The organism is Cupriavidus sp. F041 (genome assembly GCF_057814235.1).
Genome location: NZ_JBVASY010000001.1, coordinates 1,645,996 through 1,703,666 on the forward strand (window position 1 = coordinate 1,645,996; position 57,671 = coordinate 1,703,666).

Sequence of the window (57,671 nt, forward strand, 5' to 3'; positions counted from 1 at the left end):
GCGAATACGGCGTGACCATTCCGCTGATGGATTCGGCCGGACCGCATGACTATCACCTTACGCGCCGCTTGTTGCGCCTGTGCGAAGAGCACGGCATCCCCAGCCATCGCGACGTGTTCCGTTTCTACCACTCCGACGCGGGCGCGGCGGTCAGTGCCGGGCACGATGTGCGTACGGCGTTGCTTTGTTTCGGCGCCGACGCCTCGCATGGCTATGAGCGCACACGGTTGTCCGTGCTCGTTCATCTTGCCGAATTGCTCACCGTCTATATTCAGAGCGGGCCAACCTTGCCGGAGGACCGCCAGCGCCGCATGGGCTCGGTGGCTGGCTTCTCGCATCAGCTCGATCCCGGCCAGCTCGCGCGCAGCGAAACGCCGTTGCCCGACGCAGGCGAACTGGTGCATCGCCGGCGCGACGGCGCGGCATCGTGAGCTGCACATGACCAGTCTTTCTAATTTGATTGCCGGAGCCGAATCCATGGACCTCAACTTCATCGAGCCCAGAAAGCTGGAAGCAGCCTGGACCTACCTGCTGCAACTGGTGGTGCAGCAGGGCCTGAACTGCATCGCTGCCGTCCTGATCCTGATACTGGGCTGGTGGATCTCGGGCCGTGCCCGCGCCGCCGTGCTGCGCGCATTCGACCGCCCGCGCGTCGATGCCACCTTGCGTCCCATGCTGGCCAGCGTCACGCAGTGGATCGTGCGCGTGATCACGATTGTGCTGGTGCTGTCGCAATTCGGCGTGCAGACCGCCAGCATCATCGCCATGCTCGGCGCCGCCGGCCTCGCCATCGGGCTGGCCTTGCAAGGCACGCTGCAGAATATCGCCGCGGGCATCATGCTGGTGCTGCTGCGACCCTTCCGCGTGGGCCAGTACATCGATGCCCAGGGCGTGGCGGGCACGGTGCGCGAAACCGGGCTGTTCATGACCGAGCTGACCACATTCGACGGGGTTTGCCTGCGCGTGCCCAACGGCAAGATCTGGGGCAGCGCCATCACCAACTACAGCGAGAATCCCACGCGCCGCCTCGATATCGAGGTCACGGTCACCTTCGGCGCCGATATCCAGGCCGCGCTCGATGCGCTGCGCGCCATGCTCGCCGCGGAAGACCGCGTGCTGGCGGACCCGGCCGCCGAGGTGATGGTGGTCAACTACGCGGCGCAAGGCGTGACGCTTAACGTGCGCTGCTGGCTTGCCGCCGGGGATTACTGGAACGTGCGCTTCGCGTTCTACCACCGCATCAAGCAGGCGCTGGAAGCCGCCGGCTGCGCCATCGCCGTGCCGGTGCAGGAACTGCGCGTACCCGACGATGCGCAACTCGCCGTGCCCGCCGCGGCCAATCCCGCGCGCAGGCTGAGCTGAACCATCTGGCCTGATCGTCTTCCGCCGCCGGGGCGCGCAAACGCCCCGGCGGCGATTCTGTTTTGTGGCGCGCCCTCGTGATGCCGCCGCACTTTCGCCCCTTTGGGTCTCTCACGCGTGTCCAGGGCCCGCCATCCGAGCGGCGGGCCCTGGCATGTATTCAAATCTGGAACTGGCATTGACGTTTGAATCCACGCCCGCACTGAACCCCACACGGAACCCATCACATACATCCCCGCGCTTTCGCGCCATGACGCCGCCATGCGAAAGCGCATTTTCCCCCGGGCTGCGCCGCAAGCGCGCACTGACGCGCTGCCTGCCAGCGCTCGCCTGCGCCGCCGTACTGGCCCCGGCCGCACCGATGGCGCACGCGCAGGGCAGCCTCACGCTGTATGGTTTTGCCGATGCCGGCATCTTCCGCCCGGCGCCGGGACAGCCGGTCCAGCTCGGCACCCTGCAGCGCAGCTTCATCGGCCTGCGCGGCAGCGAGCCGCTGGGCGGCGGCTGGGCCGCGACCATGAACCTGCAGACACGTTCGATATGGGCGACGGACGCCTCGAAGCCAGCGGCGCCACGCCTTACTTCCAGGGCGAATCCACCGTCGGCATCGGATCGCCCTATGGCGACCTGCGGTTTGGCCGCGCGCTGACGCCGATGTGGCAATACGACTGGCAGTACGACAGCTGGGACAACTTCAATCGCGTCAGCTCGGTGGCCTGGTTTGTGTACCACCCGTCCTATCGCACCGATCCGTACCACAACGGTCCGGCGGGCGAATATTCACGGCTGAACAACGGCGTGTTCTACGATTCGCCGAAATGGGGCGGCGTGCATGTCCACGTCGCCGCCAGCGTGGAAAAGAACGAGACGCCGGATGCCGCCGGCAACCGGGACCGCACCCGGCCGCTGGCCGCCTCGCTCAACTACGACGCGGGACCGTGGTCCGCCATGCTCACCGCCGAGCGCAACTCGGCCCGCGACAACACCTGGTTTGCCGGGCTCGCCTATGCCTTCAGCGCGGTGCGGCTGATGGCGTCGGTTAGCCAGACGCATCTGAGCGCCGCCAGCCAGGCGTTTCTCGGCGATGCCAGCGCGAAACGCAGCGCGGCCACCCTCGGCGTGAACTGGCGCGTGGGCGCCGTCACGCTGAAGCTCTCCGGCGCGCGGGATTTCCAGGGCTACGGCCAGGCCGGCACGACCGACTACGTCACCAGCGGGCTGGACTATGCGCTATCGAAACGCACCACGCTGTATGGCGCGGTGTCGTATCGCCACAGCCGGCAGGCCAGTGGCGGCACCGGGTTTGGTGCCGGCATCAGCCATAGTTTCTAAGCGGGGCGCTTCAGCCCTCCTGCGCGAACAGCGAGCACGCGCCCGCCTCGGCCGTGCTGACATGGCGCCGGAAGTTTGCGAACAGGTCGCGTCCCACGCCGTGCCGGTTGGCGGTGAGATCGGGCGGCGTCACGTCGCGCGCGGCCCACTCCGCTTCCGGCACCATCACCGTCAGCACGCCGGTGTTCGCATCCACGCGCATCGGGTCGCCGTCGCGCACGCGGGCGATGCCGCCGCCGCTCAGTGCTTCGGGGCAGACGTGGATGGCGGCCGGTACCTTGCCCGACGCGCCGGACATGCGCCCGTCCGTCACCAGCGCCACGTGGAAACCGCGCTCCTGCAGCACTGTCAGCGTAGGCGTGAGCTTGTGCAGCTCCGGCATGCCGCAGGCGGCCGGCCCTTGCCACGGCAGCACGGCGACGAAGTCGCGCTCCAGCTCGCCGCGCTTGAAGGCGTCGATCAGCGCATCCTGCGTATGGAACACCAGCGCGGGGGCCTCGACCACATGGTGCTCGGGCTTGACCGCCGAGATCTTGATTACCGCGCGGCCGATATTGCCGTCAAGCAGCTTGATGCCGCCCTCGGGCGCGAACGGCTGGCTGGCAGAGCGCACCACGCTGTCGTCCAGCGGTGCTTCCGGCCCGTCGATCCAGGTGAGCCTGCCATCGCGCAGCACCGGCTCGCGGGTGTAGTCCGCCAGCCCCTTGCCCACCACGGTAGTGACGTCGTCGTGCAGCAGCCCGAGCTGCAGCAGGCCGCGGATCACCACAGGCAGGCCACCTGCGGCCTGGAACTGGTTCACGTCCGCGCTGCCGTTGGGGTACACGCGCGCCAGCAACGGCACCACTTCCGATAGTTCAGCGAAATCGTCCCAGCCCAGCACGATGCCGGCGGTGCGCGCCATCGCCACCAGGTGCAGCGTGTGGTTGGTGGAGCCGCCGGTGGCCAGCAGGCCGACGATGCCGTTGACGAAGGCGTGCTCGTCGAGCACGTCGGCCACGGGCGTATAGCGCTCGCCGCCATGTACCAGGCGCAGCGCCTGCCGCGCGGACTCGCGCGTGAGCGCCTCGCGCAGCGGCGTGTTCGGATTGACGAAGGCGGTGCCGGGCAGGTGCAGGCCCATGATCTCCATCAGCATCTGGTTGGAGTTGGCGGTGCCGTAGAAGGTACAGGTGCCGGGGCCGTGGTAGGACTGGCTCTCCGCCTCCAGCAACTCGGCGCGGCTGATCTTGCCCTCGGCATAGCGCTGGCGCACGCGGGCCTTTTCTTCATTGCCGATGCCCGTGGTCATGGGCCCGCCGGGCACGAAGATGGCCGGCAGGTGGCCGAAGGACAGCGCGCCCATCACCAGCCCCGGCACGATCTTGTCGCACACGCCGAGGTACAGCGCGCCGTCGAACATCTGGTGCGACAGCGCCACCGCCGTGGACAGCGCGATTACATCGCGCGAGAACAGCGAGAGATCCATGCCGTCCTGACCCTGCGTCACGCCATCGCACATGGCGGGCGTGCCGCCAGCGAACTGCGCGGTGCCGCCCGCTTCCAGCGCGGCCTCCTTGAGCCATTGCGGATACTCCGCCAGTGGCTGGTGTGCCGACAGCATGTCGTTGTAGGACGAAACGATGGCGAGGTTGGGGCGCTCCTGCGCCTTCAGGCGGATTTTGGCCTGCTCTGGCATGGCCGCCACGGCGTGCGCCAGGTTGGTACACGAGAGATGGGCGCGTTCCACCTTCTGCCCCGCCATGGCGCGGGTGCGGTCCATGTAGGGCTGGCGGGTGCCGGCACTGCGCGCCACGATACGGGCGGTGACCCGTTCCAGGACTGGGTGACTTGGCATGGGGATCTCCTGCGTGGGGATGTCTTTTTTCAGCCTAGCGCACTTTGGGGCGGGGTGCACGTATGGTGCGCTGCAAGTTTTTCCTGCAAGTGCTAGACTCCGCTCCATTCTCTGGAGTTCAGGCAACATGAAGCAAGCAGCGCAACGCACCGCCATCGCAGTGTTTGCCGCGGCACCTTACGGTGAACGCGTGCTGCTGGCTATTCACGCCTAGTCTTCCGAGCGTCCGCCCGGAAGGCTGCAAGGCCGGCTCCGGGAGTGACGACACAGCATATCGCCAACCCCGGACGGCCCGCAGGCCCTCCGGGGTTTTGTTTTTTTGTTTCGCCACCATCTGACACGCCATGCGTACCTACGACAAGCTGATCGCCACGATTCAAACCGGCCAAGGGAACGGGAGCTTGCGCTCGTCCCTTGGTGCGGTAACGGCGTCGGCTGGCGTAGCCACCGAGAAGGTTGCGTGCCGCATGCGGCATGCCGGCGCCGCCCCGCAAGCGATCCCATAGCCTCCTGGCCGCACATGCAGTCCGGGAGGCCTCGCAGATCGCCTCCCAGGGACCCAAAACACCCTGGCAGGCACACACCCCGCCAGGGTGTTTGCATTGTAGGCAGCCCATCATGGAAAGCAGAAAAGAACGCAGGAACGAACGCAGAAACCTCAGGAACATCGGCATCATCGCCCACGTCGACGCCGGCAAGACCACCACCTCGGAACGCATCCTGTTCTACACCGGCACCAGCCACCGGCTGGGCGAGGTGCATGACGGCGCCGCCACCATGGATTTCGATCCGCAGGAGCAGGCGCGCGGCATCACCATCAACAGCGCGGCCACTACCGTGTTCTGGCGCGAGCATCAGATCAACCTGATCGATACGCCGGGCCACATCGATTTCAACATCGAAGTGAACCGCTCGCTGCGCGTGCTCGACGGCGCGGTGGTGGTGTTCGACGGTGTGGCCGGCGTGGAGCCGCAGACGGAAACCAACTGGCGCCTGGCGGACCGCTATCGCGTGCCGCGCCTCGCCTTCGTCAACAAGCTGGATCGCACCGGCGCGGATTTCCTGCGCGTGGTGGGCATGATCGAGGACCGCCTCGGCGTGGTGCCGCTCGTGCTGCAATTGCCTATCGGCAGCGAGGGCGATTTCACCGGCGTGATCGATCTCGTCGCCATGCAGGCCTTGCTATGGCAGGGCGGTGCGGACACGACCGGATACGTGACGCAGGCCGTGCCGGCCGCGCAGAGGGAGCAGGCGGCCGTATGGCGCGAACGTTTGCTGGAAACCCTGGCCGAGCATGACGATGCCTTGCTCGAAGATTATCTCGCCGGCCGCGAGCCGGCCGGGGACGCGCTGCGCGCGGCCATCCGGCGTGCAACGATCACCGGCGCCGTGGTGCCGGTGCTGGCGGGATCGGCCTTCAAGAACAAGGGCGTGGAGCCGCTGCTCGACGCGGTGACGGCCTACCTGCCGGCGCCAGGCGAGGTGGATCGCCATGAAGTCAGCGCGGATGCGGACCAGCCGCTGGTGGCGCTCGCCTTCAAGGTGGTGCACGACGCGCACGGCACGCTGACCTTCGTCCGCCTGTATCGCGGCAGGCTTGCCGCCGGGGACACCGTGCTCAACGCCGGCAGCGGCAAGCGTGAACGCGTGGCCCGGCTGTACGAGATGCATGCCGACCGGAAGCAGGAGCGCGATGTTGCCGTGGTGGGCGATATCGTGGCGATCGTCGGGCTCAAGGCGACCATCACCGGCGACACGCTGACAGATCCGGCGCATCCCGTGGTGCTGGAGAGCATCGAGTCGCCCGAACCGGTGATCGACGTGGCCATCGAGCCGAAATCGCAGGCGGACCAGGCTGGCTTGTCGCGCGGCTTGCAGGTGCTGGTGCAGGAAGACCCGAGCCTGCGGTTGCGGCAAGACCCGGAGAGCGGCCAGACGCTGCTGTCCGGCATGGGCGAACTGCAACTTGAGGTCACGCTGGAAAAACTGCGCACGCGGTTCAACGTGGAGGTGACGGTAGGCCGCCCGCAAGTGGCTTATCGCGAAACGCTGACCCGCGCCGCCGATGCACGCTATCTCCATCGCAAGCAAAGCGGCGGGCCGGGCCAGTTCGCGGAAGTGCTGCTGCGTTTCGAGCCGCTGGCGCGTGGAGAAGGCCTGCAGTTCGAAAGCCGCATCACCGGCGGCGCGGTACCGCGCGAGTTCGTGCCGGCGGTGGAAGCCGGTATCCGCCGCGCGGCAGCGCAAGGCGTGCTCGCGGGCTACCCGGTGGTCGATTTCAAGGCCACCCTGCTGGACGGCAGCTACCACGAGCGCGATTCCTCGGCGCTGGCCTTCGAGACTGCGGCGGCGGCAGCCTTCCGCGAAGCCGCGCGCGATGCGCAGCCGATGGTGCTGGAGCCGGTGATGGCCGTGGAGGTGGTGACGCCCGCGGATCATGTCGGCGACGTGATCGGCGACATGCACCGGCGCCGGGGGCTGGTGCGCGGGCAGTCGCAGCGCGGCGGCGATGGCAGCGGCAACACGGTCGTGGTTGAAGCGCATGTGCCATTGGCCGGCATGTTCGGCTATATCGGCAGCTTGCGCGCGCTGACCTCGGGGCGCGCAAGCTTTGCGATGCAGTTCGATCACTATGCGGTGGCGCCAGCAAGGGCGGTGGCGGAGATCGCCGGCTGACGGCAGGCGTTGAACGGGCGGGTACCAGTCTGGTGTCCGCCTTTTTTGTTCAGCGCCGGCTTCCCGGATCGGGGCCGCCAATCTCGGCGTCCCTCCCGTACTCCTTCAAATAACTGAGCACGCCGCGCACTGCCGCCGACATCGGACGCGAGCGCCGCGTCAGCAACCCGAGATTGACCATCGACACCGGCAACTCCACGGGAAGCACGGAGACCATTGCATAACGCGCGTAATACTGCGCAACGTCGTTCGGCACCACGGAAATCATGTCGGAGGTTTCCATCATGGCGGTGGCGGCAAGAATGGACGCGGTCTCGACGATATCCAGGGCATCGATCATGCCCGCCTGTGTCAACGCACTCTCGACTCTCAGCCGCATCGGGCTGCCCACGGGGTGAAGAATCCAGGTCATTGGCACCAGGTCGCGCAGCGCCAGTGGATCGAGCCTGGTCAACGGATGGTCCGGCCGCGCAATCACGCGCATCTGCTCGCCCCTTTCGAACAATTCAATGTCCAGGTCCGGATGACTGAGCCGGTCGGGCAAGCGGCCCAGCACCACATCGAAGTCCCCCCGGATCAGCGACGGCAGCAGGGTGTCGCTGGTCCCCACCTCAATGGAAATCCGCACCTTCGGGTTAGCGGCCTTGAACGCCAGCAGCCCGCGCGTCAGGACCGTCGGCACCGGACCCATGACGGTACCGATCCGCACCAGGCCCGAGGCGCCGCGGCCCAGTTCCGCGATTTCCGCTTCAGCATGGCCGAATTCGTGCGTGACCCCCTGGGCGAAACGGATCAGTACCTCGCCGTAGAGCGTCGGCTCCATGCCCCGCGGAAGGCGCTCGAACAACTGCACGCCGAGTCTTTCCTCAAGCTGCTGCAGCAACAGGCTGGCCGCCGGCTGGGTGGTGTGCATGGCCGCCGCGGCCCGGCGAAGGTTGCGGTGTTCCGCCAGCGCGTTGATCAAGGCGATCTGCCGGCTTGAGATCTTCAGCGGTGCAAACGCTTTCGCCGATTCCGCGGCGGGTTCGGTGGGCTCGGGTTTCACATCGGTTGGCTTCACATCGAATGGATACCAATTTTGGTATCGATATATATGAAAGCACGATTATGCAGGTATCAATAGGGGCTGTACAGTCGACGCGTCCCAGATGGCCAGGATGTCCCAGACGGCCCCAACAACCAATCAGCCGAGCGTCAAATGCGTATTCGAATTACCCACCTCAGCGTCCACGACATTCGCTTCCCGACGTCCAGAACCCTTGACGGCTCCGATGCCATGAATGCCGCTCCGGACTATTCGGCAACCTATGTGGTGCTGCATACCGATGCCCCGCAAGGCATGGAAGGCCATGGGTTGACCTTCACCATCGGCCGTGGCAACGAGATCTGCGTGCTCGCCGTGCAATCCCTGGCCCCGCTGGTGGTTGGCCTGACCCTCGAGGAAATCACCTCGGACATGGGCGCCTTCTGGCGGCGGTTTGCCACCAGCGACAGCCAGTTGCGCTGGCTGGGGCCGGAAAAAGGCGTGATTCACCTTGCCACCGCGGCCATCGTCAACGCCATCTGGGATCTGTGGGCAAAGTCAGCCGGCAAGCCGGTATGGAAGCTGCTGGCGGACATGACGCCTGAAGAACTGGTCCGCTGCCTGGATTTCAGCTACGTGACGGATGCGCTGACGCCGGAGGAAGCGATCGCGCTGCTCCGCCGCCAGGCCCCGGGCAAGGCACAGCGAGAGGCGCAGATGCTCGAGCAAGGCTACCCGGGCTACACCACCGCCGCGGGCTGGCTGGGCTATTCGGAGGAGAAGATGCGCCAGCTGGCGCGCGATGCCGTCGCGGCGGGATGGACGCACTTCAAGCAGAAGGTCGGCGCCGATCTGGAGGAGGATATGCGCCGCGCCACGATCCTGCGTGAGGAGATCGGCTGGGAGCGGACGCTGATGATGGACGCCAACCAGGTCTGGAGCGTGGATCAGTCGGTCGACGCCATGCGCCGCCTCGCGGCCTTCGATCCCTGGTGGATCGAAGAGCCGACCAGCCCGGACGATATTCTCGGGCACGCTGAAATCCGCAAGCGCATTGCGCCCATCGGCGTGGCTACCGGCGAGCATTGCCACAATCGCGTGATGTTCAAGCAGATGTTCCAGGCGCGGGCGCTGGATTTTTGCCAGCTTGACGCCGCGCGCCTCGGCGGTCTCAACGAGGTCCTGATCGTCGTGTTGCTGGCGGCGAAGTTCGGCATCCCGGTCTGCCCGCATGGCGGTGGCGTCGGTTTGTGCGAGTACGTGCAGAACATCTCGCTGTTCGACTACATCGCGGTATCGGGTTCGCTGCAAAACCGCGTGCTCGAATACGTCGACCATCTGCACGAGCATTTCATCGAGCCGGTAGTGATTCGCAACGGCCGCTATATGCCGCCCCAGCGCGCGGGCTACAGCATCGAGATGCATCCCGGCACGCTTGAGCGCTACCGCTTTCCGGACGGACCGGTCTGGGCCGACCTCGGCCCGGCCTGAGCCGCGGCGGCACTGGCGTGCCAGCACAAGCAGAACATCAATAAAACACCAATATCAGGAGACCCCATGCTAACTGCCGACGCTGTCGCGGCGCGCGTTGAGCCCTTGGCCGACGACGCGCAGCGCCTGAACAAACTACTCATTCGCAAGCTGATGCCTTTGCTTGTGATTGTCTACGTGATCAGTTTCCTCGATCGCACCAATATCGCCCTGGCCAAGGCCAGCATGGGGATCGACGTGGGATTGTCGGCGGCCTCCTATGGCCTGGGCGCCGGACTGTTCTTCCTGACCTACGCGCTGTTCGAAGTCCCGAGCAACCTGATCATGCACAAGGTGGGCGCCAGGTTCTGGATCACCCGCATCATGATCACCTGGGGCCTGCTTTCCGCAGGCATGGCATTCGTGCAGGGCGAGACCAGCTTCTACATCATGCGGCTGTTGCTCGGCGTTGCCGAGGCGGGCTTGTTCCCGGGCGTCATGCTCTACCTGACTTACTGGTTTGACCGCGAGCAGCGGGCCCGGGCTACCGGCTACTTCCTGCTGGGCGTCTGCGTCGCCAATATCCTGAGCGGCCCGCTGGGCGGCGCGCTGCTCCAGATGGACGGCCTGATGGGCCTGCATGGCTGGCAGTGGCTGTTCATCATCGAAGGGCTGCCGACCCTGGCGCTCGCCTATGTTGTCTGGAAGACCCTGCCGGATGGTCCGGGCAGCGCACCCTGGCTGACCGTGGAAGAACGCCAGCGGCTGCAGGCGCGGCTGGCTGCGGAGCAGGGCTCGGGCGCGTCCCAGCACCGCTTCACGGAGATGCTGCGCGATCCGCAGATCTGGCTGACCATTGCCGTGTATTTCTGCCACCAGATCACCATCTACACGGTCATCTTCTTCCTGCCGGGCATCATCTCGACCTACGCCAGCCTGTCACCGCTGGAGATCGGCGCGCTCAACTCCGTGCCCTGGGTGGCGGCTGCCCTCGGCGCCGCGATTCTGCCCCGCCTGGCGACAACGCCGCAGCGTTGCCGGCGTATGCTGTTCATCGGGCTCCTGACGATGTCCGCCGGCCTGGTGGTGGCCGCGATGTCCAATTCGTTTATCGGCCTGATCGGCTTCTCGCTGACGGCGTTCATGCTGTTTGTGGTGCAATCTGTTCTCTTTATCTTCCCTTCCAGCCGCCTGAGCGGCACGGCGCTGGCGGGGGGGCTGGCGTTTGTCACGACGTGCGGCCTGTTCGGCGGCTTCTTCGGCCCTTCGATGATGGGCCTGATCGAGCAAGCCACCGGCAGCACCCACAACGGACTGTTGCTGATCGCCGGCCTGCTTGTGCTTGCCGCGCTGATCAGTACCCGGCTGCGGCAGGGACACGAACAAGCCTGATCCGGCACGCATTGGAGACTACATCGCATATGGAAACACTCACCTCTCTCGATTTGTCGGATGCGCTGCCCGACGACGGCTGCGCCGGCACACTGGTGGGACGTGCCTGGGTGCCCGGGGGGATCTCCGGTCCATCCGTCGTCGCGATTCGCGACGACGGTGTCTACGATCTGTCGGAGCTGGCCTGCACCATCAGCGGGCTGCTCGAACTGGATGCGCCCGCCGAGCGGGTCCGGCGCACGCCCGGCCGGCGGCTCGGCAGCCTTGCGGAGATCCTCCGCAATACCGGCCGCCCCGCGCGGGATGCGAGCCAGCCCCATCTGCTGGCGCCGTGCGACCTCCAGGTCATCAAGGCAGCGGGCGTCACGTTCGCGGCAAGCATGCTGGAGCGGGTCATCGAGGAGCAGGCGGGCGGGGATGCGTCGCGCGCGGATGCCGTGCGCCAGGAGGTGAAGGCCCTGATCGGCGACAACGTCGCGGCCGTACGCCCCGGCTCGGCGCAAGCCGATGCGCTGAAGCAACTGCTCATCAAGCAGGGGCTCTGGTCGCAGTATCTCGAGGTGGGCATCGGCCCCTATGCCGAGATCTTCACCAAGGCCCCCGTGCTGGCCGCGGTGGGCACGGGGGCCGATATCGGCATCCATCCGGAGTCCACCTGGAACAACCCCGAGCCCGAGGTCGTGCTCGCGGTCAACAGCGCCGGCACGGTGCTGGGCGCCGCGCTGGGCAACGACGTCAACCTGCGCGACTTCGAGGGCCGCAGCGCCTTGCTGCTGAGCAAGGCCAAGGACAACAACGCCTCCTGCGCCATCGGCCCCTTCCTGCGCCTGTTCGACGCTACCTTCTCGATGGACGATGTGCGTGCGGAGGAGATCCAGTTGCGCGTGGAGGGCGGCGACGGCTTTGTGCTCCGCGGCGCCAACTCGATGAGCAAGATCAGCCGGGACCCGCTCGACCTGGTGGCGCAGGCCGCCTCCCGCTGCCATCAGTATCCCGACGGCTTCATGCTGTACCTCGGCACCCTGTTCGCGCCGACCGAGGACCGCGATGCGCCCGGCTGCGGATTCACGCACAAGCTGGGCGACGTGGTCACCATTCGCAGCCCCAGGCTCGGCACGCTGCGCAACCGCGTCAACCTGGCGGACCGGGCAGAGCCCTGGACCTTCGGCATTCGCGCGCTGGTGAGCAATCTCGCCGCGCGAGGCTTGCTGTCGAATCCGCTGTAAGCGCCATCCTTCATTTCGCCATCTTGAGAGCAAGAGGAACCACCATGCAGTCACCCGCCGCGAGGGAATGGCTTTCACCCACCATCAAACTCAGTCCGGCGGACGACGTGGTGATCGCACGCCAGCAGCTGATTCCCGGCACGTTCCTGAGAGACGAGGGCGTGACCGTTGCCGGCATGATCCCGCCAGGGCACAAGATCGCGCTGCGCCGCATCGAGAGCGGCCAGCCGGTGCGCCGCTACGGCCAGATCATCGGCATCGCGTCGCAGCGGATCGAGCCGGGACAACATGTGCACACGCATAACCTGGGCATGGTCGAGTTTGCCCGCGACTATCGCTTTGGCGACGCCGCGCCCGTGCCGGCCGCGAGCGCGGGCGCGGCCACCTTCCTCGGCATCCGAAGAGCCGACGGGCGCGTTGCCACGCGCAACTACATCGGCATCCTGACCTCGGTCAATTGCTCGGCGACCGTGGCACGGGCGATCGCCGACCACTTCCGCCGGGATATGCATCCCGAAGCCCTGTCGGACTACCCGATGGTGGATGGCGTGGTGGCGCTCACGCATGGCGGCGGCTGCGCCATCGATTCGCAGGGCGAGGGCCTGGCGATCCTGCGGCGCACCCTGGCCGGCTACGCCAGGCACGTGAATTTCGCGGCGGTGCTGTTTATCGGGCTCGGCTGCGAGACCAACCAGATCGGCGACCTGCTCGCCGCCGAAGGACTGGCCGGCAAGCCAGGCCTGCGCACGGCGGTGATCCAGGAAGCGGGCGGAACGGCACGCACCGTCGCGCTCGGCGTCGAACAGGTCAGGGACATGCTGGCCGAGGCCAATCGCGTGGCGCGGGAGCCAGTCAGCGCCGCGCACCTGGTGGTCGGGTTGCAATGCGGCGGCTCAGACGGCTATTCCGGCATCACCGCCAACCCCGCGCTTGGCAATGCCGTGGACCGCCTCGTCGGCCAGGGCGGCACGGCCATCCTGTCGGAAACCCCGGAGATCTACGGCGCCGAGCACCTGCTCACCCAGCGTGCCGTGTCGCGCGTGGTGGGCGAGAAGCTGGTTGCGCGCATCCGCTGGTGGGAAGCCTATTGCGCCAGGCTCGATGCGAACCTCAACAACAATCCCTCGGCCGGCAACAAGGCGGGCGGGCTGACGACCATCCTGGAGAAGTCTCTCGGCGCGGTCGCCAAGGGCGGCAATAGCCCGCTCATGGATGTGCTGGAGTATGCGGAGACCGTCCGGAGCAAGGGGCTTGTCTTCATGGATACGCCGGGCTACGACCCGGTATCGGCAACCGGCCAGGTTGCCGGCGGCGCAAACCTGATCTGCTTCACCACGGGCCGGGGCTCGGCCTATGGGTGCGCGCCTACGCCATCGCTGAAGCTCGCCACCAACAGCGCCGTCTGGCGCAAGCAGCAGGACGATCTTGACCTGAACTGCGGCACGATCGCGGATGGCGAGGAGACCGTTGATGAGGTGGGCGAGCGCATCCTCGCCTTGATGCTGCGGGTGGCTTCCGGCGAGCGCACCAGGAGCGAGATCCATGGCTACGGGCAGAATGAGTTCGTGCCCTGGCAGATCGGGGCGGTGACCTGAACCCCGGCTGGTTCCAGTGTCTCCCGCGCCCGCTGCCCGGATCCGCCGGGCTACCTTCCGCGCCTGCCCCGGACGGCGCGCGCCGCCATTGCCTCATGTACTGCCTCGCGCACGCATCCGGCCAGCAGTTCCGACGTCGGCGTGCGTGACATGCGAGCCGAGCGGGCAATCACCAGGGGCTGCCGGATGGTCTCCTCGCGGATTGGCCTTTCCACCACGCCGGCCGTCTGCGCGGCCGACGGCGCCTGGGTGATCAGCAGGCACACGCCGAGCCCGTTCGCAACCATGCTCCGCGCAAGTTCCAGCGAGGTGGCGCGATAGCGCACTTCCGGCTGCAAGCCGTACTGCCAGAACGGCGCCATCAGGAACTCGCGGCTGTGCGGCAGATCGATCAGGATCAACGGTTCGCCGGCCAGTTCCCGCAGCGAGATCCCGCCTCTTCCCCTGGCCAGTTTCGAGCCGGCCGGCACCAGTCCGTAGGGATGCAGTTCGGCGATGCACTCGCGCTCGATCTCGCTGGGAAGTCCCACGTCATAGGTCAGCGCGAAGTCAATATTGCCGCCGTGCAGCCAGTCTTCGATCTGCGCCAGGTCGCCCTCGGCGAAACGCACCGAGAGCCTGGGAAAGCGCTCGCGCGCGATCCGCAGCAGCACCGGCAGGTACACCGGCGCCAGCGTGCTGAACACGCCGATCTGCACTTCACCCGAGGCGGCATCGCCGCTCTGGTCCGCCTCGAACGCAGCCGCCGCAGCGAGGATCTGGCGCGCCTCGGCCAGCTTGCGCACGCCGAAGCGCGTCAGCGTCATCCTCGACCCCGCGTCACGCGCAAACAGCGCTTCTCCGAACAGCGCCTCCAGTTCGCGGATGGCAACGGAGATCGACGGCTGCGACACATTCAGCGATCGTGCCGCCGCCGTGGTGCTCCCGGCTTCCGCCGCCGCCGCGAAGTAGCGCAACAGGCGCAAGGAGAGTCTCATCAGGAAATCGTATAGGTACTAGTTGATATCAATATTTTACTTGATAGCCAAGTCTGCTGAGAATCCTGTCATCGGCACGCAAGCCACGCTTTATCGCCCTCCTCTGGCGGCGATCGCGCTGGCGAAGCCGCCCTGGCTATCTGGAGGAGTGCGAAGTGAACCATCCTGACCTGCCGCTTGCCGGCATCCGCGTGATCGACTTTTCGCGCGTGCTTGCCGGGCCTTACTGTACGGCCCTGCTCGGCGATCTCGGCGCCGAGGTGATCAAGATCGAGCCGCCGGGCGGTGACGACTACCGCGCGGTCGGGCCTTTCGTCGACGGTGAGAGCGGGCTGTTCGCCGCCATGAACCGCAACAAGCAGAGCATCGTCATCGACCTGAAGGCTGAGTCGGGCCTGGAGCTCGCGCGCTCGCTCTGCGCGCGGGCCGATGTGGTGTTGGAGAATTTCCGCCCCGGGGTAGCCGACAAGCTGGGCATCGGCTATCACTCCCTCTGCGCGCAGAATCCTTCGCTTGTCTACGCCAGCGTATCGGGCTTCGGCCAGACCGGACCCGAATCGCACCGGCCTGCTTACGACATCATCCTGCAGGCGATGTGCGGCCTGATGGACGCCACCGGCTCGCCGGACGGCACGCCGACGCTGCTTGGCGAAGCCGTATCGGATGTGGTGAGCGGCCTCTTCGCGTCGTGGGGCGTGCTGGCGGCACTGCTCTCGCGGGAGAAGACCGGCGAGGGCACGCACGTGGATGTGTCGATGTTCGACGCCACCCTGAGCCTGAGCGCCACGCTGGTCGCCCGCTACGCCGCGACCGGGCTGGCCCCGCGCCGCGTGGGCAACCGCCACCCTTCCTCCGCGCCGTTCGGCGCGTATCGCGCCGCAGACGGCTTCTACGTGGTGGCGGTGCTGAACAACAAGCTGTTCCAGACGCTAGCCGGCACGATCGGCCAGCCGGAGCTGGCGGCCGATCCGCGTTTCGCCGACGATCACTCGCGCTGCAACGCGGAGGGCGCCCTGCGGGCATGCATCGAGGGATGGTCCGCCACGCGCACGGTGGAGGAAGTGAACCAGTTGCTCAGCGCCGCGGGCATTCCGGTCGCTCCCATCCGCAATGTGAAGCAGGCGATGGAGAGCGACCATGCCGCTTACCGCGGCTTGCTCACCGAGGTTCCCGATGCGCGCGGCGGCAAGGTCCGCCTGCCGTCGCAACCCGTGAAATTCTCCGCCTACGGCGCCAATCGCGTGACCGGCGCGCCCGCGCTGGGGGAGCACACGGACGCCATCCTGGAAACGCTCGGCATCGCTGGCGACGCTTTGCCGGCAGTGCGTGCCAGCGGCGCGCTGGGACCGCAGCCGCTCCGGCCCGCCCCGCACCATCGCCCGGCGGCTGGCGCCACACCGGAAGACACCAACATGGAGAATCAACATGCATAAACGATTGGGCGTGCAGCCGGGCGACCTCGAGATTGCCGACGCCATCGGGCGGTTCGCCCAGAGCGAACTCGCGCCGAAGGCCGCCGAGCTCGACCGCGATGAAATCCCGGCCACGCGCTATGTGCCGCTGCTTGCCGAAGTCGGCGTGATGGGCATGAACCTGCCGGAGCGCTGGGGCGGCACCGACACATCGCCCGTCGCGCTGATCCTGTCGCTGGTCGAGATCGCCAAGTCCTGCGCTTCCACCTCGTCGATGATCGGGGCCCACTACCTCGCGACCGACTCCATCCTGATCGGCGGCGACGACAGCCTGCGCGAGCGCTACCTGCCGGACGCAGCGGCCGGCATCAAGCTCGGCGCATTTGCGCTGACCGAGCCGCGCGCCGGCTCGAATCCCGCGGACATGGCGACACGCGCCATCCCGGAGGGCGACGGCTACCGCCTGCGCGGGGTGAAGCACTTCATCTCCAACGCCAACGCGGCGGACTTCATCGTGGTCTACGCGAAGACCGATCCCGAGGCCGGAACCCGCGGCATCAGCGCCTTCGTCGTCGACCGGAAGACGCCGGGCGTGGAAGTCGCCCCGGCGGAGAAGCTGATGGGCATCCGCGGCGCCCCCGCGCACGAAGTGGCGCTCGATTGCCTCGTCCCCGCCGCGAACCGGCTCGGCGCCGAGGGCAGCGGCTTCCGCACCGCCATGAAGGTGCTGGACAACAGCCGCCTGGATGTGGCCGCAACCAGCCTTGGCATTGCAGAAGCCGCGCTCGAAGCCGCGATCGAATGGGCGAAACAGCGCCACGTGGGCGGCGAGCCGCTTTCGCACAAGCAGGGCCTGCAATGGATGTTCGCGGACATGAAGACACGGGTGGAAGCCGCCTGGCTGCTGACCCTGCAGGCCGCGGTCAGGCGCGGGGCCGGCGAGCCCTTTACCGACCACGCCTCGATGGCCAAGCTCTATGCATCGGAAACGGTGGCCTTCGTGACGGATACCGCGTTGCAGATCCATGGCGGCTACGGATTCACGCGCGAGATGCCGCTGGAGCGCCTGGTGCGCGACGCGCGCATCCTGCGGATCTACGAGGGCTCCTCGGAGATCCAGCGCACCGTGATTGCGCGGTCCGCGCTGCGCTGAGCGATCGCCGGCCCAGGTAGTGGGCAGCGCATAAATATTCAGGAGACAACAATGGAAACCCCAGGATCCGGCGCAGCCTCGCCCAGGCTGATCGAGCGCCGCTCGATCGACTACATACCTGAGTCGGAGCGCCACGGCAGCCTGTTCAGCCAGTTCACGCTGTGGCTCGGCGCCAACCTGCAGGTGACCGCCGTGGTCACCGGGGCGCTGGCCGTCGTGCTAGGGGGCGATGTCTTCTGGTCGCTGGTGGGCTTGCTTGCCGGCCAGCTCATCGGCGGCGCCGTGATGGCGCTGCACGGTGCGCAGGGCCCGCAGCTGGGCTTGCCGCAGATGATTTCCAGCCGCGTCCAGTTTGGTGTCTACGGCGCCATCATTCCGCTGGTGCTCGTCTGCATCATGTACGTGGGTTTCTCCGCCGGGGGCATGGTGCTTGCCGGCCAGGCGCTCAGCCGCTTCCTCGGCATCGGCAATGCGAGCGCCATCCTCGTGTTCGCGGGACTGGTCGTGATGCTGGCCGCGCTCGGCTATCGGACCATCCACACGATGGGCCGCGTCTCCAGCATCGTCGGCGTGCTGGCGTTCCTCTATCTCTTTGCCAGCCTCTTGCACGGGCACGATATCGGCGCGCTCCTGCAGAACCGGCATTTCACAGTGGGCTCGTTCCTCCTCGCGGTGTCCTTGTCGGCGTCGTGGCAGATTGCCTATGGGCCCTATGTAGCCGACTATTCGCGCTACTCGCCGCGCTCAACGTCGGCGCTCAAGACCTTCTTCGCGGTGGGCGCGGGCTCGGTGCTGGGTGCGCAAGTCTCGATGGTGTTCGGGGTGTTTGCCGCCGCGCTTGCAGGCGACCGCTTCGCCGGGCACGAGGTCTCGTTCATTGTCGGCCTCGGCGCAAGCGGCGCCGTGGCGGCCTTGCTGTACCTGACCATCGCGCTGGGCAAGCTCACGATCACCACGCTCAATGCCTATGGCAGCGTGATGTCGGTGGCGGCCATCATCACGGGATTTGGCGGGCAGCGCACGATCTCGAGCGGGGCGCGGCTTGGATTTATCCTGCTGATGGTCGGGTTGTCGACGGTGCTGGCGCTCGCCGGCGAGCACGCGTTCCTGAAGGAGTTCTCGGCGTTCCTGCTTTTCCTCCTTGCCTTCTTTACCCCGTGGAGCGCGATCAACCTGGTGGACTACTACTTCGTCACCAGGGAACGCTACGATGTGCCGGCGCTCTCCGATCCGGACGGGCGCTATGGCCGCTGGAACATGACCGGCATCGTGGTCTACGCGGTGGGCGTGCTCGTGCAGATGCCCCTGATCGCCACGAGCTTCTATACCGGCGCGTGGGTGGAGGCGCTGGGCGGCGTGGATATTTCCTGGATCGTGGGGCTGGTGGTGCCGGCCTTGCTCTACTACCTTGCTGCCCGTGCCAGGCGGGACCGGGTCCCGCAGGCGCTGATCCTGCCGGAGGCGCCTGGCGGGGCCAACGCCACGGGCCGCTGAAGGCTGGCGAGACGCCGGTTCAGACGTCGACGATCACCAGCGTCCCGTGGCTGCCGGGCAGCACGGCATGCGCGATGCCGGCCAGGGCGAGATACATCTCTCCCGGCCGGACAACGACGGTTTCGTCCTCCGTTTGCAAAATGAGCTGTCCGCTCACGACAAACAGGCCTTCGTTGTAGCCGTGCGTCTCGGCTTCATACGCCTGCTCATCCATCCTGAGGACCTTGATGCGGGCGGTCCCGACCTGCCCCACGACGGAGGACTTCCAGGCGGCCGGCAGACCGGAGGCAAGGGCGTCAAACTGAATCAGCGGCACAAGCGTGTCTCCAGGTGCGGCGGGCTTAGCCGCGCTTGGGGATATCCAGCCCCCTGGCCACCGCGGGACGCGCAAGGAAGGCATCGAGCGCGCGCGTGACGTGGGGGAAATCCTTGATGCCGACCAGTTCGCCGGCTTCGTAGAAGCCGATCAGGTTGCGCACCCAGGGGAAGGTGGCGATATCGGCGATGGTATAGGTATCGCCCATGATCCAGGTCCGGTCCGCGAGGCGGCCATCCAGCACCGCAAGCAGGCGCTTCGCCTCCGCGACATAGCGGTCGCGCGGGCGCTTGTCCTCGTACTCCTTGCCCGCGAACTTGTTGAAGAACCCAACCTGCCCGAACATCGGGCCGATGCCGCCCATCTGGAACATGAGCCACTGGATGGTCTCGTAACGGCCGGCAGCGTCCTGCGGGATGAACCGGCCGCTCTTGTCGGCCAGGTAGATCAGGATGGCGCCGGACTCGAACAGGGCAAGGGGCTTGTCGCCAGGGCCGTTGGGATCCAGGATGGCGGGAATCTTGTTGTTCGGGCTGATCGACAGGAATTCCGGCGTGTACTGGTCATTGGCGTCGAAGCGCACCAGGTGCGGCTCGTAGGGCAGCCCGGTCTCCTCCAGCATGATCGAGATCTTGACGCCGTTCGGCGTGGGCAGCGAATAGAGTTGGATTCGCTCGGGACGCAGGGCCGGCCATTTGTTGGTGACGAGGAATGCGGAAAGATTGGTCATGGAAATCCGTTCTGGCCGGGTTGGGCCGGGTGGGCAGGTTTGGCTGATGCGGTGAGGGGGATCGATTGGCTCAAGCCGTGACGGCTCGGTGCCGATGGTCATCACCGCGGGGTAGGGCGGGAGATCGCCGGCGCGACGCCTGTCCGGGCAGGCGCAGGGTCACTTCGGCTTGTCGCCGTTGTCAGGCGAAGTGATGCCGGCGGCCACGAGGCAATCGCGCAGGTGCTTGATTTCCTGCTTGGCGCACACATTGCCGTGATGCGGGTGGTGCAGGTAAAACTCGTACTCGTTGAGCACAACCCGGAAGCGCGCGCCCTGGATCGGCTCCACGCTCGCCCCCAGTTGCTGCAGTAGGGACTCGACTTCGCGCCAATGAATATTGTTGCTCAGCGGGTGGCTGAAGATGGACTGCAGGAGGCTGCGTGATTTGTGGCTCATGGCGCGGGTCAGGCATCGTCGGCGGCAATAGCCGTAGCATACAAGAGAGGGTGCGTTGCTGCTTGCATGTGCGTTGCGCAAGGTTTGCGCGCGGCGCTATTCAATCCTTGCCCATCGCCAGGTAGGCGCGCGGCGTGGTGCCCGTGTAGCGCCGGAACAGGGCGATAAAGCTGCTGACGCTCGTGTAGCCCAGCCCGAGCGCCACGGCGGTGACGCTTTCACCGGCAACCAGCCGCTCCATGGCCGCGAGCATGCGCAATTGCTGGCGCCATTGCGCCAGGCTCCAGCCGGTGTCCGCCTGGAAGTGGCGCGTCAGCGTGCGCCGGGCCATGCCGATGCGCGCCGCCCAGCCATCCAGCCCGGTGTTGTCGTCGGGGTTTGCCAGCAAGGCGGTGGCCATGCGCAGCAAGCGCGGCTCCTGCGGCATGGGCAGGAACAGCGTTTGCGCCGGCTGGCGGGTGAAGTCATCGGCAAACACCGCGAGGTAATGCTCGCGCACCGGCCCGGCTGGCGGGCCGGCCTGCACCAGGGTGTCGAGCAAGGCCGCCAGAAGCGGCGACAACCGCACCACCTTGAGCGCCGCAGGCATCGTGGCACGGCTCCAGGCCTCGTCGAAGTACAGGCTCATGCCGGTCATTGCACCGTGAATGCTCGCGCCGTGCGATTCGTACGGCGGCACCCAGCCGATACAGCCAGTTGGCATCAGCCAGCGGCCGCCGCCGGCTTCGATCACGACCACGCCGGATTTCACCGTAAACAACTGCCCCTGCGCATGCTGATGCGGCACTTGCTCGCGCGAGGTGCCGCGCGCGAGCGGGCGGATTTCTCGTAGCGACATCGGTTTGGCCCGTTTCGAACATAAGTTGGCATTTTATCGTTAGTTGGCAGTGCGGCAAGTGCCTAGACTGGCTGCACCAACCACCCCAGGAACGATCCATCGTGAATGCCAACGTAAAAGCGCCAACCCTCTCCGAACGCCTTGGCCAACCGGTGCCCGACGTGCTCGATATGCTGACCACCCTGCTCGCCGGGCAGGGCCGGTGGCTGCGTACCGGGCAACCGCTGAGCGCGCCGGCCGATTTCGACGCGTTGCGCGTGGCGTTCGATCACCACAGCGGCACCGTGGGTTCGGTGCTGGAAAAAGCCCTGCTGGAGCGCTGGCCAGAGATCCCGTTCTCCGACAAGGAGCTGGAGAGCGGCGAGCAACAGGCGCCGGAATTTGCGGACGCCTACTGGGTTTGCGATCCCATCGACGGGGCCTTGCATTACCTGAGCGGCATGCCGGGCTGGACCATCGCACTGTGCCTGGTGGTGCGGGGCGATCCGGTCCTCTCGCTGGTGCACGATCCGGCCACCGGCCGCACTTATCGCGCGGTGGCAGGGCAGGGCGCCGATTGCGATGGCCAGCCGTTGCGGGCCAACGCGCGCTCGGCGCTGACAACGGCGCTGATTGCCACGGCGCATCCGAACTGGCCGGGGCAGGTGCGCAGCGATACCGCGGATTTCCTTGACCGTTTTGGCCGGATGTTGCCGCAGGTGTTCGGCCAGCGTGTGTACGGGCCTACGTCCTTGTTGCTGGCACTGGTGGCGCGCGGCGCGCTCGATGGCTACTGGGAGTGCGGACAGGACTATTACGACTGGTTGCCCGGCGTCTTGCTGGTGAGGGAGGCGGGCGGCACTGTGACTGCGCACGATGGCAAGCCACTGACCTGGGGTTGCCAGGGGATTGTGGCGGCCGGGGCGGCCATGCATGGCGTGCTGAACGCGGCGCTGTCGGGAGAGGGCGCATGAGGCCGGATGCTTTGCTGCCCGATGGGGTGGATGGGGTGGAGGTGAATGGCGTGACTGTGCGCAAAGGTAGCGTGGGGGCGTTTTTGATTAGCTGGCGGGTGATGAATGATCCGGGGGAAGATGCGGGTCGGCGGGCGGCGGCGCGGGAGGATTTGGTGGGGTTGTTGCCGGGGTTGAGGGCGATGGGGGTGTTTGATGTTTTTGCTGCGCGGGATCCTGGGTTGGCGGTGTTGATTGATGGGGTTGGTTAACGGTTGGCTAACAGTAGCTGCTTGACTTCAACTGCTTAACTTCAACTTCAACTTCAACTTCAAAGGCTTAAAGTCAAAGGCGGTTTCACCCCCCTGCGGGGGGCGACCCCCTCCTCGTCGTCAGGCAAAAAGAGCGGCCGGGGGCCAAACTCACATCGCCTTAAGGCGATGCTCAGACATGGCCCCCTCTTTTCCGCTCTTTTTGCCTGCCGACGAGGACGCCCCATACGGCCTGGTAGACCTTGACGGCTCGCTTCGCATCGAAGGTTGGTGCGGCCCGCCCTTCGGGCGCTTCGCACGGCTACACCGAATCGTTGTCTGGCTGCAGCGCTCTTGTTTTTGGTCCTCGGACATCGAAGGTTAGGGATTTCGCGTGAGCGAGATCTGGGCCTTCTGGCTGTCTCATTGCTTACGCAGAAACGGGTACGCTTTGGTCGTCCGGGCCGCGTTTATCCCGGATTCGCGCGTGTATCGGTGTGTGTGTCAGCCGGAGAAATTGCCGTGCCGCCCGGCGCCGCCAACAAAGCGGGCGGCGCCCTGGAGGCCTTCCTGGAGGACGATCGGCGCGCCACTAGCGCCTTCGGCTCGCAGGGCGTCGGCCAGCGGCAGGTCCCATTGCCCATAGGCGGAGGCGCGGTCCGTCAGCATGCAGCGTTGGGGAAAGGCGGCCAGTTCGTGCGCCAGCGCTTCGGCGGCGGCGCGGGCCTGGCCCGGTTCGACCAGGCGGTTGGCCAGTCCCATGGCCAGCGCTTCCTCGGCGGGCACGGCGCGGCCGGTGAGGATCATGTCGAGCGCGCGGCCCATGCCGACGATGCGCGGCAGCCGTACCGTGCCGCCGTCGATCAGCGGCACGCCCCAGCGCCGGCAGAACACGCCGAAGACAGCGCCGCGCTCGGCCACGCGCAAGTCCGCCAGCAGCGCCAGTTCCAGCCCGCCCGCCACCGCATAGCCGCTGACCGCCGCGATCAGCGGCTTGGACAGGGCCATCCGGCTCGGGCCCATCGGGCCCGCGCCGCCGCCTTGCGGATTGAGTTCGTGGCGCCGTGCGGGGTCGCCCACCGCCGACAGGTCGGCGCCGCCGCAGAAATGGCCGCCCGCGCCCCACAGCACCGCCACGCGCAGGGCCGGGTCGGACTCGAAGTGCGCGAAGGACTCGCGCAGCGCCAGCGCCATGGGACCGTCCACGGCGTTGCGCTTGTCGGCGCGATCCAGAATGATGGTGAAGACCGGGCCGTCGGTTTCGGTCCTGACATAGGGGTTGGGCTTAATATGCATGCTCGCTTCCTCGGTGCCTGGGATTGTTAACGTGCTTATCAAGTGGCGATGGGGTGTGGGTTAGGTGTTTTTCCAAATACCAAAATATTTCATTGAATGATATATTAATGACATTAAAAGAAATATTTGTGGTATACCCTTCGCCGTTCACGGTGCCGACACTGCACTCATTGCCGCCCTTATTGTCCCCGCTGCCGCTCATGCATGAAATAGAGATCCGCGAGCCCTCCGCCACCGACCTGGTGCTGGACCTGCTCTTCGGCCACCCGGAACGAACCTTGCCGGTGCAGGCGCTGGCGCGCGGCGCCGAGGTGATGGGCATCGGCACGCCCAGCGTGCGCGTGGCGCTGACGCGCCTGCAGCGCCAGGGCCGCATCGTCAAGACGGAGCGCGGCTGCTACGCGGTGCTGCCGGAGGGCAATCCGGTCTATGACGAGGTCGAGCACTGGTTTGAAAAAGAAAGCCGGCTGGAACACTGGGCTGGCGACTGGCTGGTGGTGCAGGACGCCGCGGTCGCGCGCAGCGAGAAGACCGCGTGGCGGCATCATGCGCGCGCGCTGGCGCTGTGCGGCTTCCGCACACTGGCGGCCGGCATCAATGTGCGCCCCGACAATCTCGCCGGCGGCGCGGTGGCGACGCGCACGGCGCTGTCCCGGCTGGGCATGGCCGGTGCCAGCCTGCTCTTCGTCGGCCGCGAGTTCGACGCCGATGCCGAAGCGCGCATGGAACAACTGTGGGACGTGCAGGCGCTGCAATCGGCCTACCGCCGCGCGCTGGCGCAGCTGGAGCGCAGCCAGGCCAAGCTGGCGCGCATGGCGCCCGACGCCGCCGCGCGCGAGACCATGCTGGTGGGCCGCGCCATCATCCGCGCCATCGTGCGCGATCCGCTGCTGCCCGAGGCCATCATGGACCCGGCGCCCCGCCGCGCCCTGATCGAGGCCACCCGCACCTACCAGTTGCAGGCCCGCGGCCTGTGGGTGACGCTGCTGGACGGCTGATCGCGGCCCGGTGCCCGCCGGGAGGCGTATGCGCACCATGCCTCGCCAAGCGGCGGCGACTCACGTAAACTGGCCGGAACTTATGCGGCGCATCGTGTCACTCAGTCAAGTGACGCGCGCTGGCGTTGCCGGGACCTCGCGGGCCCCGCCAGGTGCTTGCGCCGCATCTACGCTGGCCAAGACAAGGAGTACAGGGTGAGCATGCCCGATTTCGACATGGTGCTGTTCGGCGGCACCGGAGACCTGGCGCGGCGCAAGCTGCTGCCGGCGCTGTTCGATGCGCACCGGGCGGGTTTGCTGCACCCGAACGCGCGCATCCTTGCCACCGGCAGCCACCCCCTGACCACCGAGGACTATGTCGGCTCGCTGGAGCAAAGCGTGCGGCCCGGCCTTGAGCACGCGCCGCCGGAAGCCTGGGCCAGTTTCCTGGCCCGCATCAGCTACGTGCAGGCGGATGCCCGCGAGCCGGCGCACTTCGATGCGCTGGCGCAGAAGGTCCTCCAGCGCGCGCCCGAAGTGGTGGTGTGCTATCTCGCCACGGGCCCGCATATCTTTGTGCCCATCTGCGAGCAACTGGCGCGCACGGGGCTCAATCATCCCAATGTCCGCATCGTGCTGGAGAAGCCGCTCGGGCACGACCTGCATTCTTCCGATGCGATCAACTCGGCGGTGGCGCGGTTCTTCGCCGAAGACCAGATCTACCGCATCGACCACTATCTCGGCAAGGAGTCGGTGCAGAACCTGATGGCGATCCGCTTCGGCAATGCGCTGTTCGAGCCGCTATGGCGCCGCGAATGGGTGCAGGACGTGCAGATCACCATCGCCGAGGAGCTTGGCGTGGAAACGCGCGGCGAGTTCTACGACAGTACCGGCGCGCTGCGCGACATGGTGCAGAACCACCTGCTGCAATTGCTGTGCATGGTGGCGATGGAGCCGCCCACCAGCCTGTCCGAAGACGCCATCCGCGACGAGAAGATCAAGATACTCAAGGCACTCAAGCCCATCACGCCGCAGGACGTGGCCGAGAAAACCGTGCGCGGGCAGTATCGCGCCGGCGCCGTGGGCGGCAAGCCGGTGGTGGGCTACCTGGACGAGAAGGGCATCGCGCCCGACAGCCATACCGAGACCTTCGTCGCCATCAAGGCCGAGATCGCCAACTGGCGCTGGTCCGGCGTGCCGTTCTACCTGCGTACCGGCAAGCGCATGCAGTCGCGCGTGGCGGAGATCGTGATTCACTTCCGCGATGTGCCGCATGCGATCTTCCCGCGTCCGCTGACCCTGTCGCCGCAGAACCGGCTGGTGATCCGGCTGCAGCCCGAGGAGAGCATTCGCCTGTATTTCCTGGTCAAGCAGCCCGGCGATACCGTGGCGCTCACCGGGACCTCGCTTGATCTGGACTTCGCCAACTCCTTCAAGGTGCGGCGCGCCGGCGCCTACGAGCGCCTGCTGCTCGATGTCATCCGCGGCCGGCTGGGTTTGTTCGTGCGGCGCGACGAGCAGGCGCAGGCCTGGCGCTGGGTCGAACCCATCCTGGATACCTGGGCGGACAGCACTGTGCCGCCCAAGCCGTATACCGCCGGCACTTGGGGGCCCGCCGCTTCGTCAGCGCTGATGTCGCGCGACGGCTCGCTCTGGCACGAAGAGGTCTAGCCGCGGCTCTGTTTGCAAGTTCTTGCAGGTTCTTGCAAGCCTTGCCAACCATCATTCGAAAAGGAGAAACCATGCGACGCTACGAACATACTTCCGAGGCGGACCTGGCCGAAGCGATGGCGATCTCGGTGGCCCACGCGCTGGAGATTGCCATTGGCGTAAACGGCTGGGCGGTGCTGGCGGTATCGGGCGGCCGCTCGCCGGTGCCGCTGTTCGAGCGCCTGCGCCACCGCACGATCCGCTGGGACGCGGTCACCGTTACGCTGGTCGACGAGCGCGTGGTGCCGCCGGACCATGACGACAGCAATGGCGCGCTGGTGCGCCGCCACCTGCTGCGCGAGGCCGCGGGCAAGGCGGCCTTCGTGCCGCTGGTGGCCGATGCCGCCGAGGTGGCCGATCCGGCGAGCGCGGTGGCGCGCCTGAATGCGGCCTGGCGGCAGCCCGACGTGGTGGTGCTGGGCATGGGCGAGGATGGCCACACCGCCTCGCTGTTTCCCGAAGCCCCCGAACTGCAGCAGGCGCTGGCCGACACGCAGCCGGGCTACCTGGTGACGCATCCGCGCGAGGCGCCGCACGCGCGCATCACGCTTAACCTGGCGGCGTTGCTGGCGGCCGACCGCGTCTTCCTGTCGTTCGCGGGGCCGGCCAAGGCAGCCGTGTTCGCCAACGCCAGCAAGGGGCCCACGCCGGCGCTGCCCGTCAGCCTGGTGCTGAGCCGGCACCGCCACGGCACCGATGTCTTCTCGGCCTGACGCCATGCAAGGCTATCCGCGCTTGCTGGGCGATGTCGGCGGCACCAATGTGCGCTTTGCGCTGGAGACCGCGCCGCAGCGCATCGGCCCGGTGACCGCGCTCAAGGTGGCCGATTTCCCCTCGCTTGAGGCGGCCATGCTGCACTACCTCGGCGGGCTGCCGCCCGGCAGCGCCAGGCCGCGCTACGCGGCGGTCGGCCTGGCCAATCCCGTGACCGACGATCGCGTCAAGCTGACCAATCACGCCTGGGCGTTTTCCATCTCGGAGATGCAGCGCTCGCTCGGCTTCGACCTGCTGCTGGCCATCAACGACTTCACCGCGCTGGCGCTGGGTTTGCAACACCTCGGCGAACAGGACCTGACGCTATTGCGCCCGGGCACCGCCGTGGCCGGCGCGCCGCTCGCGCTGGTCGGGCCCGGCACCGGCCTGGGTGTGTCCGGACTGGTGCCGGCGCGCTCCGGCCCGGCCGTGGCGCTGGCCGGCGAGGGCGGGCATATCGAGCTGATGCCGGAGACCGAAGACGAATGGACCGCCTGGCGCGCGGCCAATCAGGCCTTCGGGCGCGTATCCGCGGAACGCCTTTTGTCGGGCATGGGGCTGTCGCTGACGCACGCCGCGCTGCACGCAGAAACGGGTACGCCCCTGGCGCGGCAGCTCGAACCGGCGCAGGTAACGGAAGGCGCGGTCCACCGGCACGACCCGGTCTGCGAGCGCGCGCTCACCGTCTTCTGCGGCCTGCTGGGGTCAGTGACGGCCGATATTGCGCTGGTGCTCGGCGCGCGCGGCGGCGTCTACCTGGGCGGCGGCATCCTGCCGCGCTTCGTGCCCGCGCTGCGGGCGTCTGCCTTCAATGCGCGGTTTGCCGCGAAGGGCCGCATGCGCGCCTACCTGGAAAACCTGCCGGTTTACGTGATCACCGCCGGCTTCCCGGCGCTGCCCGGACTGGCGCAGGCGCTGGCTGAGGCGATTGCTCACGGACTCCCCGACGCACAATCCAATCCAGGCAGGCCAGCCTGAACCGGAAGAACTGACAATGCGAGTGCTGCTGGTGGAAGACGACGCCATGATCGGCGATAGCGTGAAGCTGGCGCTGCGCCAGGAAGGCTTCGCGGTGGACTGGGTACAAGATGGCGAGGCCGGCCTCGCCGCAGCCATCCAGTCGGGCGGTCCGGACGGCGAAGCCTGCTACGCGCTGATCCTGCTCGATCTCGGCCTGCCCCGCCGCTCCGGCCTGGAGGTGCTGGCCGCGCTGCGCGCGCGTGGCGTGAACACGCCGGTGCTGATCCTGACCGCGCGCGACGCGGTGGCCGATCGCGTCGCGGGCCTCAATGCCGGCGCCGACGATTACCTCGTCAAGCCCTTCGACCTGCAGGAACTGGCCGCGCGCATGCATGCGCTGATGCGCCGCGCCGAAGGCCGCGCGGAGCCGCTGCTGCGCTATGGCGGCATCGTGATCAACCCCGTCACCCGCGAAGTCACGCTCGACGGCGAGCCGGTGCGCTTGTCGGCGCGCGAGTTCGGCTTGCTGTCCGCGCTGCTGGCGCGACCCGGCAAGGTGTGGTCGGTGGCGCAGCTCGAAGAGCGCCTGTACGGCTGGGGCGACGAAGTGGGCAGCAACACGGTGGAGGTCTACATCCACGCGCTGCGCAAGAAATTCGGCGCGGCGCTGATCCGCAATATCCGCGGCGTGGGCTATGTGGTGCCGAAGCTGGAGGACGGTGCGCCGTCTTCGTCCGGGAGCGCGGGCTGATGCGTTCCATCCAGAGAACCCTGCTGTGGTGGCTGGCGCTGGGCCTGCTGGCCGGCATTGCCATCGCCACCTTGCTGATCTATGGCCAGGCCCGGCAAGAAGCCAACGCGCTGTTCGATTACCAGATGAAGCAGGTAGCCGCCGCGCTGCCCAGCCAGTTCGCCAATCCGGTCACGCCGTTGTTCACGCCGCCGGAGTCGCCCGGCGGCAGCCTGTTCCATGCGGACGAGGACGTGGTGATCCATATCTGGGACGGCTCGGGGCGCAGCCTCTATCTCTCGCACACGCATCCGGCCCTGCCGCCGCGGGCCGAGCTGGGCTTCTCCAATGTCAGGACCGACGAAGGCGAATGGCGCATCTACAGCGTGCAGCTCGGGCCTGCCGTGGTGCAGATCGCCCAGCCCATGTCGGCGCGCAGCCAGGTGGCCGCGCGCATGGCGTTGCGTACCGTGGCGCCGTTGCTGTTGCTGCTGCCGCTGATCGGCTGGGTGGTCTGGCTTGCCGTGGGGCGCGGCTTGCGGCCCTTGCGGGAGATCGCCGCCGGGGTGCGCCAGCGCGACATCAATGCCCTGGCGCCGCTGGCCGTCAGCAGCATGCCCGACGAGATAGCGCCCTTGACCGAGGCGCTCAACCAGTTGCTGGCGCGGCTGTCGCACGCCATCGATACCCAGCGTGCCTTCGTCGCCGACGCCGCGCACGCGCTGCGCACGCCGCTTGCGGCGTTGCAACTGCAAGCCCAACTAGTGGAGCGCGCCGACACCGCCGGGGCACGCCAGGAGGCCGTGCGCAAGCTGCGGCAGGGGCTGGAACGGTTGACGCATCTGGTGGCCCAGTTGTTGACGCTGGCGCGCCAGGAGCCCGGCGCGGCGGTGCCGCCGCATGAGCCGGTGGACCTGCGCGCGCTGGCGCAAGACGTGGTGGCCGAGATGACCCAGGCTGCGCTCGATCGCCAGATCGACCTGGGGCTGGATGCCGATGCGGATGCCGGGCCGGCTATGGTGCGCGGCGATGCGGATGCGCTGCGCATCCTGCTGACCAACCTGGTCGACAATGCGCTGCGCTACGTGCCCGCCGGCGGCAAGGTCGATGTGCAGGCCTGCCGCGTGAAGGCCGTGGCGGCCGTCGCGGCCGCGGACACGGTGCAACTCGTGGTGCGCGATGACGGTCCGGGGATTCCGGCCGTCGAGCGCGCGCGGGTGTTCGACCGCTTCTACCGTGTGCCGGAAGCCCCCACCGGAGGCAGCGGGCTGGGCCTGGCCATCGTGGCGGAGATCGCGCAATCGCACGGCGCGCGCGTCGCGCTGGAAGACGCGGCGCCGGGGCTGCGCGTGCGGGTGGAATTTCCCGCGGGCTGAATCGCGCCGCCTCCCGTATCAGCCTACCGGCGTGAGCACCGGCTCCCCGGCAAAGTGCAGCCGGCTGTTCTCCAGGAACTGCCGCACCGATGCCGCGATGGCTTGCGGCGGCCAGCCCGCCATGTGCGGGGTCAGGACCACATTGGGGCAGTCGAACAATTCGGCCGGCGGCCCGGGTTCGGTCTCGTACACGTCGAGCCCGGCGCCGCCGAGCTTGCCTGCGCGCAGGGCGTCGGCCAGTGCCGCGGTGTCGAGCACGCTGCCGCGCGCGATATTGACCACGAAGCCGCCTGGGCCGAGCCGGGCCAGCACCCCGGCGTCGACCAGGTGCCGGGTGCCGGTGCCGCCGGGCGTTGCGATCACCAGGTAGTCGGCCCATTCGGCCAGCGCGCCAGGCGTATCGAAATAGCGGAACGGCGCATCGCCGCGCGGCGTGCGGTTGTGATAGCCCACTTCCAGGTCGAAGCCCAGGCCGCGCTGCGCGATGCGCCGCCCGATGGTGCCCAGGCCAAGGATGCCCAGGCGCTTGCCCGACACATTGGGGCGCAGCGGCAACGCGGTGCGCCACTTGCCGGCGCGGGTGGCCTGGTCCAGCGCCGGAATGGCGCGCACGCTGGCCAGCAGCAGCGCCATGGCGTGATCCGCCACGCAGCTGTCGTTGGTGCCGGCGCCGTTGGCGACCATGATGCCGCGCGCCCGCGCATGGGCCACGGCGATGTTCTCGTAGCCGGCGCCCAGCGCGCACACCAGCTCCAGCGCGGGCATGGCGTCGATTTCGGCGGCGGTGAGGCCCACCGAGCCGATCGTCAGCACCGCGCGTACGCTGGCGCCGGCCTCCTTGATCTGGGCGGCGCGGCTGGCGCTGTCGGGCGCGTAGCGTACCTCGTATTGTTCGGCAATCCAGGATAGGTGTTCGGTGCTGACGTGGCTGAGGACGAGCAGGAGCGGCTTCATGTTGGGCGGGATGTTCTGGGGCCGCCGGTGACGGGCGGAAAGAGGGCGGCTGGCTCCAGGCGCGGGGCCTAAGCTGCACCGCGGCATTGTAGCGGCGCTGCGCCAGGCTTGCCGGCGCGGGGCGGATGGGGCCCGATTATCAAATTTCCGCCAAGAGTGCTTCCAATCCAGGGTGGATGATCGGACGGCGGCGCGTGATCATAATGTCCGGAACGGAGGAGGCCTTCCCTTCTCCATCATCGGTTGACGATTAAAGGAGTCTTGCCATGTTCCCCGATTTCAAGGACGCCAGGGTGCTGGTGGTTGGCGGCAGTTCCGGCATCGGCCTGGCCGCGGCCACCGCCTTTGCCGCCCGCGGCGCGAACGTCGCCATTGCCTCGCGCTCGCGGGACAAGGTCGATGCTGCCGTGCGCGGCCTGGCTGGCAGCACAGGCACGGTGACGGGGGCCACGCTGGACATCACCGACGACGCCAGCGTGGCGCAATTTATGAGCACCGCCGAACCGTGGGACCACGTGGTGATCTCCGCCGCGCAAACGCCGACTGGCCCGGTGCGCCAGTTGCCGCTGGCCGACGCTTATGCCGCGATGGACAGCAAGTTCTGGGGCGCCTACCGCGTGGCGCGCGCGGTGCCGATTCGCGCGCAGGGCTCGCTGACGATGGTGTCCGGTTTCCTGGGCGTGCGCCCGAACAAGACCTCGGTGCTGCAGGGTGCGATCAATGCCGCGCTGGACGCGCTGGGCCGCGGGCTGGCGCTGGAACTGTCGCCGGTGCGCGTCAATACCGTGTCCCCGGGCCTGATCGCCACGCCGTTGTGGGACAAGCTCGACGGCGCCGCGCGCCAGGCCATGTACGAGAGCGTGGCCGCGCGCCTGCCGGCGCAGCGCATCGGCCAGCCCGAGGATGTGGCGCAGGCCATCCTCTACCTGGCCGGTACGGGGTTTGCCACGGGTTCTACGGTGCTGGTGGATGGCGGTGGCGCCATCGGCTGAGCATCGCACCGAGGCGCTGAACGTACGCAGAAACGGGTACGCTTTGCCGCCGGGGCGGCCTGGCATGACTTGAAGTGGTTCAGGAATGCCGTTCTAATGCGGCGGATGCGACTTCCTGGTCCCCCAATGAAACCTGCCTTCCTGTCCGCCTTGTTGTTAGCCACTGCTCTGGCGATCCCGGCCGCCCCCGCGGCGGCGACCGCGCCGTCCCCTGCGACGCAGGCCGAGGTGAGCCACCTGTTCTCCTATCTCGCCGGCTCGAATTGCCAGTTCAACCGCAACGGCAGCTGGTATTCCGCGCCTGACGCGGCCGCTCACCTGAAGAAGAAATACGACTACCTCGCCGACAAGGGCGCCGTCACCACGAGCGAACGCTTCATCGAGCTGGGGGCTAGCATGAGCAGCGTCAGCGGCAAGCCCTACCTGGTTAAGTGCGGCCAGGCGCAACCGGTGGAGAGCGGCCCCTGGCTGGGCGCCGAACTCACGCGCTATCGCCAGAAGGCGGCGGGCAAGTAGGCCTGGCAGGACCGGCGCGCCAACCGTCGGCAAGGCGCTCTTCCGGCTCTTGCCGGCGCGTTTGCAGGCGCGCAGAAACGGGTACGCTTTTGCATTCCGGCACGCCGGACCGGGGCGTGCGGCTGTTTCAGACAGTTACCCATGGCGCCGCGGCTTTCTTGCCGGGCACCTTAGGTTTCCTGCGTCATCCCGTTCAGGTCTATCCATGCGTCGAACTGGGCCTCGGTAACATGGCCCGACGCCAGTGCCGCCTCGCGCAGCGACAGGTTCCGCCTGACGGCCAGCCTGGCAATCTCGGCGGCGCGGTCGTAGCCGATGTGCGGATTGAGCGCGGTCACAGGCATCAGCGAGCGCGCCAGCAGTTCGGCGATGCGCTCGCGATCCGGTTCCACGCCTTCCACCATGTGCGTGGCAAAGCTCGCGGTGGCGTCGGCCAGCAACGTGACTGATTGCAGCAGGCTGTAGGCAATCACCGGTTTGTAGGCGTTGAGCTCCAGCGTGCCAAGCCCGTTGGCCAGCGTGATGGCGGTATGGTTGCCGATCACCCGGCAGCACACCATGGCCAGCGCTTCGGCCTGGGTCGGGTTGACCTTGCCCGGCATGATCGAGGAGCCCGGTTCGTTGGCCGGCAGCACCAGTTCGGCAAAACCGGCGCGCGGGCCGGACCCGAGCAGCATGAAATCGCGCGCGATCTTCAGGAAGGACGACGCAGTGGTGTTGAGCGCGCCGGACAGGTCGGCCAGCGCATCGTGCGACGCCTGCAGCGCGTACCGGTTGGGCGCGGGCTCGAACGGCAGGCCGGTGAAGTCCGCCAGCGAGCGCGCGAACGCGGTGGCAAAGCCATGCGGCGCATTGAGTCCGGTGCCCACCGCCGTGCCGCCCTGGGGCACCGGCATGGCGCGCAGCATGGCATGCTGCAGGCGCGACTGGGCATCGCCCACCTGGGCCTCATAGCCGGAGAATTCCTGGCCGAGCGTCAGCGGCACGGCGTCCTGCAAGTGCGTGCGGCCCACTTTGACGATGTCGGCGAAAGCGTCCACCTTGCGCCCGAAAGCCTGCCGCAAGGTCTCCAGCGCAGGCAGCAACAGCAACTGGATCGTGCGGGCGGCGGCGATATGCATCGCGGTGGGAAAGCTGTCGTTGGAGGACTGGCTGGCGTTGACGTGATCGTTGGGATGCACCGGTTCCTTTGAGCCCGGCTCGCCGCCAAGCAGTTGGATCGCGCGGTTGGCAATCACCTCGTTCAGGTTCATGTTGGTCTGGGTGCCGGAGCCTGTCTGCCAGACCGATAGCGGGAATTCGTCCGGCCATTTGCCGGCGATGACCTCCTGCGCCGCCTGTTCGATGGCATGGGCCAGTTCGGGCTTGAGCACGCCCAGTTCGCGGTTGGCGCGGGCCGCGCAGAGCTTGAGGATGGCAAAAGCTTCGATCAGCGCGGACGGCATTTTCTCGGTGCCAATGCGGAAGTTCTGGCGCGAACGCTCGGTCTGCGCCCCCCACAGGTGCCCGGCCGGCACCGGCACGTCGCCAAGGCTGTCCTTTTCGATCCGGGTGGCGGCTTGCGTGCGCTCGGACATGGCATTCTCCTGTTCGGTCGGCGGACGGTTCCGAGAAAGACGCCTGGCTTTGCCGCGCTGGCGGGAAGTGTGAGGTGTCCTGGCCGCGGCGGCTGGATGCGGGTCCAGACCTTCAGAATAGGCCCGCCGCCCCGGTTCGTTGTCCGCATGCATGAATGTCAATCCCCTTGTGCCATAAAAAATGACACAAGGAAGCCGTCTATTTCACGCCTTGTTTTATAGAAACAAGCATAAATTCCATACAAAGCTAAATGTCGGGACCACACGCGTTGCCCCCCGGACCTGTGGCTGGCGTCGCGGTCAGGCGCGGCGAAAGCTGTCTCATATCCCCGCTTCCGGAGGGGGAGGGTTCACGCCGGTGCCGGAAGCTGTCAGTCTGTAGACGCCCGTCTGCCCCGGCCGGCCAGGCTGTTGGCTGTTAACACATTTCAATCTGCATCGTGTGCTTTAATCACACCTCGTGGCGCGGGATCACAAAGCCGCATGTTGCATGGATGAAACATGGCCGGCCGACGGACAATTGTTGCGCACGAAGCATTTGCGGATAAGCCTGGGTGGTAACAAAATGGGCTTCAACAATAAGAATATTTTCGGCGAATATTTAAAACAGGAACTCGGGGTGAATCAAGCGATTCTTCAGTATTTGACTGAGCGCCATTGCTCATCGCAATGGCGCGAGGTCTTGTCAGCGCTGGGTGAGGAACTGGCGGAAAGCATGGATCCGGCGAGCCTGCGCGCCGTCATGTGGCGCGTGGGTGTGCGTTTTGCTCAACGTTTCGATCCGGGCGCGTGCGCCACGCTCGCCGAACTCGAAAGGGCCATCGCCCAGATCTGGCTGGACGTGGACTGGGGCTGGACCAGCATTGAGGATGCTGGCGGCGCCCTGGTGATCCGGCACTATTGCGCACCGCTGAAGGCGGCACTCGGAGACGCTGCCGACGACTGGTCGCCGGCGTTCCTGGAGGGGGCGTACCAACACTGGTTCCGCATGCTTGGCTCGTCCGAGGCCCTGCGGGTCAGCCAGAGCACGCCGATTGATGCCACCGGATGCGTTGAATTCCGGTTCGGGCGTTGAGGAGCTGCGGCGGTTTGCCGCAGGTCCGCCCCGGCCCCCATCCTTGCGTGAGTGAAATGCCATGAGTCAATCCGACGATTTGTCCAAGCTGTTCCAACGCTTCGGCGGCAAGACGGAGACGTATAAAGAGATTGTGCGCGAAGACGCCGCGGCGCAAGCGCGCGAGCGCTGGCCGCTGCTGTCGGCTATGCGCGTCGACCGCGCCGCCGTGGTGCCGGCAGTCCAGCCCGCGATGCCACCCGGACATGAATTTAGCCGCCCAGCCGCGGAGCCGGCCGCATCGCCCGTGCCACTGTGGCGGGCCGCGGCGCCCGCCAGCCAGCCGCCACCGGCCGCGGAGCCGGTCCGCGAAAATGCAGGGCATGAAGCGCCGTCGGCTGTGAACAGGGCAGTCTCCGGGATGGCGCCCCAATTCCGCACGCCGGAAGGCATGGCGCCTCTGGCGCCGGCCGCGAGGCCGCTCGCGCCCGCCGCGCCGGCGCAGGCAATCCCTGCCGCACCGGCAGCGGTGTCAGGTCCCGCGATTTCCGCACCGCAGCAAAGCAGCTTGTGGGCGCCGGTGGATCCGAACCACGCCGCCGGCACCGGCACGGAACTGGACAAGGTATTCGCGCGGCTTGAAGGCCGCAAGGAACCAGGCGCAACCAGCGAGCGCGCGCCAGCGCGCCGCTCCTTTCTTGATCGGCTGAATCGCTCGTGAAGATCATTGCTGTTGTTTCGGCCAAGGGCGGCGTGGGCAAGACCACGCTGTCGGCCAACCTGGCCGAAGCGCTGGCCATTGCCGGGGAGAATGTGCTTGCCGTCGACCTGGATCCGCAGAATGCCCTGCGCCTGCATTTCGGCATGCCTCCACAGGAGGTCGCGGGCCATGCACGGGCGACCCTGGCTGGCGAAGCCTGGCAGCAGAGCATGTACAAAGGCCGTTCACGCGTGCTGGTGGTGCCGTTCGGCGCGCTGAACGAGGCGGACCGCTCCGCGTTTGAAGCGCACCTGGCCACCCACCCGGGCTGGCTGCGCACCGAGCTTGCCGCGCTGGGCCTGGGCCGCGATGACGTGGTCGTGATCGATACGCCCCCCGGTCCGTCGCCCTACATGCGACAGGCGCTGTCGTGCGCGCAACTGTGCGTGATGGTGTCTCTGCCGGATGCGGCGTCCTACGCCACGCTGCCCCTGATGGAAGACCTGATCCGCACCTATTGCGAGGGCCGGCCGGATTTCCTGGGCCACGTGCTGGTGATCAACCAGGTCGACGTGAGCCGCCAGCTCGGCAAGGACGTGGTGCAGGTGCTGCGCGCCCAGCTCGGCGAGCGCGTGCTGGGCGTGATCCACCAGGACCAGGCCGTGGCCGAGGCGCTTGCCTACGATCGCAGCGTGCTCGAATACAACCCTCACAGCCAGGCCACGCACGACCTGCAGCGCTGCGCCGCGTGGATACGGAAAGCGTTGGCCACCCACGGAGAAGCCGCGTGAAGCCAGCCAAGGCAGCAGCCACTGCCGCGCCCAAGACCGCGCGGGCCAAGGACCAGGACCAGAACCACGACAAAGACAACAAGCCCAACGGGCTGTCGTCCCTATTGCAGCGGTTCGGCACGACTTTCGTCGAACTTCCCTTGTGGGACAGTGCCCCGGCGCGGTGGCTTGCGCTGCTGGGCGGCCTGGCCATGTTTGCGCTGGTGGTCACCGTGCCGCTGGATTTCTGGCAGCAGGTCGGGTTTGCCGCGGTGTGCTTCGCGCTTGCGGTGTGGCTGAACAAGGTCAAGGGGCACCTTGCCACCCTGATGATGGTGGTGCTGTCGATCGCGGCTTCCAGCCGCTATATGTACTGGCGGCTGACCGAAACCGTGGGCCTGGGTGGCTGGATCGACGCCGCCTTCGGCATCGGCCTGGTGCTGGCCGAGCTCTACGCTTTCGTGGTGCTGATGCTGGGCTACTTCCAGACCGCCTGGCCGCTCAAGCGCCGCCCGGTTCCGATGCCGGCGGACATCGCCAGCTGGCCCACCGTGGATATCTTCATCCCCACCTACAACGAACCGCTGTCGGTGGTGAAGCCGACGGTGTTCGCCGCCATGTCGCTGGACTGGCCGCGCGACAAGATCAACGTCTACGTGCTGGACGACGGACGGCGCGATGAATTCCGCGAATTTTGCGAAAAGGTCGGCGTCACCCACATCACGCGCAACCACAACCGCCACGCCAAGGCCGGCAATATCAACGAAGCGCTCAAGAGCACGCACGGCGAGTATGTGGCGATCTTCGATTGCGACCACATTCCCACGCGGTCCTTCCTGCAGATCTGCATGGGCTGGTTCCTCAAGGACCGCAAGCTGGCCATGCTGCAGACGCCGCACTATTTCTTCTCGCCCGATCCGTTCGAGAAGAACCTGCGCACCTTCCAGGAAGTGCCTAACGAGGGCGAGCTGTTCTATGGCCTGGTGCAGGACGGCAACGACCTGTGGGACGCAACCTTCTTCTGCGGTTCGTGCGCCATCATCCGCCGCGCGCCGCTGCTGGAAGTGGGCGGCATCGCAGTGGAAACCGTGACCGAGGACGCACACACCGCGCTCAAGCTGCACCGCAAGGGCTACGGCACCGCCTACCTGGCGATCCCGCAGGCGGCGGGGCTGGCCACGGAGAGCCTGTCCGGCCACGTGGGCCAGCGCATCCGCTGGGCGCGCGGGATGGCGCAGATCTGCCGGGTGGACAATCCGCTGTTCGGGCCCGGGCTGTCGCTGCCGCAGCGGCTGTGCTACCTGAACGCCATGCTGCACTTCTTCTACGGCCTGCCGCGGCTGGTGTTCCTGACCGCGCCGCTGGCCTACCTGCTGTTCGGCGCCCACGTGATCCAGGCCTCGGCGCTGACCATCGCCATCTTTGCGCTGCCCCACCTGTTGCACGCGAACATGACCAACTCGCGCATCCAGGGCAAGTTCCGGCATTCGTTCTGGAACGAGGTCTACGAATCCGTGCTGGCCTGGTACATCATGCGTCCCGTGCTGGTGGCCTTCGTCAACCCCGCGGCCGGCAAGTTCAACGTGACGCCGAAGGGCGGGGTGATCGAGGAAGCCTACTTCGACTGGGTGATATCACGGCCCTACCTGGTGCTGCTGCTGTTCAACCTGCTGGGCGTGGTGGTGGGTTTCCTGCGGCTGTTCCTGTGGAATCAGTTCGAGGCCACCACGGTGGTGCTCAACCTGATCTGGACGTTCTACAACCTGATCATCCTCGGTGCCTCCATCGCTGTCGCCAGCGAGACGCGCCAGATCCGCGTGGCGCACCGGGTCGCGATGACGCTGCCCGCCACGCTCCATTTCGCCGATGGCCGCGCGCTGGTGTGCGAAACCATCGACTTTGCCGAAGGCGGCATCGGCATGAGGCTGCCGCCGGGCATGAACGCCACCGTGGGCGAGCCGGTGCAGATATCGCTTTACCTGCAGGACGACGAACACATATTCCCCGCCAAGGTGGTGTTCCAGGGCGAGACGCACACTGGCCTGGAACTGGCCGAGATGAGTCCGCGCGAGGAACTGGCCTTCGTGCAATGCACCTTCGCGCGTGCCGACGCGTGGATCGATTCCTGGGGCCGCAAGCGCCCGGATGCGCCTGGGCTGGCCGCCGGCCAGATCCTGCGCATCGGCCTGCTCGGTTTCCATAATGTGATGTTCCACCTGGGCCGCGAGATGCGCCGCCTGCTGCGGCGGCCCGAACCTGGCGCCTCCGCAAACTGATTGGCCTGAGCGGCCCACGTGCCGCTTCCCCGCCCCATGGGGAGCGGCGATCTGACCACGCACCGGACCACTGGCAAGAAAGAAGAGAATGCGTTTGACCAAGACACCACGCCTGCCCGCACGTTTGTCCACAATGCCACCCACGCGCTTGCCAGCATTGACCCGCCTGGGTGCGCTGTTCGCGCTCACCATGCTGACGGTAAACCCGGCTGGCGCCCAGCGCGCCGGCGTGCCCGATGCCACACGTGACGCCGTCGCGGCGCAGGCGCCCGCCGCCAGCGCCGCGCAGGCCGCCACGGGCGCGCCCCGCAGCGGCGCGCGCACGGTCCAGCTTACGCTCAAGCAACTGGGCGCCACCGCGCCCTTTCAGTTGCGCGGCGTGGACGCCATCAACGGCGTGCCGTTCTCGGTCCGCGCCGACGAGATCGTGACCTCGGCGCGGCTCAAGTTGCGATACACCTATTCGCCCGCGCTGATACCGGCGCTGTCGCATATCAACGTGATGGTCAACGGCGAAGTCGCCGGTACCGTGCCGGTGCCCAAGGAGACCGCGGGCACCAGCCTGGAGCGCGAGGTGCCGATCGATCCGCGGCTGATCTCGGAATTCAACCGCCTCAACCTGCAACTCATCGGCCACTACACCACCGACTGCGAGGATCCTTTCCACTCCAGCCTGTGGGCCACCGTCGGCAACAGCAGCGTGCTGGAACTCACGCTGACGCCGCTGGCACTGGCCAACGAACTGTCGCTGCTGCCGCTGCCGTTCTTCGATCGCCGCGACGTCGGCCGCCTCAGGCTGCCCTTCGTATTCGCCGGCGCGCCGTCGCTGGCCACGCTGGAAGCGGCGGGAACCGTCTCGTCGTGGTTCGGCGCGCTGGCCGGCTATCGCGGCGCATCGTTTGCCGGCACGCTGAACCAGGTGCCGGCCCAAGGCAATGCGGTGGTGTTCGCTACCAACGAGGAAAAGCCGGCGGGCGTGCAGGTGCCCGCCATCAACGGGCCGTCGATCGCGGTGGTGCCCAATCCGGGCGATGCCAACGCCAAGCTGCTGCTGGTGATGGGGCGCGACAGCGCCGAGCTGAAGACCGCGGCGCGAGCGCTCACGCTCGGCGCCCGCGCGCTGTCGGGGCAGAGCGCCACCATCAACAAGCTCGAAGACGTGGCGCCGCGCGTGCCCCACGACGCGCCGAACTGGATCCGCAGCGACCGGCCGGTGCGTTTCGGCGAACTCGCCGAAGTGCGCGACCTCAACGTCTCGGGCTACAACCCCGATCTCGTGCGCGTGAATTTCCGCCTGCCGCCCGACCTGTTCGGCTGGCGCACCAAGGGCATCCCGATCGACCTGAAGTACCGCTATACGCCGCGCCCGGTGGTGGACAAGTCCACGCTCAATATCAACGTCAGCAACCAGTTCCTGCGTGCCTATCCGCTGCGCTCGGTGAAGAACCAGGATGGCCGCGCCAGCCAGTTGCTGGCCAAGGTGCTGCCGGACGGCTCGGTGCCGGTCAGCGAACACATCGACCTGCCGCTGTTCATGCTGCCCGCGCACACGCAGCTGCAGTTCCACTTCTATTACGACTATCTCAAGCAGGGTGCCTGCAAGGACGTGCTGCTCGACAACGTCAAGGGCGCCATCGATCCGGATTCGACCCTCAACATCTCCGGCCTGCCGCACTTTATCGCGCTGCCCGACCTGGCGGTGTTCGGCAACAGCGGCTTCCCGTTCACGCGGATGGCCGATCTGTCCGAGACCGCGGTGATCCTGCCGGACAAGCCGGCTGCCGAGGACTATTCGACCTATCTCACGCTGATGGGGCGCATGGGTGAGTCCACCGGCTATCCCGCCACCGGCGTGGCCGTGAGCGTCGCGGCGCAGGTCGACAAGCAGTCCGCGCGCGATCTGCTGGTGATCGGCACCACGCAGAGCCAGCCGCTGTTCACGCAGTGGGCCGAGCGCATGCCGGTGTCGCTGGGGGGCAATGAAAAGCGCTTCTCGCTGACGGATATTGTCTCGACCGTAGCCGGCTGGTGGAACGGTGCGGACGGCACGCGCAACCGTCCGCTGGAAGCACGGATGTCGATCAGCAGCGCCAGTACCGATGCCGCGCTCAGCGCCTTCGAGTCGCCGCTGGCGTCCGGGCGCAGCGTGGTCGCGGTCACCAGCAATGCGCCGCAAGGCCTGCTGGCGATGACCGAGGTACTGCTCGATCCCGACCAGGTCGCCAACGTGCAGGGCAGCCTGGCGCTGGTGCGCGGCAAGGAGATCGACAGCCTGGCGGCCCAGCAGAACTACTACGTGGGCAAGCTGCCGCCCTGGACCTATGTGCAGTGGTGGCTCTCGCAGCGGCCCCTGGCCATGGTGCTGATGATCGGCGGCTCCGCGCTGCTGCTGGCCGCCTTGCTCTTCCTGTCGCTGCGGGCGCGCGCGGCCCGCCGCAAGCGGGGAGAAGACAAGTGAGCGTGAACCAACTGCGCGTGAATCAACCGCGCCGCCGCTGGCTGGCCGGCCTGCCCGGGCTGGGCGCGCTGGCGGCACTGGGCGGCTGGCCCGCGCTTGCAGGGGCGGCGAACCCCAGGCCTGCCGCGCCCGCCGCCTGCGCCTGGCCGCTATACCAGCAGTTCCTGTCGCGGTTCGTGCAGGCCGATGGGCGCGTGGTCGATCCTTCCACCAAGGAGCAGCAAAGCACCTCCGAGGGCCAGTCCTACGGCATGGTGTTCGCGCTGGTGGCCAACGACCGCACCACCTTCGACCGGCTCTGGCAGTGGAGCATCGCCAACCTGGGCGCGGGCAGCCTGCAGGACAAGCTGCCCGCCTGGCAATGGGGCCACCGCGCCGACGGCTCGTGGGGCGTGATCGACGCCAATCCGGCCTCCGACGCCGACCTGTGGTTCGCCTTCGCCCTGCTCGAGGCCGCCCGCTTGTGGCGCCAGCCGCGCTATGCCGAACAGGCGCGCGCGCTGCTCAAGCTGGCGGCCCAGCACGAAGTCGTGTCGCTGCCGGGCTTCGGCACCATGCTTTTGCCGGGACCGCAGGGCTTTGCGCAAGGCAAGGCCGACGGCCCGCGCCAATGGCGTCTCAATGCCAGCTACCTGCCAGTCCCGCTGCTGCGCCGCCTGGCCGCCGCGGACCCGGCCGGCCCCTGGGGCACGCTGGCCACGCAGACTGGCAAGCTGGTTGAGGCGGTGGCCCGGCAGGGCATCGTGCCGGACTGGTCGGCCTATCGCAGCGACAATGCCGGCAGCGGTTTTCTTGCCGACCCCGACAAGGGCGATGTCAGCAGCTACGATGCCATCCGTGTCTATCTCTGGGCCGGCATGACGCCGCGCGGCGACGCCGCCGCGCGCGTGCTGATGAAGGCGCTGGCGCCGCAGGCGCAGCGCATGGCCGGGCGCGCCGCGCCGCCCGAACGCATGCACGCCGACAGCGGCGTGCTGGAAGGCGAAGGGCCGACAGGCTTCTCCGCCGCGCTGGTGCCTTTCCTGCAGGCAGCGCGATCGCCGGCCGCAGCGGTGCAACGCACGCGCGCCGAGTCGATGCTCGATGCCGCGCAAGGCAAGCCCGCCGCTACGTATTACGACACCGTATTGGGATTATTTGGCCTCGGCTTTGCCGAAGGCCGCTTCCGGTTCGCGCCTTCGGGGCAACTGGAGCTGGAGTGGGAGAAGACATGTCGAACCGCAAGCGCCCGGCCATGATCGGAGGCGCGACCGCATCCAGAGCGACGCACGGACTGGCAAAGTCCGACGACGCCGCGCGGGCCAGGGGCCTGTGCGCCAAGACGCTGGTGCTGAGCCTGCTGACGGCATTTGCCGCGGCAGCCACCGCGCAGGAGGACCCCGTCAAGCTGCTGGTGGACCAGGGCAAGTACTGGCAGGAACGCGGGCGCAGCGATCGCGCCGCCGAAGCATGGCAGAAGATCCTGCGGCTTAATCCGAACCAGCCCGAAGCCCTGTACGGCATGGGCGTGGCCGAAACCGAAGCGGGCCGCGCCGACGGTGCGCGCACCTACCTTGAGCGCCTGAAGAAGGCGCAGCCCAACTCACCGCTGGTGGCGCGCCTGACGCAGGTGATCAGCAGCGGCGGCGAGACCAGGCAGGTCGAGCAGGCGCGCCAGCTGGCGCGCAGCGGCCAAAGCGAGGAAGCGGTCAAGCGCTACCAGCAGGCCGCGGGCGGCGCGGTACCGCAAGGCAACCTGGCGCTGGAGTACTACCAGACGCTGGGCGGCACCGCGCAAGGTTGGGAAGAGGCGCGCAAGGGCCTCGAGCAACTGGCGCGCGCCAATCCTTCCGACCACCGTGCCCAGCTCGCGCTGGCGCAACACCTGACCTATCGCGAATCCACCCGGCGAGACGGTATCCGCCAGCTTGAAGCGCTCTCGAAGAGCAGCGACGTGGCGGCCGCGGCCAGCGAGAGCTGGCGGCGGGCGCTGACCTGGCTGGGCGGCCGCCCGGCCGATGCGCCGATGTACCAGGCATGGCTGGCAAGCCATCCCGACGATGCCACCATCCGCGCCAAGCTCGATACGATCAAGGGCCAGCAGCAACAGCAGCAGGCCACGCAGGTCGCCGGCGCCGCCAGCAACCCGGTGCGCCAGATCGTGCAGCAGGGCTTCGACGCGATGGATGCCGGCGACCTCGAGCGCGCCGGCGAACGCTTCCAGGCCGCGCTGGCCCAACGCCCCGGCGACGCCGATGCCCTCGGCGGCATGGGCGTGCTGCGGCTCAAGCAGGAGAAGTTTGCCGAAGCCGTGGACTTTCTCGACCAGGCTGCCAAGCATGGCGCGGGCGGGCGCTACCGCAGCGCGCAGAACAGCGCCACGTACTGGCTGCTGTCCGAACAGGCAAGCGCCGCGCGCAGCGCGGGCAATCGCGTCGAGGCACGCAGCCTGCTGGAGCGCGCGATCAAGCTCGACCCGCGCGAGCCTTCGGCGCAGGTGGCGCTGGCCGACGTGATGGCCGAGGAGGGCCAGTACGCCCAGGCCGAAGCGGCTTACCGGCGGGTGCTCAAGCAACAGCCCGACAATCCCGATGCCACGCGCGGCCTGGTCGGCGTACTGGCGGCGCAGAACAAGAGCGCCGAAGCGCTCGCCATCGTGCAGAACCTGACGCCGGCCCAGCAGGACAAGGTCGGCTCGCTGGGCAAGCTGCGCGCGGAAGAAGCGCGCGGCCAGGCCCGCGCCGCGCTGCAGCGCGGCGATACCGCCGGCGCCCGCCGCGCGCTGGAAGACGCCATGGCGGCCGATCCCACCAACCCGTGGGTAAGGCTGGACGTGGCGCGCGCCTATGCCGCGATGGGTTTGAAGGAGCAGGCGCGCAGCGTTATGGACGGCTTGCTGCTGTCCAATCCCAATATGCCGGACGCGCTGTACGCCAGCGCGCTGCTGTCCGCCGAAACCGGCGACTGGCAAAGTGGGCTGGACGCGCTGGAGCGCATTCCCCCGCAGAACCGCACCCGTGACATGGGCACCCTGCAGCGTCGCCTGTGGGTGCACGCCGAAGCCGACCGCGCCAGCGGACTCGCCGCCGCCGGCCAGCAAGCCGCCGCGCTTGGCGTGCTGCAACAGACCGAACGCTACGCCCAGCAGGACGCCGACCAGCTTGGCGCGCTGGCGCTGGCCTACGCCGATGCCGGCGACGAGGCGCGCGCGCTGTCGCTGATGCGCAACGTGATGAGCCGCACGGTGCGCCCGGATGTCGGCATGCAATTGCAGTACGCCGCCATCCTGCTCAAGACCAAACAGGACGTGGAGCTGGCCAGCGTGCTGCGCCAGCTCGCCAATGCCAGCATGAGCGCCTCGCAGCGCCGCGACTACGACGACCTGCGCGTGGCCTATATCGTGCGGCAGGCCGACGCGTTGACCGAGAGCGGCGACCTGGTGGCCGCCTACGACATGCTGGCACCGGCGCTGTCCGAGCGTCCGGGCAACGGCGCCGTGCGTGCCAGCCTGGCGCGCATGTACGCCCAGGCCGGCGAGAACAAGAAGGCACTGACGCTGTACGAGAGCGTGCTGGAGAAGGATCCGCGCAACCTCGACCTGATGCTGGCGGCCATCGGCACCGCCACCGCCGCCAAGGAATACAGCTGGGCCGAAGGTACGCTGCAAATGGCGCTGGCGCAGGCGCCCAACTCGCCCAAGGTGCTGACCGCCGCCGGGCGGCTCTACCGCGCCGAGGGCAAGACCTCGCGCGCGGCGGACTATTTCCGTGCGGCGGTGGCCGCCGAGAACGCACTGGGCACTTCGAGCGGCTCCGCACGCCCTGGTGGCGCGGGCTTTGACCGCGTGCCGTCCAACCCGTTTGTCGGATTGCCCGGCCAGCGGGATAGCTCGCAGTTGCCGCTACCCGGCTCGCAGGCGCCCTATCCGGTCGTGCCAGGCCCCAGCCGTGCCGCGGCGCCCCAGCCCGCGATGATCCCGGTGCCGGTGATGATGAATGCAGGCGGGCAGCCCTCGCAGCCCTATATCCCGGCGCCGGTGTCCGCCGGCGGGCAGCCGATGGCCCCTGTTATCCAGCAGCCGCAGGCCTACTATCCGCAGCAGGCGCCCGCCCCGACGCAGGCCCCCTCCAGCACCGCCGGCACGCGCGGCAAGAACACGCGCGGCAGCACCAAAGTGGCTAACCAGACCACGCAGCCCAATCAAGGCTATGCCGCTTATCCGGCCCCGGCCTATCCGACCTATCCGACCTATCCGGGCAACGCGCAGGCCGCCCAGCAGCCCGGCGTACCGTATCCGGCCCCGCAGGCTGCGGCGGCTCCCCAGTATCCAGGGGCGCAATACGCGGCGCCGGCCGGCGGCTACGGCAACGCGGCGGCACCCGTGCCGGCCGCGCCAGCGCGCCAGCCGATCGGCGCGCAGTCTCGCGCGCCCTGGCTGGCCGATGCCGACTCGCAGGCGAATCCGGTGGGGCCAAAGACCGCGCAAGAAGAACTGCGCGAGATCGAGGCGCAGCGCAGCAGCACCTTCGCTGGCGGCCCCACGCTGCGTGGGCGCAACGGCGACTCTGGCATGAGCCAGCTCACCGAAATGCAGGTGGTGGCAGAGGCCAAGATGGCCGCCGGCAACGGCAAGCTGGTGGCACGGGTGACGCCGGTCGCGCTCGACGCCGGCTCGGTGGGCAGCGACTACAACAGCGCCTCGCGATTTGGCGGCGGTCCGCTGGCCTTCCCGGTGGGAGGGGCGCCGGTCAACCTGAACGGCACGCCGTTGCAGTCCACTTCGCCAGGGTCGCAGAACGCTTTTGGGGTGGCGCTCGGTGTGGCCTACGAGTCGGACAATTTCAAGGCCGATATCGGCAGCACGCCACTGGGCTTCCGCTACACCGACGTCAACGCCGGCGCTCGCTTTAACCTGCCGGTGACGCAGCGCACCACGCTGTCGCTGGGCGCGTCGCGCCGGCCCGTGACGGACAGCCTGCTGTCCTACGCGGGCGTCAGCGACGACCGCGTCGGCCTGCAGTGGGGTGGCGTGATGAACAGCGGCGGCCGCGTCGACCTTGGTTGGGACGATGGCCTCTTCGGCCTCTACGGCTATGGCGGCTACGGCGTGCTGACCGGGCACAACGTCATGCGCAACAACCGCTGGGAAGGGGGCGGTGGCTTCTACCTGCGCCTGATCGACAACGCCGAGCAGCGGCTGATGAGCGGCGTCAACTTCACCTCGATGGGCTACTCGGACAACCTGCGCTACTTCACGTTCGGGCAGGGCGGCTATTTCAGCCCGCAGACGTACTTCGCCGTGACGGTGCCGCTCTCGCTGACAGGCCGCAGCGGGCGGCTGGCCTACAATGTGCGCGGCGGGCTCGGCATGCAGGCCTTCCGCGAGGATGCATCGAACTATTTCCCGACCGATGCGGCAGCCCAGTCGGCCGCCAATGACGCGGCGGCGAAGGCCTTCAAGGCTGGCCTGACCAACTCGAGCAATGCGGTATATCCGGGCCAGTCCAAGACCGGCGTGGCCTACAATCTGGTTGGCTCGGTGGAGTACCAGGCGGCGCAGCAGCTGTTTGTGGGTGGCCTGGTCGGGCTCGACAACGCGCGTGACTACAGCCAGTGGTATGCCGGCGTCTACGTGCGCTATTCGCTGCAACGCCAGACCGGTCAGATCGCGTTCCCGCCGGTAGCGCCGCAATCCGCGGTTGGCCCGGTGCCGTTTTGAATGAGCACGGGACCATACGGAGGGCGGGCGCGCAACGATCCATCAATCAATTGAGAGTGCAGCAAACAGGCTGTGGAAGGAAGTACATCATGGGTGAAGCAAAACGACGGGGCAGCCAGGCAGAGCGTGCCGAGCAGGCACGCACACGGCTCGAGGGCCTACGGCCCGCGCAACTGGTGTGCGGCTCGTGCAAGACGGCGTTCAGTACCTTCGATGCGATCGATGCGCCTAACCTGCGTGGCATCGATGCGGTGTTTGGCGGGCAGTGTCCCAATTGCGGGAACGATGTGCTCGTGTTCAAGGGCGAGCCCAATGCCGTGGCCGATGCGATGGTGGCGTGGGAGCGAATGATGGGGGCGGACACCAAGCTTGGGTATCAGTCGCGGGACGGCAAGCACGTGCCATTCAACGAGGGGAAGGAGTAGGCGCAGCGCCGTCGCTAGTAAAGGGAAACAGCGGCACTGTGCAAGCCGTGTCGCTGCGCCAGCTTCAGTCCTCGACCCATTCCCCCAACAACGCATCCGGCCCCATTTCAAACCGTCCGCGCCCGGCAGCCTTGGCACGATAGAGCAGCGCATCGGCCTGCCGCATCAGTTCCTGGTCCGGTATCGGCGCCCCCTGATAGAGCGCCACCCCGATACTCACGTCGACATCCGCGAACACGCCGTCGATAAAGAACCGCCGGCCAACCGAATGCACGATGGCCTGGGCGATACGCCGCGCGTTGGCGGCAGCGCCGATATCCTCCAGCACCACAGCGAACTCGTCTCCGCCCAGGCGTGCCACGGTGTCGCGTTCGCGCACGCAGCGCAGCAACCGCCGCCCGAAGGCCTGCAGCAGCAGGTCGCCGGTGATATGGCCGTGGAAATCATTGACGGCCTTGAAGCGGTCCATGTCCAGGTAAAGCAGCGCCATCAGCCGGCCATCTTCACGGCTGCGCGCCATGGCCGCCTGCAACAGCGACTCGAAGGCGCCGCGATTGAGTAACTGGGTCAGGTGATCCAGCCGGGAGATGCGCGATAGCCGCATGGTCTCCAGCTTGCGCTGGGTCACGTCCTGCACATGCACGTGTACGCCCATCACCTGGCTGCGGTCGGCGCTCCATTCGGGGCGGAAATTGGTTTCCATGCAGCGGTACTCGGGATCGCTTTCCTCCACCTCGAACGTTACCGAGGCACCCGACAAGGCTTTTTGCAGGAACGGCCGGACGCGCGCATAGCGGATTTCGCCGATCACCTCGCGCACGGTCATGCCGCGCAGCGTTTGCACCGGAATGCCAAAGGTCCGCTCATAGGCCAGGTTGTTGAAGACATAGCGCTCGTCTGGCCCGACAAAGGCCAGCAGCGCGGGCAGCGTATCGGTGACCGCGCGCAGCTGGCGCTCGCTCAGGTCAAGCTGTTCGCGCCGCTCACGCACGTCATGCATCAACTGCCCGAAGGCGCGCGCGAGATCGCCGATCTCATCGTTCTGCAGTGCCGGCAGCCGTTCGTAGGCGGCAAGGTCATGGGCGCTGTCGCGTACCACCTGGTGCAGGCGCGTGAGCGGCGCCAGCAGGTGGCGCAGGGTCAGCCAGATCAGTAGCGCCACCACCCCCAGCGCCAGCAAGGCCAGCCCGAGGAAGCGCGCCTGCATGGCATGCAGCGGGGCGAAGGCTTCGCGCGCGGGCAGCACCGCCACCAGCTCCCATCCCGTGCTCTCCATCAGGTAGCGGGAAATCAGCGGCCTGGAAGGCGAGAGAAACTCGATCGAGCTGCTGCGATCATAGACGCCACAGGTGTTGCCCAGCGCGCGTGCCGGTTGCGCCGTCATGCCCGGATCCGGGTGCCGCACGTAGACCGGCATGCGCCCCGCCGATACCAGGCAATAGAAGCCGGTGGTGCCAAGCCGGTTGTGCGTGATTTCCACCAGGAAGTTGCCGCTCGACAGGTCGAGCCAGCCTCCCAGCAGGCCGACGAATTCGCCTTGCGGGGAGACGATCGGCACGGTCACCAGCACCCCGGTCGCGCCGTTGACGCGGGCGCGGATGGGCGGCGTGATCACCGGCTCCAGGGTGCGCGCGGCCTCGCGGAAATAGTCGCGGTCGCCGATGTTCACCGGCGCGCCGTCGCGGGCCAGGATGCGGCCCTGGGCATCGGCCACCATGAACGAATTGAAGCTGCCCGGAACGGGAATCCGCCGCTCCAGCAGGCGGCGCAGCTCGGCGCCGGGGCGCCCGAGTTCCCCGGCCAGCTGCGGGGCCACATGGGATAGCAGGGTGATGCGGTCTTCCATCGCGGTGTCGAGCTGGTTCGAGGCGAGCTTGACGATGGAGTCCTGCTGGTCCTGCAACGCGGCGCGCAGGTCGTCGTGCGCATAATAGAGCGACGCCAGCACGATGCCGGTACCAAGTACGGCGGCGAACGCCGTGGTAATCAGCGCGAGACGCGCCTTCAGGGAAAGCGAAACTTGGGGCATGCGAGCCGGCGGTGTCGGGGAATGGCGCGTGCCTTCTGGCCGGCCGGCCCGCATAGCTGCCGGGAGTCGGGCTCCGGCAGGCTTGCGGGCCCGCCAACCCTACCACAAGCGCCTGCCCCGCGCGAGTCCGGACTGGCGCGCGGGGTGTGTCGCGCGAGTGCGTGTGGCGCCGCACGTTACTCCGGGATGCCGGGGGTGGGCGAGCCGTTGACGTCACGGTATAGTGGCTCGAAGCCCTGCGGCGGCAGGGTGAGGCCGTCGAGGGCTCCCATCCGCTCCCCCCTGTTCATGAAACTGCCCTCACTTTCGCCCGTCTTGCTATCCCTGCTGGTTGCCGCTACCGGCGCCCTGGCCACGGGCGGCGCCTGGTACGGCATGCGCGCGCTGGAGCACCGGGTGGCGCGCGACGATTTCGATGCGTTGTTCTCGCCGGTCTTCACGGCCTTGCAACGGCGCCTGCAGGAGAACGAGCAATTGCTGCGCGGGACCGCTGGGCTGTTCGCCGCCGACCCCGTCGCCACGCGCGAGCAATGGCGCAACTACCTGTACACCACGCAGCTGGACGAGCTGCCGCCCGGCACGCAATCGATCGGTTATGCGCGCTTGACCCCTCCCGGGGAGCTCGAATGGCTGGTCGAGACGATACGCCACCAGGGCCAGCCAGGTTTCGAGGTCTACCCGCTGGGCCCGCGCGACGTGTACGCGCCGGTTGTCTATGTCGAGCCCTTCGCCGGGCGCAACACGCGGGCGCTTGGCTTCGACATCCTCTCGGACCCCGTGCGCCGGGCCGCTGCCGAGGCTGCCCGCAACAGCGGCGAGGTGCGCCTGACCACCGGCGTGGAACTCGTGCACGAGAACGAAACGCAGGCGCCGCAACGCGGCGCGGTGCTCTACCTGCCGGTGTACGGCAGCGGCATGCCGCTGAACACGCCGGTCCAGCGCCAGCTGGCCGTGACCGGCTATGTCTATACGTCCTTGCGCCTTGAGGCCTTGTTGCGCAGCGTCGGCTTGCCCGCCGCCGGCGCCTTGTCGCTGATGCTCTATGACGGGCGCGACACCCGGCCCGGCGCGCTGCTGGCCGGCGACGCGGACCCCGTGGCGGCAGCCGCGCCGGCGCCGGACCAGCAGGCAGAGCGCGAATTGACATTTGGCGGCCGGATCTGGACCCTGCGTGCCACCACCATGCCAGCCTTCGAGACGGCGCATCGCCCGCGGGGCTCCCGGCTGACGCTGGCGGGTGGCCTGGCGGCGACGCTGATGGCGGCGTGGCTGGTGCTGGTGCTGGCCCGGCAGCGGGGCAGGGCGTGGCGGCTCGCGGCGCGGGCCCGCCAGGGCCGGCAGGCAGACGCCGCATTGCAGCGCGCGGGCCTGGCCAGCGCCACCGATGCCTTCCTGGTGTGCGATGCCGATGGCCGGGTCCAGATCGCCAGTGCCGCTGCCACGACATTGTTCGGCAAGGCGGCGGACCAGTTCGCCGGCACGTCCATTGCCACCTTGCTCCCCGACGCCGCCATGCTGCCCGCGCCCGCGCCGGACGGGAGGCGCGAGACCCGCGCCCGCAAGGCCGATGGCACGGTCTTTCCCGTGCGCGTAGCCGTGACGCCAGTGCCCGCCGCCGGTCCCGGCCGCGTGATGTGGGTGGTGACCGACCTGAGCGCCATCCGCCGCGCCGAACTGGCTGCCGCCGAGCAGGCCGAGCGCAGCGCCCGCGTGCTTGACCACACGGCGCTTTGCGTCATCACTTTCGACCGCGATGGCCTGGTGACGGGCATCAACCGCGCCGCCCAGCGCATGCTATGGTACCAGGCCGGCGAGGTGGCCGGACACATGCGCTTTCTCGACCTCCTCGACCCCCGGGAGGTCGAGGTGCGCGCCGCCGCGCTGACGAACGAGCTGGGCGAGCCGGTCGCCGCAGGCTTGCCTGCCGTGGTCGGCAAGGCGCGCCTCGGGCTGGCTGATGAACAAGAGTGGACCTATGTCCGCAAGGGCGGCTCGCGCCTGCCGGTGCAGCTGACGCTGACCGCGCTGCCCGAGGCGCGTGCCCCCGGCGCCTCGGACGATACGCCGGGGGCTGCCGTAGCCGGCGGCGCTGTCATCGCGGGGCTGAACGCCGGCGGCTATCTCGCTATCGCGCATGACCTGACGGAGCGCAAACGCGCCGACGAATATATCCGGCACCTGGCGCATCACGACGCCCTCACGGGTTTGCCCAACCGTGCCCAGCTCCATGCACGCACGGAGCTGGTACTGCAGCGCGCATTGCGCAAGGGGGAGCGTATCGCGCTCCTGCTGCTCGATCTCGACCAGTTCAAGCGCATCAACGAATCGCTCGGCCACCACATCGGCGACGAGGTCCTGCGCATCGTTGCCGACCGCCTCAAGGCCGCCGTGCGCCACGCCGACCTCGTCGCGCGCATGGGCGGCGACGAGTTCGTGGTGGTGCTCGACCCGGTAAGCCAGGACAGCGAGGCCGAGCTGGTCGCCGCCAAGATCCTGGCGCGCTTGTCGGAAGACCTGCAACTGGGCAACCAGCGGCTGCGTGTGACGCCTTCGATCGGCATGGTGATCTGTCCGGACGACGGCGACAACCTCGCCGACCTGCTCAAGAACGCCGATGCGGCCATGTACGCAGCCAAGCGTGGCGGCGGCGCGCAACTCAGCCGCTTCTCCAGCGAAATGGCGGAGGCGTCGATGGCGCGCTTCACCATCGAGGGGCTGCTGCGGCGCGCGCTGGCCGCGCAAGCCTTCAAGCTGCGCTACCAGCCCATCGTCGATGCCGCCACCTCGCGCATCCTCGGCGTGGAGGCGTTGATTCACTGGGACACGCTCGAGCGCGGCGTGATCCCGCCGGCCGAGTTCATCCCCATCGCTGAACAGAGCGGCCTGATCATGCCGCTGGGCGAATGGATCCTGGCCACGGCCTGCCGCGAGATCCAGCAGTTGCGCACCAGCCTTGGGCTGGACCTGGAGGTGGCGGTGAATATCTCGCCGCTGCAACTGCGGCAGGCCGGGTTTCCCGCCATGGTCACGCAATGCCTGGCGGCGGCAGGCCTGCCGGCCGCGAGCCTGACCATCGAGGTCACCGAGGGCATCCTGATCGAGGGCGGCAGCAAGACCATCGACACCTTCGAGCGCGTGCGCGCGCTCGGCGTGGGCTTGTCGATCGACGATTTCGGCACCGGCTATTCGGGCCTGAACTACCTCACGCGGCTGCCGATCGACAAGCTCAAGATCGACAAATCCTTTGTCGACGACGTGGCCCATGATGAACATCACCAGGCGGTGGCGTCCGCCATCATCACCCTTGGGCACCAGCTGCATCTGCAGGTGGTGGCCGAAGGCGTGGAGTCGCCGGCGCAGTTCGCCTTCCTGCGCGACCGGGGCTGCGACGCGGTACAGGGCTACCTGTTCTGGCAGCCGGTGCCGCTCACCGGCCTGATGGAGATCTGCGCGGAGGGCGGGAAAGCGACGATGCACGCCAAGGTGAAAGCCGTACCGACAGGCTACTGACCCCAAAATCCGCCAATACCCATATCGGGATTCTTTGCCCGGCTGCCACACGCCTGGCATCCGGCTTCCCTATGCTGCCCGCTGTTACCAAAGCGCAGAGGGTTGTTCATGCAAGCAGGTGAGTCCGTGCCGGAGCGCGCGTTCCTGGCGATCGAAGGGGTAGGCAAGCGTTTCGGCGGGGCAGGCGGTTTCCAGGCACTGGATGGCGTTTCGCTGTCGGTGGCGCAAGGCGAGCTGTTGTGCCTGCTCGGCCCGTCGGGTTGCGGCAAGACCACTTTGCTGCGAATCATCGCCGGGCTGGAGCGTGAAGACGGCGGGCGCATCCACGCCGGCGGGCGGGAGCTGACCGGCTTGCCGCCGCAAGCGCGCGACTACGGCATCCTGTTCCAGTCCTATGCGCTGTTTCCCAACCTGTCCGTGGCGCAGAACGTAGCCTATGGCCTGCAGGGCCGCGGCATGGGGCGCGCGCACCGCGAGGCGCGCGTCGAGGAAATGCTGGCGCTGGTGGGGCTGGCCGGCAGCGAGCGCAAGTTTCCCGGGCAGCTCTCCGGCGGCCAGCAGCAGCGCGTGGCGCTGGCGCGCGCGCTGGCGCCGGCGCCCTCGCTGCTGCTGCTCGATGAGCCGATGTCGGCGCTCGATGCGCGCGTGCGCGAGCACCTGCGGCTGGAACTGCGCCAGTTGCAGCGCCGCCTGAACATCACCACCGTGATGGTCACGCACGACCAGGAAGAAGCCATGGCGATGGCGGACCGCATCGCCGTGATGGAGGGCGGAGGCATCGCCCAGGCCGGCACGCCCGGCGAAATCTACGAGCGCCCGGCGTCGCCTTTCGTCGCTGAGTTTATCGGGCAGGCCAACTGGCTGGCGGGACGGCTCAGCGGGCGCGACACCTTCAGCGTGGGCGAGTTTGAGCTGGCGGTTTCTCCGGCCCGCGCCGGCGAAGTCGCCGATGGCGCCGCACGCCTGTGCTGCCGGCCGGAAGCGGTCCGGCTGCACCCTGCCGACGGCGAGCCTAACCGCTTGCTGGCGCGCATCGTTGACCAGACCTACCTGGGCAGCCGCTACCGCCTGATGCTGGAGGCCGATCGCCTGCCGGGCATCACGCTGTTCGCCGACGTACTGCGCGAGGAACGCCACCTGCTGCCGGCGCAGGGCAGCCACAAGTTCTGGGTGTCGCTGCCGAGCCAGGCGTTGCAGGTGTTCGCATGACGCGCGCGTTGCCCGTGGCCGCCGCCAAAGCGAACGATGCTGCCACCATCGCCAGCCGCGCGCGCGGCGCCGGCAGCCTGGCGGACCGCATCGCCCACGGCGCGCCGGCCGCGATGAAATGGCTCTGGCTGGCAGCGCTGGCCGTGGCGCTGGTGCTGCCGCTGCTGGCGCTGTTCGGACAGGCCTGGTTCGATGAGGCCGGGCACTGGGCCCTCCCCGCGCGCATGGCGGAACTTGCCGCCAATCCCAATTTCGTACCGCTGCTGGGGCGCAGTCTGGCCGTCTCCCTGACCGTGGCCGCTCTGGTGGTGCCGCTGGCTTTCGGCTTTGCCTATGCGCTGCAGCGTTCGCGTATCGCCTTCAAGCCGCTGTGGCGTGGCATCGCACTGCTGCCGTTGTTTGCGCCCTCGCTGCTGCCTGGCATCGCGCTGGTCTACCTGTTCGGCAACCAGGGCATTTTCAAAGGCGCGTTTGGCGCGGGCGGCATCTATGGCTTCTGGGGCATCGTGCTGGGCGAGGCCTTCTACACCTTTCCGCACGCGCTGATGGTGCTGATCGCGGCGCTCTCGCTGGCCGACGCGCGCCTGTACGAGGCCGCGCGGGCGATGGGCGCTTCGCCGTGGCGGACGTTCCTGACGGTGACGCTGCCAGGGGCCCGCCATGGGCTGTTTGGCGCGGCCTGCCTGGTGCTGACGCTGGTAGTGACGGATTTTGGCGTGCCCAAGGTGGTGGGTGGCAGCTACCCGGTGCTGGCGCTGGAAGCCTACAAGGCGGTGGTAGGCCAGCAGCAGTTCGCGCGCGGCGCGCTGATCGGCATGCTGCTGCTGTTGCCGGCCTTGCTGACCTTCGGCGTGGATATCGCCATGCAGCGCCGCCAGCGCGCGCAGATGTCGAGCCGCGCGCAGGTCTACGTGCCTGGCCGCGACCCGCTGCGCGACGCCTGCTGCACGCTCGTGGTGATGGTGACCGGCGCTCTCCTGCTGACTGTGCTGGCTGCGGCGGTGGGCGCTTCGCTGGTCAAGCTGTGGCCGTACAACCTGCAGCTGACGCTGGCGCACTACGACTTCGACAATATGGACGGCGGCGGCTGGCTGGCCTACCACAACAGCCTGCGCCTGGCCGCGCTCACCGCGCTGGCGGGCACGCTGGCGATTTTCTTCGGCGCCTGGCTGACCGAACGCACGCGCGGGCCGGCCTGGCTGCATGGCGTGCTGCGGGCAGGCTTTGTGCTGCCGATGGCGGTGCCCGGCCTGGTCCTCGGGCTGGCCTATGTGTTCTTCTTCAACGCGCCGTCCAATCCGCTGCACACGCTGTACGGCACCATGACGCTTCTGGTGATCTGCAACGTGGCGCACTTCTACACCACCGGCCATCTCACTGCCGCCGCCGCGCTGCGCCAGCTCGATGCGGAGTTCGAAGCCGCGGCGCTTTCGCTCGGCGTGGCGCCGCTGGTCACCTGCTGGCGCGTGACGGTGCCGATTTGCCTGCCGGCGCTGATCGATATCTTCCGCTACCTGTTTGTCTCGGCGATGACCACGGTGTCCGCCGTGGTCTTCCTCTACGGCCCGGATACCGTGCTGGCCGCCATTTCTGTGCTGAACATGGACGATGCCGGCGACACCGCACCGGCGGCGGCCATGTCCACGCTGATCCTGCTGACCTCCGCGCTGGCCTGCCTGCTGCTGATGGGCGCCGCGCGCGGCTGGCTGCGGCGCACGCAAGCCTGGCGCGCGCCGCAAGGCTGAGACCCGCCAACCCTGTTTGCCCGACACCAAGACACGCATCCCAAGGAGAAACCATGCCTCACCTGTTCCGCACCGCCACCGCTGTGGCCGCCTTCTCGCTGCTGGCCGGCGCCGCCAATGCCAGCACAGTGCTGACGGTCTACACGGCGCTCGAAGCCGACCAGATTGCCGCGTACAAGGCCGCCTTCGAAAAAGCCAATCCCGAAATCGAGATCAAGTGGGTGCGCGATTCCACCGGCATCGTGACCGCCAAGCTGCTGGCCGAGAAGGCCGCGCCGCGCGCCGACGCGGTGTGGGGCCTGGCGGGCTCCAGCCTCGCCATCCTCGACAAGGAAGGCATGCTGCAGCCCTACGCGCCCAAGAACCTGGCCGCGGTGGATGCGCAATACCGCAGCGCCGCCAACCCGCCGGCATGGGTCGGCATGGACGTATGGGGCGCCGCGATCTGCTTCAACACGATCGAGGCGCAGAAGCAGGGTTTGCCCAAGCCCACGTCGTGGGCCGACCTGACCAAGCCGGTATACGCCGGCAAGATCGTCATGCCGCACCCGGCGTCGTCGGGCACCGGCTACCTGGATGTCAGCGCCTGGCTGCAGATGATGGGCGAGCAGAAGGGCTGGTCCTACATGGACGCCCTGCACAAGAACATCGGCCTGTATACGCACTCCGGCTCCAAGCCCTGCAAGATGGCCGCCCAGGGCGAGTTCCCGATCGGCATTGCGTTTGAATACCGCGCCATGAAGTCCAAGAAGGAAGGCGCGCCGATCGATATCGTGCTGCCCGCCGAAGGACTGGGCTGGGACATCGAGGCCACCGCGATCATCAAGGGCACCAAGAACCTCGACGCCGCGCGTAAGCTCGCCGACTTCTCCGCCTCGTCCGAAGCCATGGCGCTGTACGAGAAGAATTTCGCGGTCCTGGCCATTCCGGGCATCGCCAAGCCGGATCCGCTGCTGCCGGCCGACTACGAGAAGCGCCTGATCAAGAACGACTTCACCTGGGCCAGCGCCAATCGCGATCGCATCCTCGCCGAATGGAGCAAGCGCTACGAAGGCAAGGCCGAGAAGAAGTAAGCCAGCAAGAGTAGTCAGTCAGCAGGCCCGATGCGTCCGGTGCAACTTTGCGCCGGCGTCGCCGGGCCCTCTTCATTGACGCGAAGCATGTTGCCTCACGCAGAAACGGGTACGTTATGCATCGCATGCAGCATTGCGGCGAAGCGATCCTGCTTGGGGCGATTTTGCGGGGGGACGTGTACGGGGAAAACGCGATCGGAGAAGCCCGTACGGGCTCGCGCCGGCGCCGGGCTTGTGGCGGCGCCAAGGGGGGCGGCCAATATCGTTGGCCGGCCTCCGGGGCAATCAGCTGTGGGAGACTTCCGAAGTATTGTTGCGGGAGTGCAGCCGGCGGTAGAGATCGTCGACGTGGGCGCGGCTGCTTTGCAGCTCTTCCCGGCCACGCTCCGTGATCAGGTAGACGCGGCCGATGCCATCGCGCAGGACGC

Annotated in this window: 46 protein-coding genes (2 of these 46 only partly in view); 34 read left to right on the forward strand and 12 right to left on the reverse strand. The window is 67.6% G+C overall.

From position 1 onward, the window contains the following. From ACZY0R_RS07465 to ACZY0R_RS07480, 4 genes are all read left to right on the forward strand, one after another. Positions 1-431, forward strand: the end of a protein-coding gene (locus ACZY0R_RS07465; protein WP_488857804.1) for an osmoprotectant NAGGN system M42 family peptidase. The gene continues 775 nt to the left of window position 1, outside the view; 431 of the gene's 1,206 nt are visible here — the last part of the coding sequence; the start codon falls outside the window, past its left edge; it ends in the stop codon at positions 429-431. Between the two features lie 46 nt (positions 432-477). Continuing rightward, the gene (locus ACZY0R_RS07470; protein ID WP_488857805.1) at positions 478-1,362 is read left to right on the forward strand and encodes a mechanosensitive ion channel family protein; all 885 of its coding nucleotides are present in this window, start codon (positions 478-480) and stop codon (positions 1,360-1,362) included. A 250-nt stretch (positions 1,363-1,612) separates the two neighbouring features. After that, on the forward strand, positions 1,613-2,011 hold the full coding sequence (locus ACZY0R_RS07475) for a porin (protein ID WP_488857806.1): 399 nt from the start codon (positions 1,613-1,615) through the stop codon (positions 2,009-2,011). Next, a complete protein-coding gene (locus ACZY0R_RS07480; protein WP_488857807.1) occupies positions 1,903-2,694 on the forward strand; it encodes a porin in 792 nt (263 codons plus the stop codon). The genes ACZY0R_RS07475 and ACZY0R_RS07480 overlap by 109 nt, the downstream gene beginning before the upstream one ends. Before the next feature lie 10 nt (positions 2,695-2,704). Here ACZY0R_RS07480 and edd read toward each other — a convergent pair whose 3' ends face one another. Further along, positions 2,705-4,531: a phosphogluconate dehydratase gene (gene edd / locus ACZY0R_RS07485; RefSeq protein ID WP_045236445.1), complete on the reverse strand. Its 1,827-nt coding sequence runs from the start codon at positions 4,529-4,531 to the stop codon at positions 2,705-2,707. Between the two features lie 618 nt (positions 4,532-5,149). Between edd and fusA the strand changes: the two genes are divergently transcribed. Next, the gene (gene fusA, locus ACZY0R_RS07490) at positions 5,150-7,207 is read left to right on the forward strand and encodes an elongation factor G (RefSeq protein ID WP_488857808.1); all 2,058 of its coding nucleotides are present in this window, start codon (positions 5,150-5,152) and stop codon (positions 7,205-7,207) included. A gap of 49 nt (positions 7,208-7,256) precedes the next feature. Here fusA and ACZY0R_RS07495 read toward each other — a convergent pair whose 3' ends face one another. Further along, the gene (locus ACZY0R_RS07495; RefSeq protein ID WP_488857809.1) at positions 7,257-8,252 is read right to left on the reverse strand and encodes a LysR family transcriptional regulator; all 996 of its coding nucleotides are present in this window, start codon (positions 8,250-8,252) and stop codon (positions 7,257-7,259) included. A gap of 153 nt (positions 8,253-8,405) precedes the next feature. On the opposite strand from ACZY0R_RS07495, the gene ACZY0R_RS07500 reads away from it, so the two are divergent. The 4 genes from ACZY0R_RS07500 to ACZY0R_RS07515 all read left to right on the forward strand — a co-directional run bounded on the left by ACZY0R_RS07500 (position 8,406) and on the right by ACZY0R_RS07515 (position 13,914). Continuing rightward, positions 8,406-9,722 carry an L-fuconate dehydratase gene (locus ACZY0R_RS07500; protein ID WP_488857810.1) on the forward strand — a complete coding sequence of 439 codons (1,317 nt, stop codon included), beginning with the start codon at positions 8,406-8,408 and terminating at the stop codon, positions 9,720-9,722. Positions 9,723-9,788: 66 nt separating this feature from the next. After that, a complete protein-coding gene (locus ACZY0R_RS07505; protein WP_488857811.1) occupies positions 9,789-11,093 on the forward strand; it encodes an MFS transporter in 1,305 nt (434 codons plus the stop codon). 29 nt (positions 11,094-11,122) lie between these two features. Beyond that, complete coding sequence (locus tag ACZY0R_RS07510; RefSeq protein ID WP_488857812.1) at positions 11,123-12,319, forward strand: fumarylacetoacetate hydrolase family protein; 1,197 nt, start codon at positions 11,123-11,125, stop codon at positions 12,317-12,319. A 44-nt stretch (positions 12,320-12,363) separates the two neighbouring features. Continuing rightward, positions 12,364-13,914 (forward strand): UxaA family hydrolase, encoded by a 1,551-nt coding sequence (locus tag ACZY0R_RS07515; protein WP_488857813.1) that lies wholly within the window; start codon positions 12,364-12,366, stop codon positions 13,912-13,914. Between the two features lie 50 nt (positions 13,915-13,964). Here ACZY0R_RS07515 and ACZY0R_RS07520 read toward each other — a convergent pair whose 3' ends face one another. After that, positions 13,965-14,891 (reverse strand): LysR family transcriptional regulator, encoded by a 927-nt coding sequence (locus ACZY0R_RS07520; protein ID WP_488857814.1) that lies wholly within the window; start codon positions 14,889-14,891, stop codon positions 13,965-13,967. Positions 14,892-15,046: 155 nt separating this feature from the next. Here ACZY0R_RS07520 and ACZY0R_RS07525 point away from each other — a divergent pair, with 155 nt between their 5' ends. The 3 genes from ACZY0R_RS07525 to ACZY0R_RS07535 are packed head-to-tail and all read left to right on the forward strand — an operon-like array spanning position 15,047 to position 18,950. Beyond that, complete coding sequence (locus tag ACZY0R_RS07525; RefSeq protein ID WP_488857816.1) at positions 15,047-16,324, forward strand: CaiB/BaiF CoA transferase family protein; 1,278 nt, start codon at positions 15,047-15,049, stop codon at positions 16,322-16,324. Next, positions 16,317-17,456, forward strand: coding sequence for an acyl-CoA dehydrogenase family protein (locus ACZY0R_RS07530; protein ID WP_488857817.1), 1,140 nt, complete (start codon positions 16,317-16,319; stop codon positions 17,454-17,456). The genes ACZY0R_RS07525 and ACZY0R_RS07530 overlap by 8 nt, the downstream gene beginning before the upstream one ends. Before the next feature lie 51 nt (positions 17,457-17,507). Next, positions 17,508-18,950 carry a purine-cytosine permease family protein gene (locus tag ACZY0R_RS07535; RefSeq protein ID WP_488857818.1) on the forward strand — a complete coding sequence of 481 codons (1,443 nt, stop codon included), beginning with the start codon at positions 17,508-17,510 and terminating at the stop codon, positions 18,948-18,950. 19 nt (positions 18,951-18,969) lie between these two features. Here the strand turns inward: ACZY0R_RS07535 and ACZY0R_RS07540 are convergent, their stop codons facing one another. The 4 genes from ACZY0R_RS07540 to ACZY0R_RS07555 all read right to left on the reverse strand — a co-directional run bounded on the left by ACZY0R_RS07540 (position 18,970) and on the right by ACZY0R_RS07555 (position 21,272). Further along, positions 18,970-19,266, reverse strand: coding sequence for a cupin domain-containing protein (locus ACZY0R_RS07540; protein ID WP_488857819.1), 297 nt, complete (start codon positions 19,264-19,266; stop codon positions 18,970-18,972). A 25-nt stretch (positions 19,267-19,291) separates the two neighbouring features. After that, complete coding sequence (locus ACZY0R_RS07545) at positions 19,292-19,996, reverse strand: glutathione binding-like protein (protein ID WP_488857820.1); 705 nt, start codon at positions 19,994-19,996, stop codon at positions 19,292-19,294. A 159-nt stretch (positions 19,997-20,155) separates the two neighbouring features. Beyond that, positions 20,156-20,434 (reverse strand): hypothetical protein, encoded by a 279-nt coding sequence (locus tag ACZY0R_RS07550; RefSeq protein ID WP_035875236.1) that lies wholly within the window; start codon positions 20,432-20,434, stop codon positions 20,156-20,158. Positions 20,435-20,534: 100 nt separating this feature from the next. Next, complete coding sequence (locus ACZY0R_RS07555; RefSeq protein WP_488857821.1) at positions 20,535-21,272, reverse strand: helix-turn-helix domain-containing protein; 738 nt, start codon at positions 21,270-21,272, stop codon at positions 20,535-20,537. Positions 21,273-21,373: 101 nt separating this feature from the next. Between ACZY0R_RS07555 and ACZY0R_RS07560 the strand changes: the two genes are divergently transcribed. Together ACZY0R_RS07560 and ACZY0R_RS07565 are read left to right on the forward strand one after the other, a co-directional pair. Next, positions 21,374-22,225, forward strand: a complete 852-nt coding sequence (locus tag ACZY0R_RS07560) for an inositol monophosphatase family protein (protein WP_488857822.1) — start codon at positions 21,374-21,376, stop codon at positions 22,223-22,225. Further along, positions 22,222-22,476, forward strand: a complete 255-nt coding sequence (locus tag ACZY0R_RS07565; RefSeq protein WP_488857823.1) for a hypothetical protein — start codon at positions 22,222-22,224, stop codon at positions 22,474-22,476. Before ACZY0R_RS07560 ends, ACZY0R_RS07565 begins: the two co-directional genes overlap by 4 nt. A gap of 483 nt (positions 22,477-22,959) precedes the next feature. On the opposite strand, the gene ACZY0R_RS07570 is transcribed toward ACZY0R_RS07565, so the two are convergent. Next, positions 22,960-23,751: a crotonase/enoyl-CoA hydratase family protein gene (locus tag ACZY0R_RS07570; protein WP_488857824.1), complete on the reverse strand. Its 792-nt coding sequence runs from the start codon at positions 23,749-23,751 to the stop codon at positions 22,960-22,962. Positions 23,752-23,951: 200 nt separating this feature from the next. Here ACZY0R_RS07570 and ACZY0R_RS07575 point away from each other — a divergent pair, with 200 nt between their 5' ends. The 6 genes from ACZY0R_RS07575 to ACZY0R_RS07600 all read left to right on the forward strand — a co-directional run bounded on the left by ACZY0R_RS07575 (position 23,952) and on the right by ACZY0R_RS07600 (position 30,257). Further along, a complete protein-coding gene (locus tag ACZY0R_RS07575; protein ID WP_488857825.1) occupies positions 23,952-24,749 on the forward strand; it encodes a PaaX family transcriptional regulator in 798 nt (265 codons plus the stop codon). A 201-nt stretch (positions 24,750-24,950) separates the two neighbouring features. Further along, the gene (gene zwf, locus ACZY0R_RS07580; protein WP_045236458.1) at positions 24,951-26,399 is read left to right on the forward strand and encodes a glucose-6-phosphate dehydrogenase; all 1,449 of its coding nucleotides are present in this window, start codon (positions 24,951-24,953) and stop codon (positions 26,397-26,399) included. A 71-nt stretch (positions 26,400-26,470) separates the two neighbouring features. Further along, a complete protein-coding gene (gene pgl / locus ACZY0R_RS07585) occupies positions 26,471-27,151 on the forward strand; it encodes a 6-phosphogluconolactonase (protein ID WP_488857826.1) in 681 nt (226 codons plus the stop codon). Between the two features lie 4 nt (positions 27,152-27,155). Continuing rightward, positions 27,156-28,169: a glucokinase gene (glk, locus tag ACZY0R_RS07590; protein ID WP_488857827.1), complete on the forward strand. Its 1,014-nt coding sequence runs from the start codon at positions 27,156-27,158 to the stop codon at positions 28,167-28,169. Positions 28,170-28,185: 16 nt separating this feature from the next. Next, positions 28,186-28,902, forward strand: coding sequence for a response regulator transcription factor (locus ACZY0R_RS07595; protein ID WP_488857828.1), 717 nt, complete (start codon positions 28,186-28,188; stop codon positions 28,900-28,902). Next, positions 28,902-30,257, forward strand: coding sequence for an ATP-binding protein (locus tag ACZY0R_RS07600; RefSeq protein WP_488857829.1), 1,356 nt, complete (start codon positions 28,902-28,904; stop codon positions 30,255-30,257). Before ACZY0R_RS07595 ends, ACZY0R_RS07600 begins: the two co-directional genes overlap by 1 nt. An 18-nt stretch (positions 30,258-30,275) precedes the next feature. Here ACZY0R_RS07600 and ACZY0R_RS07605 read toward each other — a convergent pair whose 3' ends face one another. After that, on the reverse strand, positions 30,276-31,211 hold the full coding sequence (locus tag ACZY0R_RS07605) for a 2-hydroxyacid dehydrogenase (protein WP_488857830.1): 936 nt from the start codon (positions 31,209-31,211) through the stop codon (positions 30,276-30,278). 266 nt (positions 31,212-31,477) lie between these two features. Here ACZY0R_RS07605 and ACZY0R_RS07610 point away from each other — a divergent pair, with 266 nt between their 5' ends. Continuing rightward, a complete protein-coding gene (locus tag ACZY0R_RS07610; RefSeq protein ID WP_488857831.1) occupies positions 31,478-32,203 on the forward strand; it encodes an SDR family oxidoreductase in 726 nt (241 codons plus the stop codon). Positions 32,204-32,329: 126 nt separating this feature from the next. Beyond that, positions 32,330-32,719 carry a YfeK family protein gene (locus ACZY0R_RS07615; RefSeq protein ID WP_488857832.1) on the forward strand — a complete coding sequence of 130 codons (390 nt, stop codon included), beginning with the start codon at positions 32,330-32,332 and terminating at the stop codon, positions 32,717-32,719. 170 nt (positions 32,720-32,889) lie between these two features. On the opposite strand, the gene ACZY0R_RS07620 is transcribed toward ACZY0R_RS07615, so the two are convergent. Further along, the gene (locus ACZY0R_RS07620) at positions 32,890-34,296 is read right to left on the reverse strand and encodes a class II fumarate hydratase (protein WP_488857833.1); all 1,407 of its coding nucleotides are present in this window, start codon (positions 34,294-34,296) and stop codon (positions 32,890-32,892) included. 490 nt (positions 34,297-34,786) lie between these two features. Between ACZY0R_RS07620 and bcsD the strand changes: the two genes are divergently transcribed. The 8 genes from bcsD to ACZY0R_RS07660 all read left to right on the forward strand — a co-directional run bounded on the left by bcsD (position 34,787) and on the right by ACZY0R_RS07660 (position 47,677). Further along, on the forward strand, positions 34,787-35,371 hold the full coding sequence (bcsD, locus tag ACZY0R_RS07625) for a cellulose biosynthesis protein BcsD (protein WP_488857834.1): 585 nt from the start codon (positions 34,787-34,789) through the stop codon (positions 35,369-35,371). 61 nt (positions 35,372-35,432) lie between these two features. Further along, positions 35,433-36,071, forward strand: coding sequence for a cellulose biosynthesis protein BcsP (bcsP, locus tag ACZY0R_RS07630; protein ID WP_488857835.1), 639 nt, complete (start codon positions 35,433-35,435; stop codon positions 36,069-36,071). Beyond that, positions 36,068-36,841, forward strand: coding sequence for a cellulose biosynthesis protein BcsQ (gene bcsQ / locus ACZY0R_RS07635; protein WP_488857836.1), 774 nt, complete (start codon positions 36,068-36,070; stop codon positions 36,839-36,841). Before bcsP ends, bcsQ begins: the two co-directional genes overlap by 4 nt. Further along, complete coding sequence (bcsA, locus tag ACZY0R_RS07640; RefSeq protein ID WP_488857837.1) at positions 36,838-39,096, forward strand: UDP-forming cellulose synthase catalytic subunit; 2,259 nt, start codon at positions 36,838-36,840, stop codon at positions 39,094-39,096. Before bcsQ ends, bcsA begins: the two co-directional genes overlap by 4 nt. A gap of 88 nt (positions 39,097-39,184) precedes the next feature. Further along, positions 39,185-41,554 (forward strand): cellulose biosynthesis cyclic di-GMP-binding regulatory protein BcsB, encoded by a 2,370-nt coding sequence (gene bcsB / locus ACZY0R_RS07645; protein ID WP_488857838.1) that lies wholly within the window; start codon positions 39,185-39,187, stop codon positions 41,552-41,554. 11 nt (positions 41,555-41,565) lie between these two features. Further along, entirely contained in the window at positions 41,566-42,792 is a 1,227-nt protein-coding gene (bcsZ, locus tag ACZY0R_RS07650; protein WP_488859562.1) for a cellulose synthase complex periplasmic endoglucanase BcsZ, read from the forward strand. Further along, on the forward strand, positions 42,765-47,252 hold the full coding sequence (locus ACZY0R_RS07655; protein WP_488857839.1) for a cellulose biosynthesis protein BcsC: 4,488 nt from the start codon (positions 42,765-42,767) through the stop codon (positions 47,250-47,252). Before bcsZ ends, ACZY0R_RS07655 begins: the two co-directional genes overlap by 28 nt. A gap of 89 nt (positions 47,253-47,341) precedes the next feature. After that, on the forward strand, positions 47,342-47,677 hold the full coding sequence (locus ACZY0R_RS07660; protein ID WP_035859003.1) for a hypothetical protein: 336 nt from the start codon (positions 47,342-47,344) through the stop codon (positions 47,675-47,677). A gap of 64 nt (positions 47,678-47,741) precedes the next feature. On the opposite strand, the gene ACZY0R_RS07665 is transcribed toward ACZY0R_RS07660, so the two are convergent. Beyond that, a complete protein-coding gene (locus tag ACZY0R_RS07665) occupies positions 47,742-49,706 on the reverse strand; it encodes a sensor domain-containing diguanylate cyclase (RefSeq protein ID WP_488857841.1) in 1,965 nt (654 codons plus the stop codon). A gap of 288 nt (positions 49,707-49,994) precedes the next feature. Between ACZY0R_RS07665 and ACZY0R_RS07670 the strand changes: the two genes are divergently transcribed. The 4 genes from ACZY0R_RS07670 to ACZY0R_RS07685 all read left to right on the forward strand — a co-directional run bounded on the left by ACZY0R_RS07670 (position 49,995) and on the right by ACZY0R_RS07685 (position 57,243). After that, entirely contained in the window at positions 49,995-53,216 is a 3,222-nt protein-coding gene (locus ACZY0R_RS07670) for a bifunctional diguanylate cyclase/phosphodiesterase (protein ID WP_488857842.1), read from the forward strand. A 108-nt stretch (positions 53,217-53,324) separates the two neighbouring features. Further along, positions 53,325-54,425, forward strand: coding sequence for a putative 2-aminoethylphosphonate ABC transporter ATP-binding protein (locus ACZY0R_RS07675; RefSeq protein ID WP_488857844.1), 1,101 nt, complete (start codon positions 53,325-53,327; stop codon positions 54,423-54,425). Continuing rightward, on the forward strand, positions 54,422-56,170 hold the full coding sequence (locus ACZY0R_RS07680) for a putative 2-aminoethylphosphonate ABC transporter permease subunit (RefSeq protein ID WP_488857845.1): 1,749 nt from the start codon (positions 54,422-54,424) through the stop codon (positions 56,168-56,170). The genes ACZY0R_RS07675 and ACZY0R_RS07680 overlap by 4 nt, the downstream gene beginning before the upstream one ends. 53 nt (positions 56,171-56,223) lie before the next feature. Then, positions 56,224-57,243: a putative 2-aminoethylphosphonate ABC transporter substrate-binding protein gene (locus ACZY0R_RS07685; RefSeq protein WP_488857846.1), complete on the forward strand. Its 1,020-nt coding sequence runs from the start codon at positions 56,224-56,226 to the stop codon at positions 57,241-57,243. 285 nt (positions 57,244-57,528) lie between these two features. Here the strand turns inward: ACZY0R_RS07685 and ACZY0R_RS07690 are convergent, their stop codons facing one another. Beyond that, positions 57,529-57,671, reverse strand: partial view of a PadR family transcriptional regulator gene (locus tag ACZY0R_RS07690; RefSeq protein WP_488857847.1) — the 3' end only. Its footprint extends 175 nt past the window's final position; 143 of the gene's 318 nt are visible here — the last part of the coding sequence; its start codon lies off the right edge, out of view — the gene reads right to left on this strand; it ends in the stop codon at positions 57,529-57,531.

Excerpts from the sequence above, each read along its gene's own strand:
- ACZY0R_RS07470 (WP_488857805.1), top strand. The coding sequence starts at position 478 with ATGGACCTCAACTTCATCGAGCCCAGAAAGCTGGAAGCAGCCTGGACC.
- ACZY0R_RS07475 (WP_488857806.1), top strand. The coding sequence starts at position 1,613 with ATGACGCCGCCATGCGAAAGCGCATTTTCCCCCGGGCTGCGCCGCAAG.
- ACZY0R_RS07480 (WP_488857807.1), top strand. The coding sequence starts at position 1,903 with ATGGGCGACGGACGCCTCGAAGCCAGCGGCGCCACGCCTTACTTCCAG.
- edd (WP_045236445.1), bottom strand. The coding sequence starts at position 4,531 with ATGCCAAGTCACCCAGTCCTGGAACGGGTCACCGCCCGTATCGTGGCG.
- fusA (WP_488857808.1), top strand. The coding sequence starts at position 5,150 with ATGGAAAGCAGAAAAGAACGCAGGAACGAACGCAGAAACCTCAGGAAC.
- ACZY0R_RS07500 (WP_488857810.1), top strand. The coding sequence starts at position 8,406 with ATGCGTATTCGAATTACCCACCTCAGCGTCCACGACATTCGCTTCCCG.
- ACZY0R_RS07505 (WP_488857811.1), top strand. The coding sequence starts at position 9,789 with ATGCTAACTGCCGACGCTGTCGCGGCGCGCGTTGAGCCCTTGGCCGAC.
- ACZY0R_RS07510 (WP_488857812.1), top strand. The coding sequence starts at position 11,123 with ATGGAAACACTCACCTCTCTCGATTTGTCGGATGCGCTGCCCGACGAC.
- ACZY0R_RS07515 (WP_488857813.1), top strand. The coding sequence starts at position 12,364 with ATGCAGTCACCCGCCGCGAGGGAATGGCTTTCACCCACCATCAAACTC.
- ACZY0R_RS07520 (WP_488857814.1), bottom strand. The coding sequence starts at position 14,891 with ATGAGACTCTCCTTGCGCCTGTTGCGCTACTTCGCGGCGGCGGCGGAA.
- ACZY0R_RS07530 (WP_488857817.1), top strand. The coding sequence starts at position 16,317 with ATGCATAAACGATTGGGCGTGCAGCCGGGCGACCTCGAGATTGCCGAC.
- ACZY0R_RS07535 (WP_488857818.1), top strand. The coding sequence starts at position 17,508 with ATGGAAACCCCAGGATCCGGCGCAGCCTCGCCCAGGCTGATCGAGCGC.
- ACZY0R_RS07545 (WP_488857820.1), bottom strand. The coding sequence starts at position 19,996 with ATGACCAATCTTTCCGCATTCCTCGTCACCAACAAATGGCCGGCCCTG.
- ACZY0R_RS07550 (WP_035875236.1), bottom strand. The coding sequence starts at position 20,434 with ATGAGCCACAAATCACGCAGCCTCCTGCAGTCCATCTTCAGCCACCCG.
- ACZY0R_RS07555 (WP_488857821.1), bottom strand. The coding sequence starts at position 21,272 with ATGTCGCTACGAGAAATCCGCCCGCTCGCGCGCGGCACCTCGCGCGAG.
- ACZY0R_RS07565 (WP_488857823.1), top strand. The coding sequence starts at position 22,222 with ATGAGGCCGGATGCTTTGCTGCCCGATGGGGTGGATGGGGTGGAGGTG.
- ACZY0R_RS07570 (WP_488857824.1), bottom strand. The coding sequence starts at position 23,751 with ATGCATATTAAGCCCAACCCCTATGTCAGGACCGAAACCGACGGCCCG.
- ACZY0R_RS07575 (WP_488857825.1), top strand. The coding sequence starts at position 23,952 with ATGCATGAAATAGAGATCCGCGAGCCCTCCGCCACCGACCTGGTGCTG.
- zwf (WP_045236458.1), top strand. The coding sequence starts at position 24,951 with ATGCCCGATTTCGACATGGTGCTGTTCGGCGGCACCGGAGACCTGGCG.
- pgl (WP_488857826.1), top strand. The coding sequence starts at position 26,471 with ATGCGACGCTACGAACATACTTCCGAGGCGGACCTGGCCGAAGCGATG.
- glk (WP_488857827.1), top strand. The coding sequence starts at position 27,156 with ATGCAAGGCTATCCGCGCTTGCTGGGCGATGTCGGCGGCACCAATGTG.
- ACZY0R_RS07595 (WP_488857828.1), top strand. The coding sequence starts at position 28,186 with ATGCGAGTGCTGCTGGTGGAAGACGACGCCATGATCGGCGATAGCGTG.
- ACZY0R_RS07600 (WP_488857829.1), top strand. The coding sequence starts at position 28,902 with ATGCGTTCCATCCAGAGAACCCTGCTGTGGTGGCTGGCGCTGGGCCTG.
- ACZY0R_RS07605 (WP_488857830.1), bottom strand. The coding sequence starts at position 31,211 with ATGAAGCCGCTCCTGCTCGTCCTCAGCCACGTCAGCACCGAACACCTA.
- ACZY0R_RS07610 (WP_488857831.1), top strand. The coding sequence starts at position 31,478 with ATGTTCCCCGATTTCAAGGACGCCAGGGTGCTGGTGGTTGGCGGCAGT.
- ACZY0R_RS07615 (WP_488857832.1), top strand. The coding sequence starts at position 32,330 with ATGAAACCTGCCTTCCTGTCCGCCTTGTTGTTAGCCACTGCTCTGGCG.
- ACZY0R_RS07620 (WP_488857833.1), bottom strand. The coding sequence starts at position 34,296 with ATGTCCGAGCGCACGCAAGCCGCCACCCGGATCGAAAAGGACAGCCTT.
- bcsD (WP_488857834.1), top strand. The coding sequence starts at position 34,787 with ATGGATGAAACATGGCCGGCCGACGGACAATTGTTGCGCACGAAGCAT.
- bcsP (WP_488857835.1), top strand. The coding sequence starts at position 35,433 with ATGAGTCAATCCGACGATTTGTCCAAGCTGTTCCAACGCTTCGGCGGC.
- bcsB (WP_488857838.1), top strand. The coding sequence starts at position 39,185 with ATGCGTTTGACCAAGACACCACGCCTGCCCGCACGTTTGTCCACAATG.
- ACZY0R_RS07655 (WP_488857839.1), top strand. The coding sequence starts at position 42,765 with ATGTCGAACCGCAAGCGCCCGGCCATGATCGGAGGCGCGACCGCATCC.
- ACZY0R_RS07660 (WP_035859003.1), top strand. The coding sequence starts at position 47,342 with ATGGGTGAAGCAAAACGACGGGGCAGCCAGGCAGAGCGTGCCGAGCAG.
- ACZY0R_RS07665 (WP_488857841.1), bottom strand. The coding sequence starts at position 49,706 with ATGCCCCAAGTTTCGCTTTCCCTGAAGGCGCGTCTCGCGCTGATTACC.
- ACZY0R_RS07670 (WP_488857842.1), top strand. The coding sequence starts at position 49,995 with ATGAAACTGCCCTCACTTTCGCCCGTCTTGCTATCCCTGCTGGTTGCC.
- ACZY0R_RS07675 (WP_488857844.1), top strand. The coding sequence starts at position 53,325 with ATGCAAGCAGGTGAGTCCGTGCCGGAGCGCGCGTTCCTGGCGATCGAA.
- ACZY0R_RS07680 (WP_488857845.1), top strand. The coding sequence starts at position 54,422 with ATGACGCGCGCGTTGCCCGTGGCCGCCGCCAAAGCGAACGATGCTGCC.
- ACZY0R_RS07685 (WP_488857846.1), top strand. The coding sequence starts at position 56,224 with ATGCCTCACCTGTTCCGCACCGCCACCGCTGTGGCCGCCTTCTCGCTG.